This window comes from Cytobacillus praedii (genome assembly GCF_001439605.1).
Taxonomy (GTDB): Bacteria; Bacillota; Bacilli; order Bacillales; family Cytobacillaceae; genus Cytobacillus; species Cytobacillus praedii.
Genome location: NZ_LMBX01000010.1, coordinates 1 through 57,671 on the forward strand (window position 1 = coordinate 1; position 57,671 = coordinate 57,671).

Below are 57,671 nucleotides of genomic sequence, written 5' to 3' on the forward strand. Positions count from 1 at the left end.
TTCTATTTCTATTTTAAAACAAAAAAGACTGTAGGCAAACTCGATTTTCATCGAGTTTGTCTACAGTCTGAAATCCCCTCACAATGAGGGGATTTTCTTATTAACGTCCGATCTGCTTTAATCCATCCGGAGTCATCTTTTCAGGTGACCATGCGGGTTCCCATACAAGATTGACCTCGACCTTTGAGATTTCTTCCATCTCCTCAAGACAGTATCTAACACCGCTAGTAATGCTATCATGCAAGGGACATCCAGGTGTTGTTAATGTCATGGTAACATAAACAGCATCTTCCTCTGGAAACTCGATATCATAAATTAAGCCTAAATCGACAACATTTATATTAAGCTCAGGATCCATTACTCTTTTTAAATTACTTAGTACTTTTTCTTTTAATGTCATGATAGAACCCTCCTATTTAGTAACTACTTTGGCAATGGCAATACATAATAAGAAGCAGGCGATTGTAAATATTAACTGACCAGAAATGAACAGTGCCTCGCTGCCGATGAAAAGAGAAAGAGCTACACCAATTATTCCGATAACTAGACAAGCAAACACAGGTGTAGATGCACGATCATTGACCATATCCTTTAGTGCGGGAACATCCTTTTTTCCGATTTCCTTGCTGTATTTTGCTGTCCACCATAAGAAGGGGACAATTTTATATAAATAGCCAATGATACTAAAGGCAATCCAAAAGAATAAATACATCATTAATAAAGGCCCGACTGCTTTGTGGAAAACACCAAATACTGCAGTGATAAACGCAGCCAAATGAATCAAGCCGCCGCTTAAAATGGCAATCAGTGCAAATGTAAACGAGCGATCAAGCTTTTTCTTTACCCTTTTCTTTAAGATGATTGAAATATGATAAATAAATATGGAAAAACCAATGAGCTGCAGTAATAGACCAACAGTTAAGGCAATGTTTGAATCGATAAAGAAGGAGATAATCGCAACTAGTAATCCTCCAGCATAAAACGGATAGACAAACTTTGAAGGCTTCATGCTATATCCATGGGATAGTGAGAACATCGGCACCATCTTATAAGAAAATCCAAAAATGAGCATTGTAAACCAGCCAGCCGTTCCAAGCAGTAAATGGCTTTTAAAGATCGCGAAATATTGATCTGCCGCCGCACCTGATTTCATGCTATAAAGCATGGTGATTCCAAGGCCAATCGTTAGAAGCAGACAAACTAATGCTGTTCCGACATATAAGGTTAAAATATTGGGTTTTGCTTGTTTACGCAAGGTCATAAACATTTGAAAAAGGAACATAAGTATCCCGATTAACGTGATGATTCCTGGGATGAGCGCATTTTGTGGATCGTGAAATAAGAAATGCGCGAATGCAAAAGTCCCAATTGCGGTCACACCAAATTGAATAAAGCCAAATTTTTCATTCCAAATAGGGGTCAGAAAAGCGACAGGAACGAGCTGGTACATCGCTCCCATCGCAATCATTAGCGCCCAGCCTAAAATGAACAGATGCGCTGCCGACCAAATGCCAGGAACACGGAATTGACCAACTATTAAAAAATCGCCTTGAAACAAAAGTAAAATTTGTGATGCCATCAAAGCGATCATGCTGACAAAAATAAAAGAAAATGGAAGTTTGATATTTGTCTCATTGCCTGAAGCTGAAGGAACCATCTTCATCACCTTCTTTTTATAAGAAAATTTATAAGTGAATGTAGTGTATTTCTATGAATAATTTGATCTGCTTCTAGCTCCAGCGCCTCCCCCTTCCTTCACGTGAGTATTGTCTTTCGCTTATCGGGGGTGATCAAGGCACTTGCGCATTTGTTTTTTTTTATTTTGTTATTTCTATTAAATAACTTCCATCTTCCCGTTCAGATGTTTTATGTTTGTATCCTTTTTCATCTAATTGTTCATATAAAAACATCGGTCTTCGATCATTAATAATTGATAATGTCTCACCAGCAGGTAAGGATTCCAGCGCGTCAAGTGTCCTCATCATTGGCTGAGGCGGTTCAAGACCTCGATTATCTAGAATCATAGCTATTACCCTCTCTTCGTAAAAGTAACTTTCCAATGTTTTTTCTCTAATTCTTCTGCTTCGTGCTCAAACCCTTTTGCTTTCAATACGGTAAATAGGGGAGCTGGCTTAAATGGAGCATGCAGAATAAAAACATCACCTTTTTCCAGGCCGTTTATTGCTTGCATGATCTTTTGAAATGGTTCTAGTTTGTTTTTTATATCTTCCCTGACATCTAGTTCTATCACTTTGTTTTCCATTCGTACTCTCTCCTTTTATTATGATTAATGAAATATATTATTATAGTATTTCTTGTTTAAGACCATCCCGATTAACTAAAAAGAAACCTTCTTCATCCGTTAACAAGAAATCCTTTTTCTTTAATTGGCTGATTGTTCTGCTCACGGTTTCCCTTGAAGTTCCGATCATGTTTGCAAGTTCCCGATTGGTAAAATGAGTAGTGATTTTATATAAATCATCTAATTTCATGCCATTCGTTTTGCAAAGCCTTAAAAATAGCATAATAATTTGCTCATACGTATTATGAAGAATTTGTTCCTCCAGCCGATTTTGTAAATCGACAATCTTTTCTCCTAATACCTTAAACAGCTTAATACAAAGCAAAGGATTAGAAAGGAGGATTTTTTCAAAATCATCAATCGGGATTGTTATTAATTGTGCTTCTTCAATCACTTCCGCATGTGCCGGATAATTCCCTTGTCTGAAGAACCCTGCATGCGGGAACATTTCTCCCGCTTCTAACACGGAAACAATCTGTTCTCTGCCTGATGTATCTGTTTTATAAATTTTTATTTTTCCCGAATGGATGAAGAACACACGATCAAGCGGATCACCCTGCATAAATACGTATAATTTATACTTATATAATCGGGTTTGGGCAATCTCTACAATATGGGATAGTTCCTCTTTCTCTAAATCTTTAAATAGAGGAACAGCCTTGAGGCGTTTTTCAATATCCTCAATTCTCAATTAGTTCACCTTCTTACAATTTACTAGCTTAATATAAACCAAGTGTAGCATGATATTTTTGGTAAATAAGTGACCTGAATCATAGCAAGTAAATAATTTGATTCTCATTCTCAACTAAAAAAAAGCAAAAGAAAAGGAACCCACACCTAAGTGGATTCCTTTTCTTCCGCACAATCGAAACAAAGTGTTTGTTGCTCTTCTGTATGAATACCATTGAAAAAACCATCAATACAGTAGAGATCCTTCCCGCATAAGTGACATTTACTTACGAGTTCTCTCAAGAAAATCACTCCATTCGTTCATGTAAAGCTGCTTTTCTTTTAAAATAAATGAACATCCAAATGCAGTTAGCAATCAATAGGCAGGCTGCAATAATAAATCCTGTACCAAAAGAAACTGATAAAATGCCTGTTATTGAAGATCCTGCAACAACACCGAGTGAGAAAAATGCATAAAATAACCCAAATGCTTTTCCTCTTGTTTCCTCATCGGTTTGTTCAACAAGCATGGCAGATATAGATGGAAATAAACAGGCAAAGCCAGCACCGTATAAAATCATACAAATAAATAGGTATGGAAGAGAAGCAACTAGGCTTAATAGAATTAAAGCAAAGCCAATGACGCTCATTCCAAGCAACATGGTATGATGATGCTGATATTTGTCAAAAATCCTGTTTGTCGGCAAGCCGAAAATTAAAATCGCAGTAATTCCGAATGTACTAAGAAGCATCCCGCTATAATGAGTTCCATAGTTAAGGGATTCAACCTGTAAAGGAAGCATATATGCTAAAACACCTTGAGCAAACATAAGTGAAAAAGCACCAATGAAGCTGAAGGCTAATATAGGAGTCTTCATAATGGAAAGCAGCGTTTTAAAAGATGATTCGACCTTTCTGCTCTTTGAAATAGCTGTATTTGGCAAAATAATAGCTGAACAAACAGCAATCAGCAGCATCAAGAAAGCGATGATCAAAAACACCCATTCAATATTGTATTTGGAAGCGACAATTCCTCCAAAAGCTGGACCAATAATAGCAGAAATACCAACAGCAACGCCTGAAATTGCCATTGATTTTCCTTGTTTGCTCTCCGTTTCTCTATTTGCAAGAACAGTAAATGCAGCTGGAACAAGAAAACCGCTAAATAAACCATGAAAGAACCTTACGGCCATTAACTGTCCAGGTGTAGATACGATTGTATAAAGAAGCAAAATGGCAGCAGTTAGGGAAAAACCAAATAGTAAAACCTTCTTGCCTCCCTGCTTATCAATCCAATAACCGGCCAAAATATTACCAAACATGTTTGAGAATGAGTACATACCGACAATTAAACCAATGAAAGCGGGGGAAGCACCTAGGCTTTTAGCAAAAGGGCTCATGATTGGCAATTGGGAGAACATATCGAAAAAAGAAATCAAAACGATAATTAAGATAAATTGTTTCATATAATCTAATCTCTTCCTATTTATATAAATTTCCTTCTTCTTATTATAACTGTTTCTAAAAAATAAAACGATAATTGTTCCTTATGAACGGATATTTTGGCTGTTGGGGAAATATCATAGGATAAATGTGACCCCTCTCACTAATTGTTTCCCTTTAATTATATAAAATGAGGTTGTTAATAAATGAATAGGGGGAAAGAAACATGAAAGAATTTGCTCAAACAGTCAATGCACCTGATTATCCGCCAAGAGAAAAGCACCCAACGATTTTTAAAGCATTTGATTCATTACAATCAGGCGAGTGTATGCAATTAATTAATGATCATGACCCTAGACCATTACAATATCAATTTATGATGGAAAGAGAAGATCAATTTACTTGGGAATATCTTGAGGAAGGTCCTGATACCTGGAGAGTAGCAATCGGAAAGAAATAAACCCTAGCTTGTTATTATTGAATGAGTAGGACAACAGTAAACCGCTGTTGTCTTTTTCCATTTTTCGAAAGAATATGATAATATAAAAGAGCGTAAATGAAAATGAGGGGGAACATGAATGAGCGAGGCTGTAAAACTAGTAGAAAAAGAGTTTTTGGATTACGTGAAAAAGATGGAAGCATATAAAGAAGCTCTCGGATTAATTTATTGGGATCTACGGACAGGTGCTCCAAAACAAGGGGTGGAACAGCGCTCAGAAGTAATTGGCATGTTATCCACTGATGTATTTAAAATGTCTACATCAGAAGAAATGGAATCTTACATAACAGAATTAAGCAGTAATGAATTAAATCTATCTGAGATTACAAAGAAAACATTGCTTGAATGTAAAAAGGAATATGATCTTAATAAGAAAATTCCTGCTGAAGAGTATAAGGAATATGTCATTCTCCAGTCAAAAGCTGAAAGTGTTTGGGAAGAAGCAAAAGCAAAATCTGATTTTGAAATGTTTCGCCCATACCTTGAAAAGCTTGTAGCAATGACAAAGCGTTTTATTCAGTATTGGGGTTTTGAAGGGAATAAATATAATACATTATTAGATATGTATGAATCAGGTGTGACAGTGGAAGTTCTTGATCAAGTATTTGGCCAGTTGAGAGAAAAAATTGTCCCGCTTGTACATAGTATTTCACAGTCAGATCAAAAGTTAGAAACTAACTTCTTATTTGAACATTTTCCTAAGGAAAAGCAGCGTGAATTTAGTTTAGAAATTCTCAAGCAAATGGGCTATAACTTTAATGCTGGGCGCCTTGATGAAACTGTTCATCCATTTGCGACAGGGTTAAATCCTGGAGATGTTCGGGTAACAACCAAATATGACGAAAACGACTTTCGGACTGCCGTATTTGGTACGATTCATGAAGGCGGTCATGCATTATATGAACAGAATATCTCAACAGATTTAATTGGCACACCATTATGTGATGGAACCTCGATGGGAATCCATGAATCACAATCCCTATTCTATGAAAACTTCGTTGGACGGCATTACTCTTTCTGGAAAAAGAATTATGATTTACTAAAGGAGTATTCTGAAGGACAGTTTGATCAAGTTAGCTTAGACGACTTTTATAGAGCGATAAATGAATCGAAGCCTTCCCTTATTCGAATAGAAGCAGATGAATTAACCTATCCATTGCATATTATTATTCGTTATGAAATTGAAAAAGGCTTATTTAATGATGAATTGGAAGTGAAAGATCTTCCAAAAATCTGGAATGAGAAATATGAACAATACTTAGGTGTTAAGCCAGAAAATGATGGGCAAGGAGTTCTGCAGGACGTTCACTGGTCAGGCGGAAGCTTTGGGTACTTCCCTTCATATGCATTAGGATATATGTATGCAGCTCAATTGAAGAATGCGATGATCAAGGATCTTCCAAACTATGATCAGTTAGTAGAAGAGGGGAATCTTTTGCCAATTAAAGAGTGGTTTACTGATCATATTCACAAATATGGAAAGATGAAAAAGCCTCTTGATATCTTAAAAGATGTTACTGGTGAGGAATTAAATGCAAACTATTTAATTGATTATTTATATGAAAAGTATAGCAATGTGTATCAATTAAAATAAGAAGGATGAAGGGGATGGCAGCTGTCATCCTCTTCCATCATATATGGAGAGAATGCTTTGAAGAATATATTGCCTTATATCATGATTGCATCAGGAGCAAGCCTTTGGGGGATTATTGCTTTCTTTGTCAAAGGGTTAGGAAACTATAATTTTACCGCAATGGAAATTGTCGCAATTCGAGTAATATTTGCTGCAATTTTCCTATTAATCATCGGAATAGTCCGTTACCCGAAAGAGATGAAACTGAAACAAGTGAAAGATGTCAGGCTGTTTGTCGGGACTGGAATTTTAAGTATTGTTTTTTTTAACTTTTGCTATTTTACAACCATAAGTCAAATGAATATTTCTGTTGCAGTGATTCTTCTATATACTTCCCCTGCTTTTGTGACGATCCTTTCCTTTATGTTTCTAAAAGAAAACTTAACCATAACTAAGATCGCAGCAGTGGCAGGGACCATCATAGGCTGTGTATTAATTGCGGGAATATCAATGGGTGATAGCAATATTACTTTTATTGGAATTATAACTGGATTAGGATCAGGGCTAGGGTATGCGTTATATACAATATTTGGAAAGTTTGCTCTAGAAAAATATCAGCCTTTCACAATTACTTTATATACTTTTCTTATTGCGGCAATTGCACTCATTCCGGTAACAAGGCTCTGGACCAAGCTTGAAGTAATAATGGACATAAATGTTTTGCTTTATGGGATAGGCTTAGGATTAATTCCTACTGTACTAGCTTATTTCTTATATACCTGGGGACTAGAGAAAACTGAGGGGAGCAAAGCAGCCATTATTGCAACAGTAGAACCTGTTGTTGCAACTGTTTTAGGCGTTTTGCTTTATGGTGAAAGGCTTGGGGTTTTTCAGATCATTGGTGCTTTATTAATCATAGGATCCGTATTAATCGTCAACATTTCTTTCCGGAAAAAGAGAATTAACCAAAGTGAAGACACGGATTTGGCACAATGAAAAACACTCCGATTGATTGATCGGAGTGTTTGATTTTACCAGAGTTTAAATCCTTTTGATCCCGGAGGTGCATTTTGAATTAAATCAATGAGCGGCAGGGTATAAGCGAAAACGATAAGTATCGCAGAAATTCCAAGCCATAACTTCCAATTATCGAAGACTAATGGTGTTTTTTCTGCCCCTTTAGCTACTTCACCAACAGGGAATTCTTGTTCTCCTTTAGGTGCAAAGAAAGCAAGATTAATAAAGACATAAATCATAAGAATGATGGAAATGAATAGAATTGATCCACCAACTGCTTGAGCAATTTGGTATGGTACCCACTCCGCTGCTTGAGCCGAACCGCCGTAATCAGAGAATGCAGAACGACGTGGTCCTCCAAGCAGCCCCTGAATATGCATAGAAGTTGACATGAATAACATACCAATTGTCCATGTTATCCCTTGGATCATCGCTAATTTATTCATTTTTTTCGTTAAAATTCTACCTGTTAAGTGAGGAATTAACCAATAAGCAACTCCATAAAATGTTAGAATAACAGCAAAGGCCACAGTCATATGGAAGTGTCCAGTAATCCAAATCGTATTATGGACAAGCTGGTTCATTTGGTGTGAAGCATTGACAATACCGCCTGCTCCGCCGGGAATAAATCCTAGCATACCAATGAATGGAATTGTAAATCTTGCATCTCCCCATGGCAACTTTTTGAACCAGCCAAAAAGTCCTTTTGCGCCTTTTGAACGTCCATAGCTTTCAAACGTAGCGAATAATGAGAATGCGGTCATTAAAGAAGGAATGACAACTAAGAAAGTTAAGATAACTTGTATAAACTTCCATGCTGGATCAATACCAGGCTCTACTAACTGATGGTGTAAGCCGACTGGAATTGAGAAAAATAAAAGCAATACGAAAGATAAGCGTGCTAAAGAATCAGAGAATATTTTTCCGCCAATAATCTTCGGAATAACAGCATACCAAACCATATAAGCTGGCAATAACCAGAAGTATACAAGCGGATGTCCAAAATACCAGAATAATGTTCGAGAAAGCCCAACGTTAATCGTTTCTACCAAACCAAGTGACCAAGGCAATATTTGGAATAAAACAGTTGTCGCAACACCAATCGTAGCGATATCCCACATCATTAATGTAATAACAGCCATAAAGGTTAATAATGGACTTGATTGACCTGGATTAGCTTTTCTCCATTCACCATATTTCATGAAAACAGCTGCACTGCCTACCCAAGAACCAACGACAACTAATGTTAGTCCTATGTAAAATACTGCATGTGCTTGCAATGGTGCATAGAAAGTATAAAGTACAGATGCTTCATTCAATAGGATCATAATAGCTGCCATGATTGTACCAATTGTTAATAAAGCAAAACTAATCCATCCTAAAGTACGCTGGCGATTTGTATAAGTACCTGCAGTTTTACTAACGACTGCATGTAGGAAACCCATAATAAAGAAAGTAGTCATAACGAGTGCTAAAACAACGCCGTGCAAGGTTAATAATTGATAATATCCAATTCCAAAGGGTAATTCAAATTTGCCGGATCGAACGAAAGTTTGTAATAAACCTGCTAGACCCCCTATTGCCAAAGCAACGATGAAAACATAGAAGTGAGCCATTGCTAGTTTTCCATCACGCGGATCCACCTTAAGTTTCGCTTGTATGTTCATTATTCAACCACCTCAATCATCGAGTGCATCATATGGTGTCCAACACCACAATATTCATTACATACAATTAAGAATTCACCTGGATTTTTAAATGTTGTTACAACTTCACTTATATATCCTGGTTCAAGCATCATATTGACATTTGTACCCGCAGCTTGGAATCCGTGCATAACATCCTTTGATGTAGCGATTACTTTTACCTTTGCTCCAAGCGGTACTTCGACGCGTGCCGGGCTATAAGAGAATGCAGAAGCTACAAAAACTAATTCGTAATCCCATTCTTTTCCTTCTACCTTTTTCAGTCCTGGCTTATCAAATGGTGCAGTGGTGTCAACCTTTTCAGGATCAATTGTTGCCAAACAGCTTGGCGGCTGGTTTCCAAGATAAAATGCGCTGACACCGATTACTGTTAGAAATACTAACAGCGCACCAAACCCAAAAATAAGCCAGATCTTTTCAAACTTATGCATGTGCATGGTTTTTTTCCCCTTTCATTATTAACGGCTTAAAAATAGCATATAAAGTCCAACCCATGTAATAATTAGGATAGCTCCTAGAATCATTACGGAAGCTAATGTTCCTTTTAGATTTGTACTATCTTCAACTTCAGTTTCAGTATCTATCTTCCTGTTGAGTTCCGTCTTCGCCATTTTCTTTCACTCCCTTCGAAAATTTGAAAAAAGTAAATGATTACAATTTCATAATACAAGACAATCGCTAAGAATCTACACCGTTATTGGGATTTCACAAAATGTTCATTCCTAACTTAATTACTATAGTAATAGTGAAAAGTTGATTTTTCAGTGATAAATATCACGTCTAGAGTGTGATAAATGTGAAGAAATTGTGAAGCTTATTATGGTATCTTGACAAGTTGTTTATCAAACAGAATATTTCGTGAAATCAAGTGGAATTCTAGTTATATAGAAGGAATTGGAAAACACGAACATTTTTATTATTTAAATAGAATATAGTTCGTTTTGTTTTTAGGAAAACTGTTGATTTTTTAATAGAGGATGATATAATAATTTTATTAATTTAATAGTCTTTCACTCATATAATCGCGGGGATATGGCCTGCAAGTTTCTACCGAGTTACCGTAAATAACTTGACTATGTGTGAGCAATGGATAGGGACTTTTGTCTCTATCTTGCCATTCACTTTACTTTGTAAAGCCTGATGGTCATTGCTTCACTCATTTATGATGTGAATGCATTGTCCCTCAGGCTTTTTTATATTTATTTGACCTGAAGGAATCATTAGAGGAGGTAACAAACAACATGGACTTACTTATTCAAACGATTAAAGAGGAAGGAATGGTTCTGTCAGATACGGTATTAAAAGTGGATTCCTTTCTAAATCATCAGATTAACCCTCAACTAATGTTTGAGATCGGGAAGGAATTTGCAAATCGCTTTAAAGAGGATGGTATTACAAAGATCGTAACGATTGAGTCCTCTGGAATTGCTCCATCCGTTATGGCCGGCTTGCAATTAGGGATTCCAGTTATCTTTGCTCGAAAGAAGAAATCACTGACACTAGTTAATGATTTATTAACGGCAAAAGTTTATTCCTTTACAAAGCAGGAATCAAATGATATATCTGTGTCGAAAAAATATTTAAGTGAAAATGACCGTGTTCTAATTATTGATGACTTTCTTGCGAATGGTCAGGCTGCTATTGGACTAGCAGAAATAGTTAAGCAGGCAAATGCTGAAATTGCGGGAATTGGAATTGTTATAGAAAAAGGTTTTCAAGATGGTGGCAAGCTTTTGCGGGAGCAAGGCTACAGAGTTGAATCACTGGCAACTATACACTCATTAAATGAAGGAAAAGTTATATTTACATCGGATAAGACAGAGGAGGCCGTACGATGAAACAGCATCCATTTAAAATTGCATCACTAGGTATCCAACATGTATTAGCCATGTATGCAGGAGCTGTTATTGTTCCGTTAATTATTGGGGGAGCACTTGGATTAACAGAGGAACAGCTTACTTACCTCGTTTCAATCGATATTATGACAAGTGGCGTAGCTACCATCCTTCAAGTATGGAGAAATAAATATTTCGGCATTGGACTACCAATTGTTCTCGGATGTACGTTTACTGCAGTAGCTCCAATTATTGCAATAGGCAATTCATACGGGATTTCGTCCATTTATGGAGCCATTATTGTATCAGGTATTTTTGTAGTCATAATTGCTAAATACTTCGGAAAGCTTGTTCGGTTCTTCCCTCCAGTTGTAACGGGTTCTGTTGTCACGATTATAGGGATCACACTTGTACCAGTTGCGATGAACAATATGGCTGGCGGGCAAGATAGTCCAGACTTTGGTTCATTGTCTAATATTGGGCTTGCATTCGGTACGTTAGTTTTCATTGTTCTCCTTTTCCGTTTTTCAAAAGGATTTATTCGGTCTATTTCGATTTTAATTGGATTAATTGCTGGAACAATTGTTGCTTTCTTTATGGGGAAGGTTGATTTTAGTGCTGTTGGGGATGCTTCATGGTTACATGTGGCAAAGCCATTTTATTTTGGAATGCCAACTTTTGAAATCACCCCAATTATTACAATGATTCTTGTTGCCATGGTAAGTTTAGTTGAGTCTTCTGGTGTTTATTTTGCCCTTGGGGATATTTGCGAAAAGAAAATTGAAGAAAAGGATCTTGTTAAAGGCTATCGTGCAGAAGGTTTAGCTAGTATTATTGGCGGGATATTCAACTCTTTTCCATATACAACCTATTCACAAAACGTGGGTCTTATCCAAATTTCAGGTGTAAGAACAAGCAATGTCATTTATACAGCTGCTGGGATGCTAATCTTACTTGGGTTTGTACCGAAAATTGGTGCACTCACAACTGTTATCCCTCCATCCGTTCTAGGAGGAGCAATGATCGCAATGTTTGGAATGGTTGTTGCTTCAGGCATTAAAATGCTGAGTAAGGTAGAATTTGCATCACAGGAAAATTTATTAATTATTGCCTGTTCTGTAGGGATGGGTCTTGGAGTATCTGTTGTACCTGGCTTATTTTCGCAGCTTCCAGAAAACATTCGTATCCTAACAGAAAATGGAATCGTTGCAGGAAGCTTAACGGCTATCCTGTTAAATATCTTATTTAATGAATTAAAAATAAAACAAAAACAGCCTGAAATCATAGAGGAGCCAAAAGCTTCTTAAGGCAGTTTAGTTTACTATGGTTTTGCCGGAAGTGATTGAATTTTACTTTAAATACTACACATATTTATGGTGATAAATATGTTAAAACGTCATCAACATTTTCTTATCTATCAACACAAAAGATAAGATTTTGGAGGTGGCGTTTTTTTATTATTAAAAGAAATAAGAATCAATTTATAGAATACATAGAACGTTTTAAACAGAGGAGTATCAGAGTATTAATATAATAGATTTACTTACTCCTATGCAGGATGTGACGGAGGGGGATGTAAGGGTTATAGATATGATTAATAACATTATCATTAAATTATATACATCCATTGTGCAGCAGCATAGAGAGATTTTGTTACAACGTCAATTTGCCCCCGCTTCACTGTTTTTAATTTTCAAAGTAATCTAGGGATAAGCTATACAATATTTCATTTGAATTTTAAAAGTTTGGATAAAGTATCATCAGTTGAAAAAATTAGTTATCATGAACATGAATTTTAAAAAACCAAATTTCAGGAGGTTTAAAATGGGGTTTTTTGATGGTTTAATGGGAAATGTATCAGAAGTTGATATTAAAGCAGTTGAGAAAGAATTAGAGGTAATTGCTGTTCAAAATGAGAGGGTAGAAAAGGCATATATATTAATTAGGGATTTAATTGTTTTTACTAATACTCGTTTAATTCTAATTGATAAGCAAGGAATGACTGGCAAGAAGGTTGAATATCATTCCATCCCTTATAAAAGTATTACACACTTTAGTGTAGAAACTGCTGGAACTTTTGACATGGATGCAGAATTAAAAATATGGATATCAAGTACAACGAATCCAATATCGAAACAATTTAAAAAAGATAATAGTATTTTCGATGTACAAAAAGCATTGGCAACGTATGTTTTAAATTAATGAATTTTTTAGGAGTTTGGAAAAGCCCAAGCTTCTTTTTTATTGGAGTCGAACACACAATATCCAATCAAATTGACATAATCAATCAAAATAAAAAAGGCAGCTGCTTTATTAATATCTTAGAAAGTTTTACGTTGAAGATAAAGTTGTTTCTAAATCTGATAATAAAGCAGCAGAATTAGCAAATTATCATTTTGAAATATGGGGTGAACTGAAAAGTAGGTTTCTAGAACTTTTTTTGATTGATATTTATCCATTCTACCTCTCAGTTCAGGAAAGAGCACTGTAGCGGATTTTGTTTTGTCAGTTGTTGTAAATTACCGTTGCCAGGAATATGAGTGGAAAAAATTATGAATAATGCAAAGCTTATCTGACAGTTAAAAGTTGATGATAATGGAATCTAATTAATAATAATGGATGATAATAATTACCTTAAAAGAGGGGTGGGAAGGATGTCTGTCGTTATCTAGAATCTGAAGTTTTTTTTCGAGTATACTTTTGTTTTTTACTGAGGACGGAATCGTCGCAAGAAGCTTGACTGTTTTCCAGAGTGTCTTATATATGTTTGAAGCAGCGGAAAGTTCCTTAATAAGATTTTTTTCACACATTTATCAAAGGAGTAATATGATAGCTTATAGTTCTCTTGCAGGATGTGGATAGAATATGATGGAGAAATATTATTGTGATAACTGTAGGTTATTATATAATGAGGAAGGAAATTGTTCAGTGTGCGGTACACTTGTGAAAAACAAGCTAGTCATCGAGGTGCACAAACAGAATAGCTCGAAAAATTATACAGAACCGGAGTAATCCGGTGTTTTTTTGAAGAAAACGGTACTGCATGTACCGTTTTAGCTTCCTTCTATCATAAGCACAATCATTAGATCCCCAACATTTTGAATTTGAATAGGTAATTTTAATGCCTTAGAAAAACCATAAACCTTCGCACCTCCAACAAGTACAGTTGGTGGGGTAATATCCATTTCAAATCCTTTATCGGAAATAAAAGTAGAAAGATTGCCAGCGATCATATTTCCAAGTTCTCCAGAAAATGATTCCAGCATTTCACCTTCAAGTGCCATTCCAAACATTGCCTCGCCAATTTTGCCAAAAACAATCGAATCCCCATCAATTATTATTCGGCCTCTTACATCGCCTGTCATCCCGATTAAGACACCTATAGAATGCTGCGTGAAAGGTTGTGTAAATAAGGAAGGTTTATCTACAGTGATTTCTAACGGCACTATGGATTTAACTGCCTGTATAGTTCCGTTTAAAATGTCTGTTACACTTTTCGTAATTGTTGTCACACCGCATTCCTCCAATAAAAAGCTATTTTTAATATTATCATATTTGTCGAATTTTAGATGTAAAGAATCATAAAAAACTATTCAAATTTTTCATTGTTGATAGGTAAAACAGAACTTGGAAAATATTTGTTAATGAAGAGGAGAAGAAAAAATTTTATAATAAATGTGCACAACAACTCCTTCAAAACAGTATGCTTCCTCTCAAAAGGGGAAGTATTTTTTTTGTATAATTTTTTATTTTGTGGAAAAAATACCCTTAACTAATTAAAGGAGAGGGTATGAATGCCATCAATTGTTTCGGTAGGGGAGGCCATACCTAAACATATATTAAGACAGAATGAAGTAATGATTTTTGCACAGGAATTATTTTCCGAGTCCTTTCGGGATATCAGTCGATTATTAAATGTGTTTCATAATGGTCAAATCGAAAAAAGACATTTTGTAAAAGGGATGGAGTGGTTTCGAGCAGATCGTTCATTTAAAGAAAGAAATGATGCTTACATAGATGGGGCAGTCGAGTTGGGGATTGAGGCCATTGAGAACTGTTTAAAAAGTAAGCTATTTCTAAAAAGAGAAATAGCAGCGAATGAAATTGATGCAATCTTTTGTATATCAAGTTCAGGCATTGCTACGCCTAGTATTGAAGCGCGAATAATGAATAAGCTCCCCTTTGCACCACATACAAAAAGAATTCCGATTTGGGGTTTAGGCTGTGCTGGCGGTGCTGCGGGGCTTTCAAGAGCTTATGAATATTGTCTTGCTTTTCCCAATTCAAAAGTATTAGTGCTTACTATCGAATTATGCAGCTTGACTTTTCAAAGAAATGACCATTCAAAAAGTAATTTAATTGGTACATCTCTTTTTGCAGATGGAGTAGCCTGTACACTTGTAACAGGTGATCGTACGGACAAAACTTCCTTTCAAAGACTTGAAAGCAGTCCCTCCATTATTGCTGCACAGTCTACGCTTTTGCCAAATTCTTTGGATATTATGGGTTGGGAAGTGAAGGATGAAGGGCTGTATGTTGTTTTTTCGAAGGATATCCCTTCGATTGTTGAAGGCTGGCTCAGACCAAATGTAACCTCCTTTTTATCCGATCAAAAAATGGGGATCAATGACATTAAGCATTTTATCGCCCACCCAGGGGGAAGGAAGGTTCTTGATGCGTATGTTCAATCATTAGGGATGGATCCTTCGATGACCAGTAAATCATTAGAAATATTAAAATCGTACGGAAACATGTCTTCATCAACCATTTTATATGTACTAAAAAGATTTATGGAGGAAGGTCGTGCAGGTGAGTACGGACTTGCTGCAGCGCTTGGGCCAGGATTTAGCTCTGAGTTGCTCTTATTGAAATGGGAGGCATGAATAGATGTTATTTTATATTTTTATTAGCTTTATAATTGGTCAAAGGGTGTTAGAATTATTGATTGCTAAACGAAATGAGCGCTTCCAGAAACAAAAGGGTGCAATTGAATTTGGACAATCCCATTATCCTTTCATTGTAGCCGTACATAGTTTATTTTTTGTTTCCTTGATCCTTGAAGTGACTCTCTTTCAAAAGCATTTAACACCGAATTGGTCAATTTTTCTCGTTCTTTTTTTTATTGCTCAGTTTGGCAGAATATGGGCGTTAACGTCACTAGGCACATTTTGGAATACAAAAATTATTGTTTTGCCTGAAGGAGATATTGTCAAAAAGGGACCTTACAAGTTTGTAAAGCATCCTAACTATATCATCGTTGCGGTTGAGCTGATCGTCGTCCCGCTTTTATTTCAAGCATTTATGACAGCCATAATATTTACCATTCTTAATGCTATTATCCTAAGTATTCGTATTCCTGCGGAGGAAAGAGCATTGAAGTCATTAACCGAATACAAAGAAGCGTTTGCAAAAGAATCTTCACAAATAAATGATGTTAAAAAAGTGTGACAATTAAACTTTCATATTGATAATGATTATCGTTCGTGATAAAATTTTAATTGAAGATGAAAATTATTCTCAATTCAATTTTAACAGGAAGGTGTTGTTACATATGGTAGCGATATTTATTGCAGGCACAGTAACCGCCTATGCATTAGTGATGAAACATGTATTAAACAATGTTGTGAAACCGCATACTCGATAAATTTGATAGAATAGATGGAAACCAGGTGCCCCCCTGGTTTTTTATTTTGTCAGAATGTCTAGCTGAAATGCCTACTCCCAACGTACTGGACATACTAGTCTTCGCAAATGCAAAAGGCCATCGTCCTTTTTTTCTCCCTCGAGGTGTAAGTCAATCTGTCAGAGATAAAGAACAACCTTTTAGTTATCAAGTTTTATGTTATGCCTGTCGCAGATTATGGTGTTAGCGGTTTTCTAATTAAACATAGGAATTATTAGAAAAATCATTTAAAATAGAGAGTAAATTAAATGTGCAAGGGGATTAGAATTCATGGTTCAAAAGGTACTACAGCTAGAAGCAACGGAACTTATGAGTAAAATAACAGCTTTATATGAGTTTTTTAATACAAATGGAGATAACAAGACGGCTGAACGTGCAAAAGATCTAGCCGTGAAGCTTCATAAAGAGGAATATTCGATTGCTTTTTGCGGGCATTTTTCGGCAGGGAAATCGAGTATGATTAATCAGATCATTGGCGAAAATTTACTGCCCTCCAGCCCGATTCCTACGAGTGCCAATCTGGTGAAAATCAAATCGGGGGAAAGTTACGCAAAGGTAATTTTTAAAGAAGGGAAGCCACGAATCTATCCGGCTCCTTATGATTATGAGCAGGTAAAATCATATTGTAAGGACGGCGATCAAATACACTCGATTGAAATTAGTTATGCGGACACAAGTCTCCCGAAAGATGCCATTATTATGGATACACCGGGCATTGATTCAACAGATGATGCACATAGGATTGCGACAGAGTCTGCATTGCATCTTGCTGATCTCGTATTCTATGTCATGGATTATAATCATGTCCAGTCTGAATTAAACTTTCTATTTACAAAAGAACTAACTGCGGCAGGAAAAGATGTCTATTTAATCATTAATCAGATAGATAAGCATCGTGATGATGAATTAAGCTTCGATGAATTTAAGACGAGTGTACGGGATTCATTTGCTTCATGGGGAGTGAAACCAGCAAGAATCTTTTACACTTCTTTAAAGGATTTATCGCATGATGAAAATGAGTTTTCTGATTTACAGTCATTTATTGAGCAAACAATTGCGAAAAGAAAATCATTGCTCCCTGAATCTGTTTTACAGTCATTAACAAAATTGACGGAGGAACATCTTATCTTTTTAGAGGAAAAACAATGGGAAGATAGAGATAAATTCGAAGCAATTTTAGCTGAACATTCCTCTGATGAGAGAATGATGCTGCCAGAACAATTGGAATCGACAAGAAATAAGTTATCTGAAATGACAGCAATCGTTGCGACTACCGAAAATAGTCTAAATAATAAAGTAGATGAGGTATTAAAAAATGCCTATTTAATGCCTTTCCAAATGAGAGAGTTAGCTGAGGCTTACTTAGAGGCACGGCAATCCAATTTTAAGGTCGGTGTTTTCTTTTCAAAGCAAAAGACGGAACAGGAAAGAGAATCTCGTTTGAGGCAATTTCAAAAAGAACTTTCTGAGAATGTTCAATCACAGCTCGTTTGGCATTTAAAAGAGCTGTATTTGCATGAAATAAAACAATTTGATCTTCATGAGCCTGAACTATTAGCAAAAGCTCAAAGTTTTCAGCTTGATGTGCCAGATTTGCTGCTTGTTCAAGCAGTAAAAGACGGTGCCATGTTATCGGGTGATTATGTTCTCCAATATACAAATGAAGTGGCAGATCTCATTAAAAAGCTAGCAAAAAATAGCTTATTGCCGTTAAAAGCCTCATTCCTTGAAGCGCTGCAATCAAAAAATAAACATGAAAAGCAAAAGCTGGAAGAAGAATGTGAACAATTAAAAGTGTATGCGGATGCATGGGAAGGGTTAATGAGTTTAAGAGAAATTCAAGGTCACTCAAAGAAACAGCTTTCTGACTTTCTAACTGGAGAATTTCCAAAGGAGCATATGAAAGAAAAAACGGAACAATTATTAACTAGTGAAACAGAAGATGCAGAAATAGTTTATCAAACAGAAGAATCCGCCGTTGATACTGAAAATAATGAAGAGGTTATTAAAGATGAAACAGCTGCTGAATTAAAAGATAAAAAAGGTCTGGACCCATCTTCCATTCATCATTTAGTAGAGAAACTAAACATGACGGCAAATAAAGTCCAAACCGTTCCAGGTTTCAAAAAAATGGCAGAGGAATTAGTCCAAAAAGGAAAACGTCTTCGGAATAAGCAATTTACTGTCGCTCTTTTTGGCGCATTTAGTGCAGGAAAATCTTCTTTTGCGAATGCATTAATTGGGGAAAAAGTACTTCCAGTTTCTCCGAATCCAACGACAGCGGCAATCAACAAAATTATGCCGATAAATGGGCAATTTGGCCATGGAACCGTGTTAGTAAAGGTAAAGGATTCCCATATCCTATTTGAAGATGTATGCCGTTCACTTAAATTATTTGATTTAACAGCTCTTGATTTTGATGATGCATTAAAAAAGATCGCTAAAGTGATGAATGGAAAATTAGATTTTGAAGGAAATGAAAAGACACATTTTGCCTTTTTACAGGCATTCTTACGAGGATTTGAATCATTCCGCCATTCACTTGGAACAACTGTGGTAACGGATTTAAGTCAATTAAAGGACTATGTCGCACTTGAGGAAAAATCTTGTTTTGTAGAAATGATTGAAGTGTATTATGACTGTGCGCTCACTCGGCAGGGGATCACGCTTGTAGATACACCTGGAGCAGACTCGATTAATGCACGTCATACCGGTGTAGCTTTTGATTATATTAAAAATTCAGATGCGATCCTTTTTGTTACTTATTATAACCATGCATTTTCAAAGGCGGATCGTGAGTTTCTTATTCAGCTCGGCCGTGTAAAGGATTCATTTGAGTTGGATAAAATGTTTTTCATTGTGAATGCAATTGATTTAGCTAATAGTGAGGAGGAGAAGAATTCTGTACTTGAATATGTGAGGGATCAGCTCATCCAATATGGAATTCGAAGGCCGAATCTGTTTGGCCTATCCAGTCTTCAAGCACTGACGGAAAAGCTGAATCAACATGAAGCAACTGATTCGAAATTGAGTATTTTTGAAAAAAGCTTTTATTCATTTATAACGAATGAATTGATGGAAATATCCGTAACTTCGGCTGAGATGGAATGGCAGCGTGTGTTAGAGCAGCTCAGAAACTTTATCCAATCATCTCAGGAAGATAAAGAAAGCAAAATTCAGCGACGAAATCATTTAGAAAATGAGCAAAAAATGATTGGGAATAGCATTCGCAATCAAGATGCAGCTTTTCTTTCGCAAAGGTTGAAACAGGAAGCAGATGAGCTTGTCTTTTATATAAGGCAGCGTGTATTTTTACGATTTAATGATTTTGTAAAAGAAGCATTTAATCCGGCTCTCCTTAAAGATGATGGAAGGAATTTAAAGAAAGCGCTGCAAACGGCACTTGATGATTTTCTGCAAAGCTTCGGCTTTGATTTTGCTCAGGAGCTAAGAGCAACAACCGTTCGAATGGAGGTATTTATCGGAAAACTGCTAAAAGAGGCACAGGAGAGACTGATTGCTTCAATTGGAGAAATCAATTCAGATCTTAAGTTTAGCCCGTTTGAGGGGAAAAAGTTTGACGGGATTGATTTTGAAACAGCTTTCCAGTATGAAGATCAAGCCCAATTTAAAAAAGCACTTGCTTATTTTAAAAACCCCAAATCTTTTTTTGAGAAGAACGAACGGAAATATTTAAGTGATGAACTTGAGCAAAATATGCAGGAGCCTTCTTCTATTTATTTGCAAACTGAGAGTATTCGGCTGAGGGATTATTATGAAGCCATGCTGAATGAAGAATTTGCTCGTTTTCTGGCCGTTCATCTGGAGCAGGCAGATGAATATTATAATGGTTTGTTAACGGTATTAAGTGATGAATTCCCAATTGATCAGTTAAAAGCAATGGAAAAGGAAATTTCAAGTATAGGGTGAAACGATGAATAAAGAAGCCTATCATGTGTGTGCAACCTGCATCCACTTCCATGCTGAAAAAGCTAAAAAGGGAATGAACTATTTTTGTAAGCGATTAGGTTATGAAACACGGCCAAATTATCAGTTTAATTGCTGGACCCCGAAAAAGCATGTTCAAGAATTAATCGATAAGCGAATGGAGGAAAAGAAGGAATGAATCATTTTGTTGAGAAAGAATGGCTGTTGGAGCATCTAGAGGATAAGAATATTCGAATTGCTGATTGCCGCTATAATCTGGGAGCATCTGAGGAAGGGTACAACTCCTACGTAAAGGATCATATTCCTGGGGCAGTTTATTTCCATTTATCAAAAGATTTATCAGGACCTGTTTCTGCACATGGCGGCAGACATCCGTTGCCAGCTATAGATGATCTGCAAGAAACATTTAGTTTAGCGGGAATCTCCGAAGAAACGACCGTCATTGCATATGATGGAGGAGAGGGTTCATATGCAGCTCGTCTATGGTGGCTTTTAAATTATCTTGGTCATGAAAAGGTTTATATTTTAAACGGAGGATATAAAGGCTGGAAAAATATTGGCTACCCAACAAATGAAACGATTCCAACGTATTTGAAGACAGAATTTAAAGTTCATTTAAACGATGACATATTTGTTTCACAGGAAGAGGTTAAAACAATTGTGGAATCCAAAAATGCAGATACAGTTATCATCGATTCAAGAGAAAATAAACGCTATTTAGGCATTGAAGAACCCATTGATAAAAAAGCGGGCCATATTCCGGGGGCAATCAATAAAGTTTGGACGGAAGGCTTCGAAAATGGCCGCATCAAATCCGTTGAAGAACAAAGGAAAAGATTTCAAGAAATTAATAAGGATAAGCAAGTGATTGTTTATTGTGGGTCTGGAGTGACAGCCACGCCAAATTTTATCGCATTAAAGATGGCAGGCTATGATAAGGTTAAACTATACGCCGGAAGCTTTAGTGATTGGATCTCTTATGAAGGAAATGAAGTGAGCACAGGAAAAGAATGATTATGAAAGCTCTTTATAGTTGTTTAGATGAAAAAGTTAACATTCTTAATGGCAGGATTCTCATGTTATAATGGGGTCTATGAAATATAAGACATGGGAGAGAAGAAATTGGTAAATCAAAATAAACCTTCATTCATGCTTGTAGATGGAATGGCATTATTGTTTAGAGCCTATTTTGCAACTGCAGTTACAGGCCAATTTATGATTAATTCAAAAGGGATTCCAACTAATGGAGTATATGGATTTGTGAAACACTTTCTTACTGCCGTTTCCACGTTCAATCCATCCCATGTTGCCGTATGCTGGGATATGGGAAGCAAAACGTTTAGGACTGATATGTATGATGGGTATAAGGCAAATCGGCCTGATGCACCTGTTGAATTGATTCCACAATTCGATTTAGTGAAGGAAATGGTTGAAGCCTTTGACGTACCGAATATCGGACTGGCTGGCTATGAAGCGGATGACTGTATTGGAACCATTGCGAAAGGTGTCGGTGGAGATGCAAGTGTTAGAATCTTAACGGGAGATCAAGACATTTTGCAGCTGATAGATGATCATATTACCGTTGCCTTATTACAAAAGGGCTATGGGAACTATTTAGTTCATACAAAGGATACCTTTTTTGAAGCTAAGGGCATACATCCGAGACAAATGATTGATTTAAAAGCATTTATGGGTGATTCAAGTGATAATTACCCAGGAGTGAAAGGCATCGGAGAAAAAACTGCCCTGAAGCTTTTACAGCAATATGAGCATATAGAGGGCGTTCTTGCTAATTTAGAGCTGCTGACAAAGGGGCAAAGGCAGAAAATCGAACAGGATCTTGAAATGCTGCATTTAAGCCGCCAGCTTGCTGAAATCAAATGCGATGTACCTATTCAATATGATATGAATAAATCCTTTTTTCAATTTAACAGAGATAAGGTTATGAGCAAGTTCGAGGAAATTGAATTCCGTGGACTCCATCGTTTTCTTGATATTAAAGAATACGCCTAAAAGTTTTTTGTGCTGTCTCAAATTGAGACAGCACTTTTTTATTTCGTATTTTTCTTTTTTGCTGCATTCTCTAGTTTGCTTTTTGGTTCTTCAGCAAATTCAGCATCCTGCCCATAACCTTGTGGTGTCACTCCAGGTGCCTTTGTTCCTCGATTTTTGTTTTTACGATTACTCAATTGGAATACCTCCTTTAAATTTCCCCCGCAACTTGTAGTATTTCCTAAAAGAATAATATCACTCTGATTTCTTCACACTAGAAGTAGAGGTGAAGTGATTATGAATAAAGGCGTTTATGTTGCTTTATTAAGCATCGGATTGGCTCAAGGATTAAAGATTCCAATTCATTTTATTAGGAAAAAGGAGTTTCGGCCGGAATTGTTTTTTCAAACTGGCGGGATGCCCAGCTCTCACTCGGCGGGAGTAGCGTCACTAACTACATTTATTGCTTTAAAACGTGGTTTGCCGACCATTGATTTTGCTCTTTCTCTTATTTATGGATTAATTGTTATGTATGATGCACAGGGAATTAGAAGACAAACAGGGGAATTAACATTAAAAGTGAATAGTATGGGCGAACTAATGGAGAAAATTCATAAAGATGAGACCGTGGAATTCAAAGAAGAAAAGCCAAAAAAGTTAAAAGAAATGCTTGGGCATCAGCCAGCAGAGGTAATTGGCGGGGCATTGCTAGGAGTAGTAACAGGTATATTCGGCCATAAATTAACAAAAAAATAATAGATAATTGACAAAATTTACGATAAAATAAATAGGGCTTTGGGAGTAAGGGGAGTGGGATGGCATGTCTTTAATGACAGTAGAAGAATATATACAGTTTTTACAGGGAAAAGGATTTCAGCTTCAAGAAGATGCAATCGGTTTCATTCAATTTGGCAAACAATACACGAATGCTTCAGATGAACTGACAAATACAGCGATTGAATTAACATTGAAGGCACAAAAAGATTTTGACGGAAGCTTTTATGTTTCCTTGCTTGAAATGCTTGTTTCCAATCAAATAAAAACTCGGCCTGAAGCAATAAAATATGTAAAAGAAAAAGAATTAATTTCAATTTAATTGTAAAAAAGGCGTGCTGAACACACGCCTTTTTTGTCTTCATGCGTTCTTCCACTGTACAGGGCGTACTTGTGCCGACCTTAAGGTCGCAAGTTAGTTCTCCAGGAACATCTCTTTTTTTGTGAGGCTCGTTTTGTATATGCCGTGGGTTGCATCAAGGAACATTTCACAGGAACTAGCGGGTTTATCCGAATGTATTTCTGTTTTTCTTATAATGCCTCTTTCTGTTTCTTTTTTAAGAAGTGCTGTGTCTTTTTCAATGGAACTTCTGCGAAGATCATGCCTGCGAAGATAAGCAGACAGCCAATGATGGCACTGTATGAAAGTCTTTCATTTGCCCAGAGAAAAGCTGTTCCAGCTGCAAAAACAGGCTCCATCGCAAAAATAAGGGCAACTCTCGTTGGTGTAGTGAATTTTTGGAATCTTGTTTGTGCAAAAAATGCAAGTGCTGTTGCAAAAATCGAGGTAATAATAAGGGCAGATACTACACTTCCTTGTAAGATTACCTCAGGATTGATTGCCTGCCTCCAGTCCTCGGTGAAAAATGCGGATAGAATGGACAAGCAGGCAACGGTTGAAATTTGAATGACTGTTAATAAAAGGGAAGGGAAATTGCTGCTGTATTTACCGGTAAAGATAATATGCATGGCAAATCCAATCGCACAAATAAATACCAGGCCATCACCAATATTTAAACCCACCCGATCAGTCATTGTTAGTAAATATAAACCAGCTGTAGCAACGGATACTCCTATTACGGCATTTATTCCAGGTTTATTTTTTAGCAGCAGAAATGAAAACAATGGGACCAATACGACACTTAATCCAGTGATAAAGCCGGCTTTAGATGAAGAAGTATGTATTAGCCCCATTGTTTGAAAGGCATAGCCGATAAATAGCCAGACACCAATAATAATTCCTGAAACGACTAGTTTTCGGCTTACTTTTTTTAGCTGTTCTCTTTCGAAAATAAGTAGCCATGCAGTGAGCAAAATAGCTGCAATAAAAAATCTTAATCCGTTAAATGAATGAGGCTCTAAAAAAGCCAGTGCATTTTGGACAATGACAAATGTTGCTCCCCAAATAAATGCAACAAGCAAAAGACTTGCATCCGCAAAGAAAATGTTTTTTTTCAAAATCATATTCTCCTTCCGTCTAGTTTAATCGTATAGCAGCTCTAGCAAGTTCATCAGCAGTTTTGTTTTCACTGCTAGGAACCCATTTCATAAAAAATAAATCTAATTCCTTGCTTAATTCTAGAGCTTTTTCTAATAGGGGAGCATATATTTTATTTTTCACATATTCCTTTTCAATCGCTCTGTTTACCGCTTGGGAATCCGTACGAAACGAAACGACCTTATAATTATTTTTTACACAAATTTCAAGTGCTTGAATTAAGGCATTAAATTCTGCTGCATGATTTTCCATTTCTCCAAGCGGGATAGAGAATTTTTCTACTCTGCCATCATATTTTATAAAAATGCCTGCTCCGCTTGGTCCAGGGTTGCCAGCACTTGCTCCATCTATATATACTTCAATCACTGGGAACTCCTCCTAATAATAATTAAAGATCGTCATTCTTTTTATCTTAAGGCATATCGGGGAAAGATATAGTGAAACTTCCATCAGTTGGGACATAATGTCCGTTAACTTGCGATAAAAATAGTTTATCATAAGAAAGGCGGAAAAAAATGAAATATAAATTGGAATGGAAATATAAACTAAAAGGAACAGAAGGAACAATTTTTACATCAGAATGGCTAGAAGGAGAGGCTGCATTACAGATAGGTGAAGACCTTGAAAAGAGCGGAAAGGCTTCAGATCTAATCTATCATGATGAGCGTGGCACAACCTGGATTACAAAGGAAATGAAAAAGCTATTAGAAGAAATTGAAGAGGATCCACACGATTTAACCATTTATTTTGATGGCGGATTTAATAAAAAGACTTCACAAGCAGGGTTAGGAGCGGTCATTTATTTTAAACAAGGAAAAAAGAAATACCGTATTCGAGCGAATGAGCTGTTTGATGAAATTGAAACAAATAGTGAAGCAGAATATGCGGCTATGTATTATACAGTTAATTTGCTTGAAGAAATGGGTGTTCATCATATGACCTGTGAGTTTAAAGGAGATGCACAAGGAGTGTTAATGCAGCTAAAAGGGGAGTGGCCATGCTATGAAGAAAACTTAAATCGCTGGCTTGATCGAATTGAAGAAAAGCTGAAAGCACTTAAGGTAGATGCGAAGTTTACTCCAATCCCTAGAACAGAAAATAAAGAAGCTGATAAGCTTGCTACACAAGCGCTTGAAGGGAAAGAAATCAATAGCAAAATGCAAATTATTTAAGCTGCTGTGAGGTGAAAGGATGGTGTCACAGTTTGAAACGAAAGCGATTATTTAACGAGGTTGAGGAATTATTAAATGATTATTGTAATGGATGTTTTCTTTATAAGCATCATAAGACCGATAAAGGCCGTTTATATGCGCATAAATTTTGCATTACCAAATGTATAGTTGGGGAGAAAATAAAGGCAATTGGCAATAAATTGTCTTGAGGATTACAAATGTGCTAGCACAATGATTACCCATAGCACTAGTGGAGATTTCCACAGAGGGTATCCTTTACCTTTTGTAGGAGGATTAATCAAAATGTGGAGGCTGCTGTCTAGGACGACTGCATAAGACAAGACCCTGTTGGAAGGTGCATTTGCCTTCTGTTAGGGCTTGGCTTATGCAACGATGCACAAGGAGCCGCAACAAAAAAGCTTGTGACCTCAATGGATCAGGCGGTTCCTTCTGTAAGATACAGCTTATATTCGTGCGTGCTATGCTGCCTAAATGTTACTTGTAGAGTTCTAGATGCAGAGGAATTCGTACGTGTTAACCATTATGTGATTATACAATTTCCTTGAAAAAATAAATAAAGGCTGGCAAGATGCCAGCCTGATTATTTATTAGATTATAGTTTTACAACGTTTGCAGCTTGTGGTCCACGGTTGCCTTCAACGATTTCGAAAGAAACTTCTTGACCCTCTTCTAGTGATTTGAAACCTTCGCCAGTGATAGCAGTGAAGTGTACGAATACATCGTCTCCGCCTTCAACTTCGATAAAACCAAAACCTTTTTCATTATTGAACCATTTTACTTTACCGTTTTGCATGTAACTTTTCCTCCTAAACCTTTCAAGACACAATAAAGTGTCTTAGATGAATATTATCACTCAACATCCTACACCCCAGATATTTTCTAGAAATAACGGAAATATATTCTGTTAAATGATGCCTTTAATATACACGATACTTTATTATCAGTCAAGGAGTTTCACACGATTTTCACAAAAAACTATTAAAAATTCAAAATATTAAAAAAGTAATTTTGCGCTAGATTTATTTCTTATTCATAATTATTAAATTTTTTCATAGTTATTATTAATTATACTCTTTTTAAGCAAGAGGGTGGAGCAATGTACCGATTTTCTGTTGGAAGTCAGGAATGGATTTTACGATTTTCTCCACATATTGAAATTGAGCCAGAAATTAAACAGGCTATTGTAAGCACGATCCTTCAGCTTGGAAATGACCTCCAAACATATTCACATGGTGAATCTTTTGTAATTATGAATGACTGCGTAGGTATTATCGTCTTTAATGTAGAAAGAATCCCTTCCTTCATGTTAACCGTCTCAAATATTGTCAGTGAAGAAAATTGGTACATTCAAAATAATTTAACGCTAAAAAAATACAAGCAGTAATTGTTAAAATCGGCTATTTGCCGATTTTTTTCTTTTTAAAAAACGAAAATCATGTTTGGCAAAAAGGGCACAGATCCAAGTAGACCTACTTTATTATTCCTTCATGGTACAGGAGGCAATGAATTTGATTTATTGCCACTTGCTAAAGAAAATGACAAAGAGGCCTTAGTGTTAGTGTCTGCGGGAGTATCCTAGAAAATGGAGTACTACGTTTTTATAAGAGTTTGATAGACCTAATGTAATGGCAGTGAGCTATTCTAACGGAGCGAATATTGCCGCAAGTTAACTATTTCATAGTTAAGATTCTTTAAAAGGAACTAGCCTTTATCATCCAATGGTTCCAAGGAAAGGGACAGATTTGGCCGGCTTAACAGGTAAGAATATGTTTATTGGCACAGGTACAATCGATTCTATATATACTTCCGCGGAATCAGGAGTACTCCAATCCTGATTAGAAAATCCAATGCTCACGTATTTATGCACTGGGAAAATCTCTGCCATCAGCTGACATTTCTTGAGGTGCAGCAAAATGGTATTGAAATCATTGATAAATATATTTTTTTATTGAATGTTATCATCAAGAATAATCCCCCTTTTTAAGGACAAGATTTTATAAGTACTTATTGTTTTGATGCGGGGCTGATTAGGGTACTAATGAACAAGGGGTGCAGTAAATGGGTTTTATAAATAAAATTTTTGGCAGAACAATTGACCAGGAGGAACAAATAATGACAAATGTAAAGCTTGCAGTAATCTATTACAGTTCAGGAGGGACAAACCATCAATTAGCCAAATGGGCTGAGGAGGGTGCAAAAGCAGCAGGTGCAGATGTGAAGGTATTAAAAATTCCTGAAACAGCTCCACAAGCAGCAATTGAATCAAATCCAGCATGGAAATCACATGTAGAAGCGGCAAAGGATGTACCAGAAGTGACCTTAAACGATTTAGAATGGGCGGATGCGATTGTCTTCAGTGTGCCAACACGCTTTGGAAATATTGCATCACAAGTTCAGGCTTTTATAGATACAACAGGCGGTTTATGGTTCCATGGGAAACTTGCTAATAAGGTAGTAAGTGCCATGAGCTCAGCTCAGAACCCGCACGGGGGACAAGAGGCTACCATTTTATCACTTTATACAACAATGTACCATTGGGGTGCAATTGTTGCTGCACCTGGTTTTACAGATCCAGTCACATTTGCAGCAGGCGGGAACCCTTATGGCACAAGTGTAACAGTAGGTCAGGATGGAAAGATGATTGAAGATGTTCAGGCAGCTGTTAAACATCAGGCGAAACGTACTGTCACAGTTGCAGAATGGGTAAAAAAAGGAAGTCAATAATTGTTCAACTAAATACGAATAAAACAAAAAAATCGGTGAAAGCCGATTTTTTTATTTTGTCTAATCTTAAATTGTTGCACTAGGGAAACTTTTATAGTTTAATATAAAACAAATGCATATATAAAAAAGATGTGCACTTATTTAAAAGATGTGCATACACTCATCTAAGAGGCTGAAACAAAAATCATAAAAAGGGAGATGGGAAAAGATGAAAAAAATAGTAGGGATATTTCTTGTTATTTCTTTGATCTTTGTCAGCGCTTGTTCGAAACAGAATGTTAATGAAGAAAATGATGAAGGTAAACTAACTGTTACAACTACGATTGGACAAATTGCTGATGCGGTTAAACAGATTGGCGGGGAGAAAGTAACCGTAAATAGTCTGATGGGTCCGGGAACAGATCCACACCTATACAAAGCAACACAGGGGGATATAGCCAAACTTGAAAAAGCCGATATTATTTTCTACAGCGGTCTCCACCTTGAGGGGAAAATGCTTGATGTATTAGAGAGAATAAACAAAACGAAACCAACCTATGCGATAGCAGAGGCTATCGATAAAGAGTCGCTATTGTCTGCAAATGGTGGCAGCTATGCATATGATCCACATGTGTGGTTCGATATCACTTTATGGAAACAGGCACTCGAAGAAGTGAAAACAGGTTTGATTGAAAAAGATCCTGCTAATAAATCCTATTATGAGGAAAACGCGCAAAACTATTTTAAGCAGCTTGATGAGTTACAGTCATATGCTGCAGATGAAATGGCACGTATTCCGGAGGAGCAAAGAGTGCTTGTCACTGCACATGATGCATTTGGCTACTTTGGGAAAGCATTTAATATAGAGGTGATGGGGCTGCAAGGTCTAAGTACAGATTCGGAGTATGGTCTTGGAGATGTCCAAAAATTAGTAGATACATTAGTTAAGAGAAATATCAAAGCGGTTTTTATTGAATCAAGTATTTCTGAACGATCCATCAATGCAGTTATTGAAGGAGCAAAGCAAAAGGGGCATAAAGTAAAAATCGGCGGAGAACTATTCTCAGATGCGATGGGTGAAGAAGGTACGGATGAAGGTACTTATATTGGCATGTATAAACATAATGTGAAAACCATTTCTGAATCAATTAAATAGGGGGGAGAAAAATGAATCCTGTTGTTGTTGAAAATCTAACGGTTGCTTACCAGAAAAAGCCCGTCTTATCAAATGTAAGCTTTGAAGTACCAGAAGGCAAGTTGATTGGAATCATTGGACCAAATGGTGCAGGCAAGTCCACACTGATTAAAGCCATTTTGGGCTTGATACCGAAAGCTGCTGGAGAAATAAAGATTTATGATAAAAAATATCGCCCAAAAGATAGAGTTGTCGGTTATGTTCCGCAAAGAGGCTCTGTAGACTGGGACTTTCCGACAAATGCCCTTGATGTTGTATTGATGGGACGATACGGTCATGTTGGCTGGTTTAAGCGTCCTGGGAAAAAGGATACAGAAATAGCAATGGAATGCCTAAAGAAAGTTGGTATGGAGAAATATGCAAACAGACAAATCAGTCAGTTATCAGGCGGACAGCAGCAAAGAGTATTTCTCGCACGTGCCCTTGCCCAGGATGCAAAGGTTTACTTCATGGATGAACCGTTCGTAGGTGTAGATGCGGCCACGGAAAGAGCAATTATTGAATTATTAAACGAGTTAAAAAGACAGGGGAAAACTGTTCTAGTTGTTCATCATGATCTGCAGACTGTCAAAGAATATTTTGATCATGTTATGTTATTGAACGTCAACACCATTGCTGCAGGTCCAACTGAGGAAGTTTTTACACTTGAGAACCTGACTCGAACGTATGGCGGAAAACTATCCTTTTTGGAAAAGGATCAATTGATTGTAGAACAAAAATGAGGTGTTGATGATGAACGACCTTTTAAGAATGATTTTATTAGATGCGAATACCCAGTGGGTATTGATTGGGACGATGCTGTTAGGAATTGCCAGCGGAGTTCTTGGAGGCATTGCACTTTTAAGAAAACAGAGTTTAATAGGGGATGCCGTAGCACATGCGGCACTGCCTGGCATTTGTATTGCCTTCTTGCTTTCCGGGGAAAAATCATTATTTGTCTTATTAATTGGGGCCACCATAACAGGACTGCTGGCTGCCTATAGTATTCAGTTTATTATTTCTTCATCTATTATTAAAGAAGATGCGGCCATCTGCTTAGTTTTATCCGTGTTTTTCGGCTTTGGAATTGTACTATTAACAAAAGTATCGCAAACTCCATCCGGCAATAAGAGTGGGCTAGACGATTTCATTTTCGGTCAGGCTGCTTCTCTAGTCGGAAATGATGTGAAACTAATGGCGGGTGCAGCAGCCGTTTTAATTTTTATTACCGCATTAATTTTTAAAGAACTGAAGGTATTAACCTTTGATCCTTCATTTGCTAAAGGACTGGGATTGCCAACAGGTTTGCTGAATTTTCTTTTCCTCTCCCTGCTAGTAGCTGCTGTTGTCGTTGGAATTCAGGCAGTAGGGGTCATTTTAATGGCTGCCCTCCTTATTACGCCTGCGATTGCTGCACGATATTGGACGAATTCATTAAGTAAAATGATTGTAATATCTGGCATATTTGGAGCATTATCAGGCATGGCGGGAACCTTGATAAGTACGTTAGGAGAAGGACTGCCAACTGGACCATTCATCGTTGTAACGGCAACAGCCTTATTCTTAATTTCGATGCTATTTGCTCCAGAAAGAGGGCTAGTCACAAAGTGGATCAAAAGAATAGCAAATAATAAGCAGCTAAGAAATAATAAGCTTTTGCAGGGAGAAAAAAGGAGCGGTTATCATGAGCTATGAGTCATGGATATTAATTGTAGGTTCCTTAGCAGGGGTTACGTGTGGAATTACCGGCTGCTTTTTGATATTGCGGAAACTCTCAATGCTTGCTGACGCGATTAGTCATACTGTTTTGCTTGGAATTGTTCTCGCTTTTATTGTCAGTCAAAGCATGAGTGGAATTTATATGCTAATCGGAGCGGTTGTTGTCGGCTTACTCACTGCTGTTGGTGTACAGATGCTGCACCATGCTGGGATACAGGAGGATGCCTCAATTGGGGTAGTATTCACTTTCCTGTTTGCAGTAGGTGTCATATTAATTACTGTGTTTGCAGATGATGTTCATTTAGATGTGGATCATGCGCTAATGGGGGAAATTACTTTCGTTCCCTGGGATCTAGTGCAATGGGGCTTCCTTCCAGAACTTCCAAAAGCATTTTTAATGCTATCGACCGTTCTAGTCATTAATCTAGTTATTATTGGATTATTTTATAAAGAATTGAAGATTACTTCATTTGATCCCCAAATGGCTGCAGCTATTGGTTTACCGGTCTTGCTAATCCATTACTTGTTAATGGGATTGGTATCCATTACAACTGTGGCATCCTTTGATAGTGTAGGGGCAATTCTAGTTGTCGCAATGCTGATTGCCCCTGGTGCATCAGCTTATCTATTAACTAACAAATTAAGTATCATGCTCCTTTTAAGTGCATTAATAGGGGTTTCAGCAGCGGTCATCGGCTATTACCTTGCAAGCTGGCTGGATGTGTCAATTTCAGGAAGCATGGCAACGGTTAATGGGATCATCTTTGCACTAGTATTCTTATTTTCTCCTACAAAAGGGCTTCTATCTAGGAAATTTACGATGAAAAAGTTAAAAATGGATTAAGTGTAAGCTCCTCATTATTTTAATGAGGAGCTTTTTTATTGTCCATGTTTTTCCTAGTCCTTTACTGATTAATTGAGTAGAATTAAAATAAGTATCTAATCTAGTAAACTGGAAGTGAGCAAAACAATGAAACTCATTATTGCAGAGAAGCCTGACCAGGGGCTGACTCTTGCTTCAATTTTTAAAATAAAAAAGCATCAGGGGTTTGTTGAAATTTTCCCCAATGATGTTTTTCCAGAAGGTGCTTATGTAACATGGGCAGTAGGCCATCTCTGTCAGCTCGTTGCACCGGAAAATTATCATTCCCAGTGGAAGAAGTGGTCATTGTCTACTTTACCGATCATTCCTTCTCAATTTGAATATGAAGTAACGAAAGATAAAATGAAGCAGTTTGCTGTCATTAAAAAGCTTTTAGCCAATCCTTCTCTGACAGAAGTCATTCATGCTGGGGATGCGGGGCGAGAGGGAGAGCTGATCATTCGGAATATCCTTCGAATGACGAAATCGAGGCTGCCAATGAAAAGATTGTGGATCTCATCATTAACTCCAAAGGCAATCAGGGAAGGTTTCCTATCATTATTAAGTGAATCAGATACTAGAAACCTCTATTATGAAGCATATACGAGAGCTTGTGCGGATTGGGTTGTTGGGATGAATGCTTCAAGGCTATATAGCCTTCTTCTGCAGCAGCAAGGCTTCTCCGATGTTTTTTCAGTAGGAAGAGTGCAGACACCGACACTTGCACTAATTGTCAAACGAGAATTGGAGATTCAAAGCTTTGTTTCCGAGCCTTTTTGGGAGGTACAGGCTAGATTTAATATCGATGGAAAAAAATATTTAGGAAAATGGGAAAAGGATGGGGAAACAAGAATTAAGACGAAGGAGCTTGCAGAAAAGATTGCTGTTTTTTGCGAGAAAAAAGCAGCAGAGGTCACAGATGTTAAGGCTGAAAAAAAGGAATTTCTCCCGCCTATGCTCTATAACTTATCTGCCCTCCAAGCAGAGGCAAATCGCCGTTTCAAATTCCCTCCTAAGAAAACACTGGATGTGCTGCAAAAGCTATACCAAAAAGGAATGGTCTCATATCCACGTTCGGATTCAAGGCACGTTACACAAGGCGAAGCAGAAATGTTTCCTGAAACATTGAATAAAATAGCTGCGATCGAGGAATACAAAACACTCTTTCCATTGCCGACTAGCTCAATAATGGATAATAAACGATATGTAAATGACAAAAAGGTAACCGATCACTACGCTATTATCCCAACCGAACAAGTTCCAAACTTGAATAAGCTTTCTCCAGATGAGAAAACTCTTTATGACCTAATTGTAAGAAGCCTAATTGCTGCTCATTACGGGAAGGCAGTAACTGAGTATACAACAGTTACGACCCTAGTCGATGGAAGGGCGGCATTCTTATCAAAAGGAAAGGTTCAGCTTGAAGAGGGCTGGCGCAAGGTGATTCCACCGTTTGAAAAGGACAAGGAGCCAATTCTCCCTTCTTTACAAAAAGGTGAAAAAGGAAATGTTGTGAAGGCAGAAGTGAAGGAAAGCAAAACGCAGCCGCCAAAAAGGTATACAGAAGGCCAGCTCATTACGCTGATGAAAACGGCTGGAAAGCATATAGAGGATAAGGAATTGGAAAAGGTGCTTATGAAAACAGAGGGTCTTGGTACTGAAGCAACAAGGGCTGGAATTATTACGATGTTAAAAGATCGGAAGTATATAGATATTAATAAGAACCTTGTGTATGCGACACCGAAAGCAAAAATATTAATTGGCGCAATTGGATCTGAGATCCTTGCTTCCCCAGAAATGACGGCCAAATGGGAGCAGCGATTAAAGGATATTTCTGAGGGCGGAGCTTCACCGAAGCAATTTATGGAACAAACGAATAAAATGATCACGCACCTCATTGAAGTATCTGTGAATAACGCAAGGGATTGGGCTTTTGATGAGGAGGACAAAAATAGCTTTACCCCAGCGAGGTCCAAGTTTAAACGCCCTGCTCAATTAGGAAAATGCAAGCAATGTGACGGCCAGGTTGTTGACAAAGGGAGCTTTTATGGCTGTTCACAATTTAGTAAAACAAAATGTAATTTTACAATCTCCAAAAAGATTTTGGGTAAATCAATCACTCAAAAAATAGTCAAACAGCTTTTGAAAGATAATGAGACAGAGATGATTGAGGGCTTTTCAAATAAGGACAAATCATTTTCAGCAAAATTAACTTGGGATGATCATGAGCGGAAACTAAAGTTTATTTTTCCAAATAAATAGACACCTTCCTTCTATAATAGATAACCTTGTCTCGCTCATTCTTATATAGTAAACTTTTACATGACTGTCTTCATAAAATGGAATGATTGATAAAAATGGAACTAAAAGAAACCTTCAGCACGGTTCCTATGGGAGGGTTTGGGATGCCAACACCTAGTATGGAAGATTATATTGAACAAATATATATATTGATTGAAGAGAAAGGCTATGCCCGTGTGTCTGATATTGCAGAAAACCTTTCCGTTCATCCCTCCTCTGTAACGAAGATGGTTCAAAAGCTTGATAAAGATGAATATCTTGTTTATGAAAAATACAGAGGACTGATTTTGACTCCGAAAGGAAAGAAAATTGGCAAACGGCTTGTATATCGTCATGATTTACTTGAGCAGCTTCTTCGTTTAATTGGGGTAAAGGAAGAAAATATCTACGAGGATGTAGAAGGAATTGAACATCATTTAAGCTGGGATGCAATAGACCGAGTAGGGGATCTTGTTCAATTTTTCGAAGAAGATGAAAGCAGAATTGATGCGTTAAGAGAAGTTCAAAGAAATAATGAGGATATAGAAGAGGGTCCATAAATTGGACCCTCTTAATATACATTTGGCAATTCATCAAATGAAGATGTCAAAGCTGGCGTAAGATAGGGAGTTCCATCCTGCCTTTCTTCTATAGTTACTCCGGTTATTATCCCATCTTCCACTTCTTTCATTGCTTTTCGGTAAGAAATTATTCTTCCCTCAGAAGTTTGAAAAGAAATGATTTCCCCTAGATAGTTGCGATGAACAGCGACTAACTGTTCTCCTAACATATAATCAGCCCCTTTCAAGTCATGTTTGAATTACTCGTCTATTCAATCTACATATTCATTGTTGCACCATTTTCTTTTCTTTAATCAAAGGGAAATTTACTTTTCTTGGCGAAAATATAATAATCTGAAACTTTCTAAGCGAGTAAACGTATAAAAAGTGGGGGAAAAGCGAGGGATACAATGAGCGATTTTAATTGGAGCAGGGAAGCAGAAAAACAATGGGATGAGCGTTCATCAGGATGGAATTCAAAGAGTATGGAGATGTGGGAGTCAGGAAGCCGAAAGGGAATCATTCCGTTTTTCTCAAAGCATGTAGCGTCTATGGGAACGGTTTGTGACCTTGGCTGTGGAGATGGGTATGGATCATTAAAGCTAGCTGAGTTAGGTTATTTAGTAACTGGATTAGATGTTTCAGAGGAAATGATACATAAAGCGAGAGGAACAAATGAAGGGAATACGGCTCAATTTATTAAAGGCGATATTTCTAAACTGCCATTTGAGAATAATTCCTTTGATGCGGTATTAGCCATAAATTCTCTTGAATGGACAGAAGATCCGCTTAAAGTAATTAAGGAAATTAAGCGGGTTGTGAAACCTGGGGGATTTGCTTGTATTGGCATTCTTGGCCCTACGGCTGCACCAAGAATAAATAGCTACCGGCGTCTATATAATGAAAAAGTCATTTGCAATACGATGATGCCATGGGAATTAGAGCAGCTTGCCGGAGAAAATGGCTGGGAAAAGGCTGATAGCCTAGGGGTATATAAACGAGGGACTGATCAAATGCCAATTGGATCATTGTCTACTGAACTAAGGCAAGCCCTCTCGTTCATGTGGGTTTCCATGCTAAGAAATAATAAATAAGAAGGGTTGGTATACGATGAGTCGCTATTCAATTGAAGATTTTGTAAATCAAACACAACAGCAAGATAAAGGAGAAGGGTTATTTGAACTAGAATCTCCGAGAATTCTTGAAATCAATTTAACGAACCAAATATGGACAAAAGCAGGAGCCATGATTTCTTACCGCGGAAATATTAAATTTGAACGAGAAGGAATTCTCGAGCACGGCTTAGGAAAATTATTTAAAAAGGCACTAACGGGTGAAGGTACAGCATTAATGAAAGCTACAGGAAATGGGAAGCTTTATGTGGCAGACCAAGGGAAAAAAATATCCATTTTAAATTTACAGGGAGAGTCCATTTTTGTTAACGGCAATGATTTACTTGCTTTTGAACCATCAATTAGTTGGGATATTAAATTAATGAGAAAGGTCGCTGGTATGCTTTCTGGGGGGTTATTTAACGTGCGTCTTGAGGGAAGAGGAATGATTGCCATTACATCCCACTATGAACCACTTACCCTGCTAGTTACACCAGATAACCCTGTATTTACTGATCCGAATGCAACTGTCGCATGGTCGGGAAGTTTGCAGCCTGAATTTGTGACCGATATTTCCTTTAAAACCTTCTTAGGCAGAGGAAGCGGTGAGTCTGTACAAATGAAATTCTCCGGGAATGGATTTGTTGTCGTTCAGCCATTTGAAGAAGTATACTATTCCGAACAATCATAAATTGCCATACTCAGAATTCTGTTCTTTTTTAGTTTATGTCATTATAAAGTATAAACCTTATATCAGTAACCGTTTACTAAAGAAAACCCGGAATAATATAGTTATTGAATGGCTCATAGTCTACTATGAGCCATTTTTTGTTTTGAGTGGTGTCGTACTAGTAATGAGAATTTTCTCTGTGATCACCCTTGAACAGCTGTTTTTTTTAGTATTACCTGTCCGATTTATGTTATAAGTTGAACGATCCCAGTATTAAATAAAAACCCACGAGAATTCTTATGTGAAAAGGCATGTGTCTAATTTAATTTTAAAAGTTAAATCTTTGTTGGGAACTGGTTTTATCAGTTTGTCTGGCTTCTTTTTTAATAGATTAATCCCATTCAAACGGCGTTTCTTGGTATACATAATAATTTAACCAATTCGAAAATAATAAATGGGCATGAGATCTCCACTTATTTGTAGGACTTTTCGAAGGATCATCATTCGGAAAATAATGCAGCGGAAGAATATTTAGCCCTTTTTCCAAATCCCGTCTATATTCTTCTGCTAGTGTGCTAGCGTCATATTCTAAATGGCCAGTGATCATAATTTGTTTGCCATTATTTGCACTCATAATAAATGGGCCTGCTTCTTCAGAAGAAGAAAGTAATTTAACAGTTGGATTTGCTTGCAGCTGCTCGATAAAAATATCTGTATTCCTTGAATGAGGTGCTAAATAAACATCATCAAACCCTCTTAATAGTTTTTCTGATTGGTCGTCAATATGATGCCAGAAAACGCCTGTGCATTTTTGGGGAAGCTCATATTTCGTAATGTTGAAGTGATGATACAGCGCTGCTTGTGCCCCCCAGCAAATGTGGAGGGTAGAAGTTACATTGTCTTTCGTCCAATCCATAATATTGGTAAGCTCTTTCCAATAATCTACTTCTTCAAAAGCAAGCAGTTCGATCGGTGCTCCAGTGATGATCATTCCGTCAAATTTCCGATGCTTAATCTCAGCAAAGGTTGTGTAGAATTGATCTAAGTGCAATGAGCTTGTATTTTTCGATTCATGTGAAGCCGTTTTTAGAAATGAGATATTGACTTGCAGTGGAGTGTTTCCTAGCAGTCTTAAAAGGTGTGCCTCAGTTTTCTCCTTCTCCGGCATTAAATTTAATATTAGGATATTCAGCGGGCGAATATCTTGTGTTATTGCACGATCCTCGTCCATGACAAATATATTTTCTTTTTCTAATATTTCTCTCGCAGGAAGCAGCTTCGGAATCTTAATTGGCAATTCATCATCCCCTTTTTGAAAATTCAATTAAATTTATTATAATGACGATTAATCCTTGCCGCAATCATATGTTTAAAAAATCACAAAATTGACTATCTACTAATATGTCATGGGATGGTACAATGTAGTAGTAGGAAAACGTTTTCAATAATTGAATGCTTAGGGGGATATTTATGAACGTCAAACCTGTTGTCAAATCAGACATTGAAATCGCTCAACAATCATTTATGAAACCAATTACAGAGGTCGCAGAATCCATCGGCCTTCATGAGGATGACCTCGAATTATTTGGAAAATATAAAGCGAAATTATCAACAGATGCATTGAAAAAGCTCGATGCTAAGAAGAGCGGGAAAATTATCCTTGTTACTTCGATCAATCCAACACCAGCTGGAGAAGGTAAATCAACGGTGACTGTTGGCTTAGGAGATGCCTTTACGAAAATCGGCAAGAAGGCAATTATTGCCATGCGTGAACCATCACTTGGACCAACTATGGGCGTGAAAGGTGGTGCAACTGGCGGAGGATTTTCGCAAGTTCTGCCAATGGAGGATATAAATTTACACTTCACAGGAGACCTTCATGCGATAACGACGGCCAATAATGCATTAGCAGCTTTTATTGATAATCACCTTCAGCAAGGGAACGAGTTGGGCATTGACCAGCGCCGCATTGTTTGGAAGCGCGCACTTGATATGAACGACCGTGCTTTAAGAAAAGTAGTGATCGGTTTAGGCGGACCAATGCAGGGTGTTCCTCGTGAAGACGGGTTCGATATTACGGTAGCTTCCGAAATTATGGCCGTATTATGTTTATCAACTGATCTTCAAGATTTGAAAAAGCGTCTAGGCCAAATGGTCATTGCCTATAACTATAATAAGCAGCCTGTTACAGTAGAAGATCTAGGTGTTCAAGGGGCATTAACAATGCTGTTGAAAGAGGCGGTTAAACCGAACTTAGTACAAACCATTGAACACACGCCTGCGTTCATTCACGGCGGTCCTTTTGCCAATATTGCTCATGGGTGCAATAGTGTTATCGCGACAAAAACAGCTTCAAAGCTTGCTGATTTTGTTGTAACTGAGGGAGGCTTCGGTGCTGATTTAGGAGCGGAAAAGTTCCTTCATATAAAAGCTAGAAGTGCAGGAATTAAACCAGAAGCTGTTGTCATCGTTGCAACGATTCGTGCATTAAAAATGCATGGCGGCATGCCGAAAACCGACCTTGGACGTGAAGATGTACAAGCTCTTACGATAGGATTTGCTAACTTAAAGAAACATATTGAAACAATTGAAAGCTTCGGCTTGCCATATGTCGTTGCAGTTAATAAATTCATTACAGATACGGACCAAGAAGTTCGCACATTAATCGATCTTTGTGATCAAGGCAATATTCCTGTATCCTTAACTGAAGTTTGGGAAAAAGGCGGGGAAGGCGGAGTAGATCTAGCAAACAAGCTTCTCGAAGTCATCGATAAGAAAGAATCCAACTTCCAGCCATTGTACGACTTATCCGAGTCACTTGAAAATAAAATTCTAACGATCGCCCAAAAGGTTTATGGTGCAGAAAAAGTAGAATTCTCATCAAAAGCAAAAAAACAGCTCAAGGATTTTGATAGCTTTGGCTGGAGCCACTTACCAATTTGTATGGCAAAAACGCAGTATTCGTTATCTGATGATCCAATGAAACTTGGCCGGCCAACAGGGTTTACCATTACTATTCGTGAATTTAAACCATCCATTGGTGCCGGATTTATCGTTGCTCTAACAGGCGATGTGATGACGATGCCGGGATTGCCTAAATTACCTGCTGCATTAAGGATGGATGTGGATGAAAATGGCAATGCAATTGGATTATTTTAATAGGTTTTCTTGAATGTTTGATCCAACTGCATTTGAAAATATGAAAGTCGTTGTTGATGGCGCGATTTATGATGAGGATTTATCAGGTGAAATTACAATTATTGATCGAAATGATTTTTTGAACACAGCAAAGCTTTCTAGGAAATATGAAATTTCATTTATTTCAAAAGCGGACAACAGTGTGGTGTGCACATTTACTATGGAGGCTGGATTAGAGAATTTGGCCGCCGAGCTTTTGCCATCTGCTCATTCGGAGCTTCTTTCAGGGTGCCAATTGTTTGTGAAGTTTTCTTTTTTGCATCCGAATGAACGCTCATACTTTCAAGCGATTGAAAGATGCCTTAAAGAAATATGGGGTTCGGAAAGGACAATCAGCCAATCAGCCTGCTTCGATCCTTTTGATGAGGGGAATAGGGTAAAGAATGAGACAATCATTTTCTTTAACCGCTTAGTTTACGAGGATCAATTGGATGATATCCTAGCAATGGTTAAATACATGGTTGTTAGTATGGAAAGATTGAAGACGATAGTATAATTACCACGAAAGCTCTGCCTAAGTACGATCAGGCAGAGCTTTTTTTATTTGAATTAGCGAAAGAAGATTCAAAATTATCTTTACATTCTACCGGTCAGCTTTTACGATATAGAAGAATGTGGAAAACATTCAAATAAATTAAAGGAGGAGCAGGAAATGGGCATTGTAAAGACACAGGGTGAGGGAATCGATAGGAAAAGGAAAGTAGTAACCTAGTTAGGGAGGAACAAAAAGATGAGCCAAATGACGAATACAATCATCATCGACGAATACCGCGAGGAATATGCGCTTGCAATTGCAAAAATGTGGAACCTTAGCCGTGACAGCTGGGGCGGGGATACTAGAGTTCATACGGAGGAATCGGTAAAAACAAAGGAAGCGAATGCAGGGAATATTGCGCTATATTTAGCTATTGATGGGGAAGAAGTTGTGGGCTATTGCAGCTTGTCTGAATATAAGGAGGATGTAGACTCCTTGTATATCCCGCTGCTTAATGTCAGACCTGATTATCATGGCAAGAAGATCGGTAAAATGCTTGTTATGAAGGCAGTTGAAAAAACAATTGAGCTCGGATGGCCAAGGGTTGATCTTTACACATGGCCAGGTAATGTAAAAGCTGTCCCTCTGTATAAGAAATGCGGATTTTTCTGGGAGGATCGAGATGATACAACTCATTTAATGAACTTTATTCCTGCGGTCATCAATACACCCCTATTAAAGCCAATTTTTGAAAAAGTAGATTGGTATGATGCAAGTATAAGAGAAATAGAAGTTAAACCGGACGGATTAAAGGAAAATGGCTTTACCTATTACCAATATGAATGGAAAGATCAGCAGACGAATGCATGTGTTAGGTTTGAACGAAGCGGGAGGGGCATTAGTTTCATTGAAACAGATGATTATCTTCTTGAACTAAAAATGGCTGACCATGAAGTAATCGAAGAAATGCCACAAAAAGTTGAATTGATATTTGTAAATAAAACGGCTAATCCAGTCCTGTTAAAAGTGGACGGGAATGATCATGAGCGTACGGAGTCTGCTTTTAAGGATGAAATAATAGTAGAGAAGCGTGCAGTGCTCTCAGATCAAGTGATTTTTAAAGCAGGAGAAGAACCAAGTGAGTGGAATACACACCCGTTTTTCTCTGTAAATGTATCAATTAACGGAGAAGAATGTGAATTAAGGCTTGGAGTGAAACCAAAACCGCCAGCCAAGCTAACCGCAAAAATTGAGGGGAATTTAAGCTTCTTAGGCGAAAAAAAAGTGATAGAACTAGAGGTAGAAAATAGTGTAAAGGAAGAGGCTGTTTTTGATCTAGTTTTTTCTTCTGATGAACATGTTGAATTAGATAGGAGCACTTTTTCTGTTTCTTTAAAAAAGAACGAGAGGAAGCTTGTGGCCATTCCGTTTGTTGTGAAGAAATTTGGTTATTACCAGCCTCATATTGCGATCACAGCAAAAATTGAGAATGGGTCAGAGCATACCTTCGAAAATAACTTAGTTGGAATAGCTCTAAAAGGCTTTGGTGAAAAATTCGGCGGGGAAACGAAAGATTTCTGGCATATATATAATGGCAGTTACCAAGTGAATATACGAAAACGGGATTATTTAATAACAGCTGGAAGAAATCAACAAATTAATCAGCCATTTGCATTTTTTGTGCCAAAACTCGGTAAGCCCTATTCAACAGAATTATCCAAGAAAAAGCCGGCAGCAGTGGATTGGTATTTCAATGACACAGAGATGATTTTTAAAATGGTCTTTCACTCTGCTGAAATTGCAGGAGTCACTCTTACTCTCTATACAGCACTCTATGGGGATGGAATTGTGAAGAAGTGGGCTGAGGTTGAGAATGACAGCAAAGAAACAATACAGCAGCTTTACTTTAATCAATCACTCTATCACGAGAAAAGTCATGTGTATTTCCCGCTTGAAAAAGATGTTATAGAGTTCTCCGAAATAAAAGCTGTCGACTTTGGCGATATTCATTCTCATCATTTAACTGGGAACTGGTATTTTACAAAGGATCATGGAGAACCGATTGGTTTATGCTGGCCAACAGAATGTAAGGCGAATTTAGAAGGATGGCAATTTTATTTAGAATATGAACTTGGGGCCATACAGCCAAAAGAGTGTAAACGACTAGAACCATGTTATTTATCTATTGGTGCGTTTCGAACATGGCAGGAGCAAATGGCCTTTGCAAATAAAGTATCGAATGTGGTGCTTTCCCAATCTATTAGTGAAAAAGCATTAAAATTAGAGAATAATAATCCAGTTGTGTACACAGATCAGCTAGCTTTAGAACTTCAGACCTCCCGTACGAGTTTCATTAACGGTCCTATTGAGCTGTTCATAAATGGCGAATCGAAACTATCTGCGCAAATTTCATCAGCGGAGGAGAGAACAAAATTTCAAGCTTCGATCTCGGTAATTGATGCACAGCCGATCTCGATCATAACGGGGAGCATTCAAAGTGATAGTACAACTACAAGCTTAAATCAATTAATGATTGTTCCAAAAGGGAAAGTGGAAGCCTTTACTGAAGCAGGACAAGGAATCACATCCTATGTTTTAGATAATGGCATCATTCGTATCAAAGCGGCACCGGAATTTTATCCAGGTTTATATTCTCTTATCTATCATGAGAATGAATGGTTTGATACTTCCTTTCCTGAGAAAGTTGCAAAAGGATGGTGGAATCCTTGGGCAGGCGGAATGAAAACATCCCCTGCACAGCTAAATACGTTTTCTTTAATGAAAGAGTGCACAACAGCTGAATTTATGGATATTGAAGATAAGCATGGGAATCAGTGGAGTAGTATTGCCCTGCACACGAAAATAGGAAATCATCCAATCTGGAAGGGACTCCAGTATACACAGTTTTTTGCCCTCCTTCCTGGTGTGCCAGTTCTTGCCTACTTTGTTAAAATTGTTGATTCTGGCGGTAAGTCATTGCTATCAGAGATATTGGAAACGGACCTTTTTCTAACTGGAGATTCCTTAAAAGACCTAACAGCCATTTCCCAGTTCAGCGACAAAAAAATAAATGCAGGAATAGAAGAACAGGGTTTGAATTTGAAAAATGTCAGCTACATCAACTCAGAGAACAGAAAAGAAAAACTTTATCATATTGAAGGAGAAGAAAATGTGATCTTTGAGGGATACATGAATAAAGAGGCGTTCGAAGTTATCCTCCTCCAAGAAATAAAGAATACAACAAAGCCGGGTTTTATTTTATTTGATCAAAGGGAGATTTCGAAAACAATTCTCGAAAGTCTTCGGGGGATCGTATTTTAAAGGAGAAAATATGAAGATTATTGATGCACATGTCCATTTCTCAAACATCCAATCCTTTCATCAAACTGCTAAAGAGCTTTCTTTTGTCGATTATTCTTTTGAGGGATTTGTTAAGGAATATAATGAGGCAAATGTCGCTTTAAGTATAGCGATGGGGGTTACGGAAACAAATGGAATGGGGTTTCCTGACTATGATGCAGCAACACCGATGGGGATTGATCTGGCTAGCATAATTCCAGAAAAAATGGTTTATTGTCCAGGGATCAATCCCTATGATGTAAATGAACAGACACTTGAAAAGCTAGAGCTTGAAATTCAAAATCCGCGGGCTGTTGGGATTAAAATATATTTAGGCTATTACCCTTTTTATGCGTATGATCAAGTGTATGAACCTATTTATGCATTGGCACAACAGTATCAGCTGCCAGTTGTGTTTCACACAGGGGATACGTATTCAGAGAGAGGCCTGTTAAAATATGCACATCCATTAACGATTGATGAGGTGGCAGTAACGCATCGCAATGTTAATTTTATGATGGCTCATTTTGGTGATCCGTGGACACTGACAGGAGCTGAGCTCATATATAAAAACTCCAATGTGTATGCAGACCTTTCGGGATTAATCGTAGGAACAGAAAATGAATTGAAAAAACATAGTGAAAGCAGGTTTTTAGACCATTTAAGGCACGCACTTGTCTTTTCTGATTCATATGATAAGCTGTTGTTCGGTACTGATTGGCCACTTGCCCCAATTGGACCATACATTAAATTTATTAAAGATTTAATCCCTGAAGAGTATCATGAGGATGTCTTTTATAATACTGCGTTAAAGGTATTCCCAAAGATTAAGACGTTTTTATCATAAGCAATATTTGCTGGAGACTGGCATTTTTTCGTCAGTCTCCAGATATTTTGAACAGCTGTTCATACATAATAATTAAACAGAAAAGGGGTTAAGATTTTGACAAAAATCGCATGGGTTATAGATAGTACAGCATTTATTGATGAGGAATTACTCAACCACCCTCATGTATATCCCATTCCAATTACGATTTTACTGGATGAAAAGGAGTATACAGAAGGGATAGATATTACACCAGCTGAGCTCTATCAGAAATTGAAAAAGTTAAAAACTCCCCCCAAAACATCACAGCCCTCAATTGGGGCCTTTCAGGAATTATTTGAGCGTTTGAAAGATAAATACGAAATTGTTATCGCCGTGTTGCTCTCAAGTAAATTAAGCGGAACAGTTTCTTCAAGCGAGCAGGCTGCACAGCTGGTTGATATCCCTGTTTTAACGGTTGATTCGAAAATATTAACCTACCCGCTGACCAGAACTTTGAAAAGAGGAATGGAACTGGCAGACTCAGGATTTGAACCAGATGAGATCAAACGGAAGTTAGAAGTATTAAGCAATACTAGTGAAACATATGTATTGATAGGAAGCTTAGAACAGCTGCATAGAAGCGGAAGAATGTCAGGGGTTCAATTTTTCCTTGGAAGTATGCTTAATGTAAAGCCGATAATCTCCATCGAAGATGGTGCTTTGCATGTGAAAGAAAAAGCTAGAAGTGAACGAAAGGCGAAGGATAAAATTATACAGCTTCTTAGAACTGCGCATGAAAAAAAGCCCTTGAAAGAAGCCTCGATTTTATATGGACTGCATGAGGAGGAAGCGCTGAAATGGAAAGAAGAACTCGTTCAGGAATTTCCTGAGATCGAATTTGGTCATTATCCACTTGGTGCAGCAATCGGCGTACATGCTGGAGAGAATACATTGGGGATCAATTGGTTTAATGGGTTGGATTAATGTTATAAATAGTAGAGGATAAAAATATACGCCCCCTGACTTCCTGCACGATGGAAGTCAGGGGGCGTATACGTGTTTTCTGACCTATCCTTACCAATTAATGTATAAGTGGTTTTTTAAAAAAAGTATATCACCCACATTTTCAATAAATAGAAATAATACGGTTTTTACTGTTATTTTAAAATTAAAGTGCTGATAAGGCACTTTTCCTTTACTTATTTTTCTTACAGTCCTTCTCTTCATGGTAAAATAAATCTGGAACGAAAAAGGATGGTGCTCTGAATGAAAGAGGATATGATTGTAAGAACGGAAAGCTTTGTGAAAGAAGTGCTAGGTGAAGACAGTACCGGACATGATTGGTATCACATTGAACGCGTAAGAAAAAATGCTTTATATATAGCGGAAAAAGAAAACAAGGGAGACCGATTTATTATTGAAATGGCTGCGCTGCTGCATGATATCCCTGATGAGAAGCTGAACGAATCGAAAGAAGATGGGGAAAAGAAACTAACGGATTTCCTTGAATTACTAGCACTTGAAAAAGAAGCGTGCGAGAAAATTATTGAAATCATTCAATCCATCTCTTTTAAAGGTGGAAGAAAAACAGAGTTAATAAGTGTGGAAGCTGAAATTGTTCAGGATGCAGACAGATTGGATGCAATTGGAGCCATTGGAATAGGCCGGACATTCGCGTACGGTGGAAAAAAAGGGCATCTTCTTTACGATCCAGCAATTAAGGTTAGAGAAGAAATGTCAGAGAAGGAATACCGCACTGGAAAGTCATCAACGATCCATCATTTTTATGAGAAGCTTTTAAAACTGAAGGATCTGCTTAATACGGATACAGCACGAGAGTTGGCTTCGAAGCGACATCAATTTATGGAGCAATTCCTTGAGCAATTTTACAGTGAATGGAATGGTCAGATATGAAAATGCTTTCAGTAGAACATGTAACAAAAACATATGGTGAAAAAGAGCTTTTTAACGATATTTCTTTTACGATTTCTGAAAAGGACAGGATAGGACTCATCGGTGTAAATGGAACAGGAAAGTCTTCCTTATTAAAAATAGTTGCAGGCGTGGATCTTCCAGACTCTGGTGAAATCAGCTCTCCGAAGGATTATACGATTTCCTATTCAGCCCAGCAGCCGGATTTAAATCCTGAACTTTCTGTACTGGCACAGGTGTTTGCTGGTGATGCACCAGTACTTGTCTTGCTTCGAGAATATGAAGAGACGCTTCTGGAGTTGAATAAGACTCCTGATAATCAAGTGATTCAAGAGAAGCTTTTCGAGCAGCAGAAGAAAATGGATGCCTTGAACGCTTGGGATGCTAGTACGAATGCAAAATCGATTTTAACGAAGCTTGGTATTGAAAGTTTTGATAAAAAAATCGGAGAGCTTTCCGGCGGACAAAAGAAAAGGGTTGCCCTCGCCCAAACACTTATTCAATCACCTGATTTGCTGATTCTTGATGAGCCGACAAACCATCTTGATTATGAGTCGGTTAAATGGCTTGAAGAATACTTAGGACGGTATCAAGGCGCTCTCTTACTCGTTACCCATGACCGCTATTTCCTTGACCGAGTAACTAATCGAATGTTTGAACTGGATGGCGGAAACTTGTATAGCTATAAGGGAAACTACGGTGCCTTCCTTGAAGCGAAAGCGATTCGTGAAGAAAACGAAGCTGCCACGATCGAAAAAAGAAAAAATCTTTATCGGAGAGAGCTAGAATGGATTCGCAGAGGTGCAAAAGCGAGAACGACAAAACAAAAAGCACGAATCCAGCGCTTTGATCAATTAGATGATCAGCTTGCATCTGTGAAACAATCAGAAAAGCTGGATATGTCTTTAAACGGCAGCCGGCTTGGGAAACAAGTATTTGAACTAAAGGATGCATCTAAGAAATATTTAGAGCAGATCATTATAAATTCTTTCGATCTTCTTGTGAAGCCTGGAGATCGGATTGGTATTATCGGAAAGAATGGGACAGGAAAATCGACACTCCTTAATATTCTTGCCGGAAAGATTCCATTAGATTCTGGCGAACGAATCATTGGGCAGACCGTGAAAATCGCCTATTATACACAAGAAAGCGAAGATATGGACGAGAATAAGCGGATGATTGAGTATTTAAAGGAAACAGCGCAGGTTGTAGAAACCTCTGACGGGAAAACGATTTCCGCAGCACAAATGCTTGAACGCTTTCTTTTTCCATCCTTTACGCATGGAACTCCGATCCGCAAGCTTTCCGGCGGAGAGAAGCGCCGCCTGTATTTATTGAAAATCTTAATGACAGAACCAAACGTCCTCCTGCTTGATGAACCGACAAATAACTTGGATACGCAAACATTAACAGTGCTTGAGGATTATCTTGAGGAATTTGCTGGAGTAGTTATTACTGTATCCCATGATCGCTATTTTTTAGATAAAGTGGCTGATCAGCTTCTTGTCTTGCAAGGACAGGGACGGATTGACTCTTTCTTTGGCAATTACAGTGAATATCTTGAAAAAGAAAATGAAAAACCAGTTGTGGCAGTAAAGAATACGGCTCCCGTACACAAAGAACAGGAGAAAACTAAAAAGAAAAAGCTAAGCTACAACGAACAGCGAGAATGGGAAGGAATCGAAGATAACATTGCAAATACTGAAGCTCGATTGGAGAAAATTGCTGTAGAAATGAACAATACTGGCAGTGACTTTGAAAAAGCGAGAGCATTATTGGAAGAAGAAGCTGCGCTAAATGAAAAATTAGAACAGTTAATTGAAAGATGGAGCTATCTTTCAGAGATAGCAGAACAATGAATAGTATAGTAGCCTGTCCTTGACGGACAGGCTATTTTTGTACTTGAGACTCATCTTATGATTCGTAACTGCTATTATGTTAAAATGATTTTAGTTATTACAGTGACAATATTGCAAAGGGTGAAAAACTGTGAAAATAAATGCAATTGAGCCAACTCCAAGTCCGAATACAATGAAGGTTATTTTGAATGAAGAGCTGCCAATGGGAAAAAGCAATAATTATAAAAAAGATAATCGAGAAGGTGCACCTAAAGTGATTCAAGATATTCTTGAAATTGAAGGCGTGAAGGGTGTTTACCATGTTGCTGATTTTTTAGCAGTAGAAAGAAATGCAAAATATGATTGGAAAGATCTTCTGCCGCAGGTAAGAAATGCTTTTGGCGAAGATGCGGAGACAGATAATGAAAACCACTCCGCGATGAATGAACATTTTGGTGAAATCAAAGCGGTTGTCCAAAAGTATAAAGACATTCCGATGCAAGTAAAGCTGACTGATGGGACAGAGGAACGGCGCTTCGGATTGCCTGAAGCGTTTATGAAGGCATTGGCAGCAGCACAGCTTGAAGGAGATAATGTTGTTTTAGTTCGAAAATGGGTTGAGGTCGGCGTTCGTTATGGCGACTTCGAACAGATTGGTCATGATGTAGTTGAAGAATTAATTGCAGCTTATCCCGAGAGCAGATTACAACTGCTTGTCGATCAGGCAATCAATCCGGATAATGTGCAGGAGAAACAAAACAGGCAGCTGCTGAAACTTACATTAAAAGACTTAGATCATCCGGATTGGCGAGATCGCTATCAAAAACTTGAACAAATGGATGATCCAGAGCTTGAAGATTTACCTGTATTAGAAAAAGCATTACAAGATGAAAAAGCCTCAATTAGAAGGCTGGCAACAGTTTACCTAGGTATGATTGAAGACCAAAAAGTTCTGCCGTTGCTCTATAAAGCTTTGAAGGATAAAACGGTCACGGTGAGAAGAACAGCAGGTGACTGCCTATCTGATCTCGGTTTTAAAGATGCGATGCCAGCTATGATGGAGGCACTAAAGGATACGAGCAAGCTTGTTCGCTGGCGTGCGGCGATGTTCCTATATGAGGCAGGAGATGAAGCAGCCATTCCTGCATTAAAATCAGCTGAAAATGATCCTGAATTTGAAGTCAGTATGCAAATTAAACTTGCGATTGAAAGAATTGAGCAGGGGGAAGAAGCTAAAGGCTCTGTTTGGAAGCAAATGACGGAATCAAGAAAGAAATAATAAGAAAAATCAGAAGTATTTGCGAACAACCAAATAATATTTGCTAAATCAGAATTTTTAATGCATAAGACAAGATATTCTTACAATTCTATCAAGACGCCATCGCTCTTTGCAGCATGGCGTCTTTCCTTTGATAGAATAAAATTAATTTTGTGAAAATTGTTGCAATTATATTAAAAAAGGTCTATATTGGAAAGAAATTATTTTGGGGGGATTCATCGATGTCAAAGGATCTAAGAATTCGCAGTCATGTAATTAGTGATGATGAAAGAAGGGCACCTAACCGGGCAATGCTCCGTGCGGTAGGATTTACTGATGAGGATTTTAAAAAGCCAATGATCGGGATTGCGAGCACTTGGAGTGAGGTTACACCATGTAATATACATATTGATGAACTAGCTGTTCAAGCAAAGAAAGGGGCAAGAGAAGCTGGGGGTGCACCGCTTATTTTTAATACTATTACTGTTTCTGATGGAATCTCCATGGGGACAGAAGGAATGAGGTATTCGCTGCCGAGCCGTGATTTAATTGCTGATTCTATTGAAACAGTTGTAGGCGGTGAATCTTTAGATGGATTTGTGGCAATCGGCGGCTGTGACAAAAACATGCCAGGCTGTATGATGGCAATCGCCAGGATGAATTTGCCTTCAATCTTCGTCTATGGCGGGACAATTAAACCAGGAAAGCTGCATGACAAAGACATTGATATCGTTTCTGTCTTTGAAGGAGTAGGACAATTCAATGGGGGGGCTATCGATAAGGATGAGTTAACAAAAATAGAATGCCATGCTTGTCCAGGATCGGGCTCCTGTGGTGGAATGTATACTGCAAATACAATGGCAAGTGCGATTGAAGCACTAGGACTAAGCTTGCCAGGAAGCTCTTCAAATCCAGCAGAAACAGCTGAAAAGCGCAATGATTGTGTAGAAGCTGGAAAAGCAGTTTATAAACTGCTAGAAAAAGATATTCGCCCTCGTGATATTTTAACGAAAAAGGCTTTTGAAAATGCAATAACTGTTGTGATGGCACTTGGCGGTTCAACTAATGCAATCTTGCATTTAATGGCGATCGCACATGCCGCAGAAGTTGATTTGTCGCTGGATGATTTCAATCGATTGCAGAAAACCGTTCCTCATATTGCTGACCTAAAGCCGAGCGGCAAATATGTGATGCAGGATCTCTTCGAAGTTGGCGGAGTACAAGCAGTAATGAAGCTGCTTTTAAAAGAAGGTTTCCTTCATGGGGATTGTTTGACAGTTACAGGAAAAACTTTAGCAGAAAATCTTGCAGAAGCTGGAGACCTAAAGGAAGGACAGAAGGTTATTTATCCGATTCATCAGCCGTTAAGAGAAAATGGTCCGCTAGTTGTGCTAAAGGGAAATCTTGCACCATCTGGGGCAGTTGCTAAAGTATCTGGATTAAAGGTCACACGTATGACTGGACCTGCAAAAGTATTTAATGATGAAGAGTCAGCTACAGTTGCGGTTATGAATGGTGACATTCAAGCTGGAGATGTACTTGTGATTCGCTATGAAGGGCCAAAGGGCGGACCGGGCATGCCTGAAATGCTATCGATTTCCGGTATTCTAGTAGGGAAGGGCTTAGGAGAAAGTGTGGCGTTATTAACTGATGGCCGTTTCTCAGGCGGTTCGCACGGTTTCGTTATCGGCCACATTGCGCCAGAGGCACAAATAGGCGGTCCAATAGCATTAATCGAAAACGGTGATTTGATTACGATAAATAGCGAAACTCAGGAACTGTCTGTTGATTTATCGTCTGAAGAACTTTCTAGAAGAAAGGAAAATTGGACTGCCCCTCCCTTACTTTCTAGAGGAACATTGGCTAAATACGCAAGACTTGTCTCCTGTGCATCTAGGGGTGCGGTGACAGATTACTTTGAAGATGCAGAAGAGAAAGTGAAACAAAAAGTTTAATTGATTCCTTTTGCAAAATAGCCATAGATTATAGTATGCTTACAATACAAATGTTGTAATGGAGGCTGATTGAACATGTCTATGGCATATGAGGAATATATGAAGCAAATGGTTCAACCGATGAGACAAGAGCTTGTGAATGCAGGATTTAATGAATTACTAACTGCTAACGAGGTAGAAGAATTTATGGGGAAGGCCGACGGGACGACGCTTGTCGTTGTTAACTCTGTCTGCGGCTGTGCAGCAGGACTCGCTCGTCCAGCAGCAACGCAAGCTGTTTTAAGAACAGAAAAGAAACCAGATCATTTAGTTACTGTATTTGCAGGGCAAGATAAAGAAGCAACTGCGAAAATGCGGGAGTATTTTGCTGGATATGAGCCATCTTCTCCGTCTATGGCTTTACTAAAAGGGAAAGAAGTTGTCCACTTTATTCATCGTCATGATATTGAAGATCATTCGATGGAAGCAATTATGGAAAACCTGCTTGCTGCAATTGAGACGAATAATTAATGTAAAAAACAAAAGGATGTCTACTGACGTCCTTTTGCTTTTTCGTAAACTAAAATGAAAAGGTGACTTCTTTTATATGATTATTACGACTGCAGGCAGAACAAATGAAGAAATGACTCGGCAAGCCATCAAAGTTGCAAATGACTTAAATAGCCGTTTTATTGAACGGAAAAAACGATCTGTTCAATTAATTCAGCAAATTGAAATGGAGGATTGCATAGTTGTAGGCAAAGAAAGGCTAGAACTCTATCCAAAGGATGAAACGGAGCCATTCTTTTTCCATCCTAATTCTGCCATGTTTCGAGTGAAGCGACTAATGAAGGGAGAGAAAGATCCTTTTGTGGACGCAGCAAACCTTCAGGCAGGAAAAAGACTTCTTGATTGCACATTAGGGCTTGCCTCGGACAGCATCGTTGCGAGTTTTATTGTTGGAAAAGAAGGGAAAGTGACCGGCATTGAAGGAAATCCGTATTTAGGCTACATTGTGAAAAACGGGCTGCAATCATGGGTTTCCGGGAACCCGGACATGGATCAGGCGATGAAAAGTATACAGGTAATAAACGATTTATCCTTGTCATTTCTAAAAAGTGTGCCTGATCAATCCTATGACTGTGTGTACTTTGATCCAATGTTTGAGGAGCATATTCTTGAATCTGATGGCATTAAAGCATTAAGCCGTTTTGCTATTTACGAGGAAATGACTGGGCTGGTGATTGAGGAAGCTAAGAGAGTAGCGAAGGAATGTGTTGTTCTAAAGGATCATTTTCGAAGTCCTCGGTTTGAAAGATATAACTTTCATGTACAAAAGAGGAAAACAGCAAAATTTCATTTTGGAATCATCGAAAAATAAAAACGGAATAGAGAATAGACTCTATTCCGAACCGCTTATTCTGCAATAGATAAATAAACAAAGTAACCTAGCAAGATGAAAGAAATAATAACAATAAATACTGTCCAATCCATATAAACATTCTCCTTTCAATGGGCTATTCAGAATATATGGCCATAAATTCTGAACGCATAAGAAAAACTAAGGTATTCACAAAAAATGCTTGGCAAATGCCTAGTCTTTCTAATATTCAATTTAGTTATATGGTCTTTTTCCCTTACTATTCCCAAAATATAAGTAACTATTCCTAGCTTTTATTTTTTTTGCGAAAAAATAAAGCCTATTTTTCCATTTTTCTGAAGAACAAAGTATAATAATAGAATAAGAGTATTTGGTGATTTAAAGATCGATTGATTAGATATAGATAGTTAAAGAATAGAAGGGAGACTAAAATCATGCCAAATTGGCTTCGCAAATCGTTCGTCGTCATGGTAACTATCTTAACCTTTGGACTAGTTACCCCTTCACACGCTATATTATATGATAATTCTAGTACAGATAAGAACCCGAAAAGGGATATTATTGAACCTACGAATGGGGAAGGCCGTTTAGCTAATACCCAGTCCTCTACTTCCGAAGAAATTGGGCATATTAATAAAGAAGAATTTATTAGGAAAATGATACATGAGGCTGAAAATCAGTCATATGCTAAGTTCGGACCAAAAATCAAACCTGTAATTGAAAATGAATTTTCAGAAGTCGTTCTGCCAAATATCGAAAAAGCTATTCAAAATGTGGCTGAACAGTATCCAGAGGAAGAATTGGCTTTTTTAGCGGTGACTGAACGTCCTGGCGGCGGTCAATCTGAGAAAATTTTTCATATCAAAAATGAAGCAACAAATGAAGACATTATTCGTTTTCATGTTAGAAGGGATCAGCCGCCTCAGCAGGGCTATTGGTTTAATTTTCATTACCATACTTACCATGATCAATTTCAGTCACACCATGAGCTGGGAACAATTTTTTGGGATAAAAACACCCCGCCAAAATGGATGAGTTAAATTTTGGCAAGGGATTTTTATAATTTTTTTTGAAACCTTTTTGAAAACCTATCGTATTAAAAAGTATTCTATTAAATGGAGGTAAAAAAAATGGCAGTTAGCTTATCAAAAGGACAAAAAGTAGATTTAACTAAAACAAATCCAGGACTAACAAAGGTGGTAGTAGGTGTTGGTTGGGATGTCAACAAATATGATGGCGGACATGATTTCGATCTAGATTCATCAGTTTTCCTTTTAGGCGATAACGGAAAAGTAACTTCTGATAGTGACTTCGTATTTTATAATAATGCGAATGGCGGAAATGGTTCTGTAGTACATACGGGGGATAATCGCACTGGAGCGGGAGATGGGGATGATGAGCAAGTAAAAGTAGACTTAGCTAATGTTCCTGCCAATGTTCAGCGTATTACATTTACAATTACGATCCATGACGGGGAAGCACGAAATCAAAACTTTGGTCAAGTTTCAAATTCATACGTCCGAATTATGAGTGAAGATTCTGGTGAAGAACTGATTCGTTATGATTTAGGCGAAGATTTCTCTATTGAAACAGCTATTGTAGTTGGTGAATTATACCGTCACAATGCAGAATGGAAATTTAGCGCTATTGGAAGCGGCTACCAAGGTGGTCTGGCTGCACTTGCGAAAGATTTTGGACTGCAAATTGGCTAAGTAGAACGTTTTTTGAAAAGATTCGGAATAACTGGATCTTTTTAAACCAAAAATTATAGATTTATAATCAGGAGGAACATACAAGAATGGCGATTTTAGAAGGTATATTAAATACCTATGCCCAGTTTTTTGATTGGGGAATGTGGGTAGAGGTTTTATCAAATCCAGTCAGCTGGGGATTAATTGGAACACTGGTTATCATGGAAGGGCTTTTATCAGCGGATAATGCACTTGTGCTTGCAGTTATGGTTAAGCATTTACCAGAAAAGCAGCGGAAAAAAGCATTGTTTTATGGATTGCTAGGTGCTTATATTTTCCGTTTTATTGCGATTGGAATCGGTGTTTTCTTAATCGAACTTTGGTGGGTAAAAGTATTAGGTGCAGGATATCTTGCATGGCTAGCAATTAAATATTTCATTGATAAGAAAAAAGAAGCCGATAGTGAAGATGAGGAAGAAGCTCAAGGAATAAATAAAGGTGGCATCCTCATTCGACTATTTGGAACATTTTGGGGAACCGTTGCAGCTGTTGAGATAATGGATATTGCCTTTTCCGTTGATAGTGTTCTTGCTGCCTTCGGGATTAGCCAGGAAGTATGGGTCTTGTTGCTCGGAGGAATGCTTGGTGTATTGATGATGCGTGGAGTTGCAGGCGTTTTCTTGAAATTAATTGATGCAGTGCCTGAACTGGAAACCTCTGCATACATTCTCATTTTGATCATTTCTGCCAAAATGCTATTGGGTGTTTTCGGCATTCATATTGAACATATCTATTTCTTCATCCTGTTACTTGTTGTATTTGCAGCTACATTCATAATCCACTTCATGAATAAAAAGAAAGAAGCAACAAGTGGAGAATAAATCAATCAATCAAAATTATAATTAGATATACCTAAAGGGAACAGACAATTGTCCGCTCCCTTTCTTTTTACCTTTTTAAGGGAATTATTTATGATTCTATGCTATCCTATCTTTTATAAAGTATGATCAATGACCAATTTATTTTTTTGAAACGGAGTTAGTGGGATGAGATTATTTTCAGATCTTCATGAAGAAGAATATGACCGAATTTTCTATAAAAAACCTTTTCATTTCTCGAAAAATTCTCAAAGAGAAATCCTTGCTTATGCACTTGGTGCGACACTTTATATGCCGGCAACCCGGCCTAATATCCATCAAGATTTACTATCGAAGAAACATGCCGGACTGACTTCAATGGTTATTGATTTAGAGGATGCAATTGGTGATGAAGAAGTGCAGGTAGCCGAGACCTGTCTTATTGAGGAATTGAATAACCTAAGTGAAGAGATGGAGAAAGGTCTGCTGAATGAGGATGACCTTCCATTAATCTTTATTCGGATAAGGGATATTGACCAATTTATTCGGCTGAAAAACCGTATACGGAAAGGGATGCATCTGCTAACTGGCATTGTTATCCCTAAATTTTCTCCAGAACATGGAAAACTAATTTTAGAAGAAATTAAACAGCTTAATGATAGAGGACATCAACTATATGCCTTACCAATTTTAGAAACAAAAAAAGTGATTGAAAAGGAAACGAGGCTTGGGGAGCTTATTTCTATTAAAACACTCGTTGATCAATATGAAGAATATATTTTAAATATTCGTATTGGTGCAACTGATTTCTGTGGACTTTATGGCATCCGTAGAAACTCAGATACAACCGTGTATGATATTGCGGTAATAAGAGATTGTATATCAGATATTATCAATGTATTTTTACGCTCGGATCATCCGTACGTTATCTCAGGTCCTGTATGGGAGTACTTTTCTTCAAAGGAAAGAATGCTTAAGCCTCAATTAAGACAAACACCTTTCCGTGAGCGCTTTGGGCAAGATGGTATAGACTTAAGATCGAAGTTAATTGATAAGCATATGGATGGTCTTATTCGGGAAATTCTGATGGATATTACGAATGGACTAACCGGTAAGACAATTATACATCCGACCCATATTCGTCCAGTTCAGGCATTGAATACAGTAACCTATGAAGAATATTTGGATGCGAAAAGCATTATTAGCCAAGCGACTGGGGAAGTTGGCGTAATGAAAAGTGCGTTCCAAAATAAAATGAATGAAATAAAGCCTCATTACTACTGGGCGCAAAAAGTACTTTTGAAATCAGAAATTTACGGGGTGCTAAATGAAGAATACACATACATTGACTTGCTTACCAATGAAATTAACACTTCCAATCCTCAACCAGTTATCAGTTGAGTTAGAAATTACCGATAATCCATATGGGCTTACACCAGATGATTTATTTCAGATGGCTGCCAGAATTAATAAAAAAAGATCATTTCTATTTGTCAGCAAAGTATTGGGAAAGCATATTCCAATCAATCCGAAAATGGGGTTAATAACTGGAGCATTACTGGCAAACCGTTATATAGAAACTGTGAAAGGGAAAGAGACAGGATGCAGGGAAGAATTGCTCTTTTCCTTCTTAAATGATTCTCAAAGGTTTGTGGATGATCCATTTATCGATGAACAAGTGAATCCAGTGATTATCGGCTTTGCTGAAACAGCTACTGCACTTGGACATGCTTTCTATCATTCTTTCA

The 57,671-nt window shown here is 37.7% G+C and carries 58 protein-coding genes, 1 pseudogene and 1 riboswitch (1 of these 60 running past the window's edge); of the genes and pseudogenes, 43 read left to right on the forward strand and 16 right to left on the reverse strand.

The window, feature by feature from the left end:
• Positions 1–100: 100 nt before the first annotated feature.
• The 6 genes from ASU02_RS12155 to ASU02_RS12180 form a co-directional block, all read right to left on the reverse strand.
• Positions 101–400 (reverse strand): metal-sulfur cluster assembly factor, encoded by a 300-nt coding sequence (locus ASU02_RS12155; protein ID WP_057763927.1) that lies wholly within the window; start codon positions 398–400, stop codon positions 101–103.
• Positions 401–412: 12 nt separating this feature from the next.
• Positions 413–1,657: a hypothetical protein gene (locus ASU02_RS12160; RefSeq protein WP_057763930.1), complete on the reverse strand. Its 1,245-nt coding sequence runs from the start codon at positions 1,655–1,657 to the stop codon at positions 413–415.
• A 160-nt stretch (positions 1,658–1,817) separates the two neighbouring features.
• Positions 1,818–2,024, reverse strand: a complete 207-nt coding sequence (locus ASU02_RS12165; RefSeq protein ID WP_057763935.1) for a DUF2249 domain-containing protein — start codon at positions 2,022–2,024, stop codon at positions 1,818–1,820.
• 5 nt (positions 2,025–2,029) lie between these two features.
• Positions 2,030–2,263 carry a DUF2249 domain-containing protein gene (locus ASU02_RS12170; RefSeq protein WP_053476748.1) on the reverse strand — a complete coding sequence of 78 codons (234 nt, stop codon included), beginning with the start codon at positions 2,261–2,263 and terminating at the stop codon, positions 2,030–2,032.
• A 40-nt stretch (positions 2,264–2,303) separates the two neighbouring features.
• The gene (locus ASU02_RS12175; protein ID WP_057763937.1) at positions 2,304–2,993 is read right to left on the reverse strand and encodes a Crp/Fnr family transcriptional regulator; all 690 of its coding nucleotides are present in this window, start codon (positions 2,991–2,993) and stop codon (positions 2,304–2,306) included.
• A 286-nt stretch (positions 2,994–3,279) separates the two neighbouring features.
• Positions 3,280–4,437: an MFS transporter gene (locus ASU02_RS12180; protein WP_057763939.1), complete on the reverse strand. Its 1,158-nt coding sequence runs from the start codon at positions 4,435–4,437 to the stop codon at positions 3,280–3,282.
• 203 nt (positions 4,438–4,640) lie between these two features.
• Between ASU02_RS12180 and ASU02_RS12185 the strand changes: the two genes are divergently transcribed.
• The 3 genes from ASU02_RS12185 to ASU02_RS12195 all read left to right on the forward strand — a co-directional run bounded on the left by ASU02_RS12185 (position 4,641) and on the right by ASU02_RS12195 (position 7,482).
• A complete protein-coding gene (locus tag ASU02_RS12185) occupies positions 4,641–4,874 on the forward strand; it encodes a DUF2249 domain-containing protein (RefSeq protein ID WP_057763941.1) in 234 nt (77 codons plus the stop codon).
• A gap of 118 nt (positions 4,875–4,992) precedes the next feature.
• Positions 4,993–6,507, forward strand: coding sequence for a carboxypeptidase M32 (locus tag ASU02_RS12190; protein ID WP_057763944.1), 1,515 nt, complete (start codon positions 4,993–4,995; stop codon positions 6,505–6,507).
• A gap of 57 nt (positions 6,508–6,564) precedes the next feature.
• Positions 6,565–7,482, forward strand: a complete 918-nt coding sequence (locus ASU02_RS12195) for a DMT family transporter (protein ID WP_057763946.1) — start codon at positions 6,565–6,567, stop codon at positions 7,480–7,482.
• Positions 7,483–7,517: 35 nt separating this feature from the next.
• Here the strand turns inward: ASU02_RS12195 and ASU02_RS12200 are convergent, their stop codons facing one another.
• The 3 genes from ASU02_RS12200 to ASU02_RS12210 are packed head-to-tail and all read right to left on the reverse strand — an operon-like array spanning position 7,518 to position 9,820.
• Positions 7,518–9,170 carry a b(o/a)3-type cytochrome-c oxidase subunit 1 gene (locus ASU02_RS12200; protein WP_057763948.1) on the reverse strand — a complete coding sequence of 551 codons (1,653 nt, stop codon included), beginning with the start codon at positions 9,168–9,170 and terminating at the stop codon, positions 7,518–7,520.
• Complete coding sequence (locus ASU02_RS12205; protein WP_057763951.1) at positions 9,170–9,646, reverse strand: cytochrome c oxidase subunit II; 477 nt, start codon at positions 9,644–9,646, stop codon at positions 9,170–9,172. Before ASU02_RS12205 ends, ASU02_RS12200 begins: the two co-directional genes overlap by 1 nt.
• 21 nt (positions 9,647–9,667) lie before the next feature.
• On the reverse strand, positions 9,668–9,820 hold the full coding sequence (locus ASU02_RS12210; RefSeq protein WP_057763952.1) for a cytochrome c oxidase subunit 2A: 153 nt from the start codon (positions 9,818–9,820) through the stop codon (positions 9,668–9,670).
• A gap of 383 nt (positions 9,821–10,203) precedes the next feature.
• A riboswitch (purine riboswitch) is annotated at positions 10,204–10,305 on the forward strand.
• A gap of 145 nt (positions 10,306–10,450) precedes the next feature.
• On the opposite strand from ASU02_RS12210, the gene ASU02_RS12215 reads away from it, so the two are divergent.
• The 3 genes from ASU02_RS12215 (at position 10,451) to ASU02_RS12225 (ending at position 13,246) form a co-directional block, all read left to right on the forward strand.
• A complete protein-coding gene (locus ASU02_RS12215) occupies positions 10,451–11,047 on the forward strand; it encodes a xanthine phosphoribosyltransferase (protein WP_057763954.1) in 597 nt (198 codons plus the stop codon).
• The gene (locus tag ASU02_RS12220; RefSeq protein WP_057763956.1) at positions 11,044–12,351 is read left to right on the forward strand and encodes a nucleobase:cation symporter-2 family protein; all 1,308 of its coding nucleotides are present in this window, start codon (positions 11,044–11,046) and stop codon (positions 12,349–12,351) included. Before ASU02_RS12215 ends, ASU02_RS12220 begins: the two co-directional genes overlap by 4 nt.
• 517 nt (positions 12,352–12,868) lie before the next feature.
• Positions 12,869–13,246, forward strand: a complete 378-nt coding sequence (locus ASU02_RS12225; protein WP_057763958.1) for a PH domain-containing protein — start codon at positions 12,869–12,871, stop codon at positions 13,244–13,246.
• A gap of 851 nt (positions 13,247–14,097) precedes the next feature.
• Here the strand turns inward: ASU02_RS12225 and ASU02_RS12230 are convergent.
• Positions 14,098–14,556, reverse strand: coding sequence for a chemotaxis protein CheX (locus ASU02_RS12230; protein WP_082631778.1), 459 nt, complete (start codon positions 14,554–14,556; stop codon positions 14,098–14,100).
• Between the two features lie 282 nt (positions 14,557–14,838).
• On the opposite strand from ASU02_RS12230, the gene ASU02_RS12235 reads away from it, so the two are divergent.
• The 6 genes from ASU02_RS12235 (at position 14,839) to ASU02_RS12260 (ending at position 22,688) form a co-directional block, all read left to right on the forward strand.
• Positions 14,839–15,927: a type III polyketide synthase gene (locus ASU02_RS12235; protein ID WP_057763960.1), complete on the forward strand. Its 1,089-nt coding sequence runs from the start codon at positions 14,839–14,841 to the stop codon at positions 15,925–15,927.
• Between the two features lie 4 nt (positions 15,928–15,931).
• A complete protein-coding gene (locus ASU02_RS12240) occupies positions 15,932–16,492 on the forward strand; it encodes an isoprenylcysteine carboxyl methyltransferase family protein (protein ID WP_057763962.1) in 561 nt (186 codons plus the stop codon).
• A 505-nt stretch (positions 16,493–16,997) separates the two neighbouring features.
• Positions 16,998–20,657 (forward strand): dynamin family protein, encoded by a 3,660-nt coding sequence (locus ASU02_RS12245; protein WP_057763964.1) that lies wholly within the window; start codon positions 16,998–17,000, stop codon positions 20,655–20,657.
• A gap of 4 nt (positions 20,658–20,661) precedes the next feature.
• Positions 20,662–20,853 carry a hypothetical protein gene (locus ASU02_RS12250; protein ID WP_057763965.1) on the forward strand — a complete coding sequence of 64 codons (192 nt, stop codon included), beginning with the start codon at positions 20,662–20,664 and terminating at the stop codon, positions 20,851–20,853.
• Positions 20,850–21,689 carry a sulfurtransferase gene (locus ASU02_RS12255; RefSeq protein ID WP_057763966.1) on the forward strand — a complete coding sequence of 280 codons (840 nt, stop codon included), beginning with the start codon at positions 20,850–20,852 and terminating at the stop codon, positions 21,687–21,689. Before ASU02_RS12250 ends, ASU02_RS12255 begins: the two co-directional genes overlap by 4 nt.
• A gap of 135 nt (positions 21,690–21,824) precedes the next feature.
• Positions 21,825–22,688, forward strand: coding sequence for a 5'-3' exonuclease (locus ASU02_RS12260; RefSeq protein WP_232426249.1), 864 nt, complete (start codon positions 21,825–21,827; stop codon positions 22,686–22,688).
• 38 nt (positions 22,689–22,726) lie between these two features.
• Here the strand turns inward: ASU02_RS12260 and sspL are convergent, their stop codons facing one another.
• Complete coding sequence (sspL, locus tag ASU02_RS12265; protein ID WP_057763968.1) at positions 22,727–22,864, reverse strand: small, acid-soluble spore protein L; 138 nt, start codon at positions 22,862–22,864, stop codon at positions 22,727–22,729.
• 100 nt (positions 22,865–22,964) lie between these two features.
• Between sspL and ASU02_RS12270 the strand changes: the two genes are divergently transcribed.
• Together ASU02_RS12270 and ASU02_RS12275 are read left to right on the forward strand one after the other, a co-directional pair.
• Positions 22,965–23,423, forward strand: a complete 459-nt coding sequence (locus ASU02_RS12270; protein WP_057763969.1) for a divergent PAP2 family protein — start codon at positions 22,965–22,967, stop codon at positions 23,421–23,423.
• Positions 23,424–23,487: 64 nt separating this feature from the next.
• Positions 23,488–23,763, forward strand: a complete 276-nt coding sequence (locus ASU02_RS12275) for a DUF6123 family protein (protein WP_057763970.1) — start codon at positions 23,488–23,490, stop codon at positions 23,761–23,763.
• Positions 23,764–23,972: 209 nt separating this feature from the next.
• Here ASU02_RS12275 and ASU02_RS12280 read toward each other — a convergent pair whose 3' ends face one another.
• Both ASU02_RS12280 and ASU02_RS12285 read right to left on the reverse strand, forming a co-directional pair.
• Positions 23,973–24,905: a DMT family transporter gene (locus tag ASU02_RS12280; protein ID WP_057763971.1), complete on the reverse strand. Its 933-nt coding sequence runs from the start codon at positions 24,903–24,905 to the stop codon at positions 23,973–23,975.
• Between the two features lie 13 nt (positions 24,906–24,918).
• A complete protein-coding gene (locus tag ASU02_RS12285; RefSeq protein WP_057763973.1) occupies positions 24,919–25,305 on the reverse strand; it encodes a reverse transcriptase-like protein in 387 nt (128 codons plus the stop codon).
• 149 nt (positions 25,306–25,454) lie between these two features.
• On the opposite strand from ASU02_RS12285, the gene ASU02_RS12290 reads away from it, so the two are divergent.
• Positions 25,455–26,111 (forward strand): reverse transcriptase-like protein, encoded by a 657-nt coding sequence (locus tag ASU02_RS12290; protein ID WP_057763975.1) that lies wholly within the window; start codon positions 25,455–25,457, stop codon positions 26,109–26,111.
• Positions 26,112–26,122: 11 nt separating this feature from the next.
• A complete protein-coding gene (locus ASU02_RS25845) occupies positions 26,123–26,320 on the forward strand; it encodes a zinc-finger domain-containing protein (RefSeq protein WP_332307637.1) in 198 nt (65 codons plus the stop codon).
• A gap of 404 nt (positions 26,321–26,724) precedes the next feature.
• On the opposite strand, the gene cspD is transcribed toward ASU02_RS25845, so the two are convergent.
• Positions 26,725–26,925, reverse strand: a complete 201-nt coding sequence (cspD, locus tag ASU02_RS12295) for a cold-shock protein CspD (RefSeq protein ID WP_053476725.1) — start codon at positions 26,923–26,925, stop codon at positions 26,725–26,727.
• Between the two features lie 303 nt (positions 26,926–27,228).
• Between cspD and ASU02_RS12300 the strand changes: the two genes are divergently transcribed.
• The 9 genes and pseudogenes from ASU02_RS12300 (at position 27,229) to mntR (ending at position 35,430) form a co-directional block, all read left to right on the forward strand.
• Complete coding sequence (locus ASU02_RS12300; RefSeq protein ID WP_057763977.1) at positions 27,229–27,516, forward strand: hypothetical protein; 288 nt, start codon at positions 27,229–27,231, stop codon at positions 27,514–27,516.
• Positions 27,517–27,567: 51 nt separating this feature from the next.
• Positions 27,568–28,116, forward strand: a pseudogene (locus ASU02_RS26655) (alpha/beta hydrolase).
• A 74-nt stretch (positions 28,117–28,190) separates the two neighbouring features.
• On the forward strand, positions 28,191–28,856 hold the full coding sequence (gene wrbA / locus ASU02_RS12305) for an NAD(P)H:quinone oxidoreductase (protein ID WP_057763979.1): 666 nt from the start codon (positions 28,191–28,193) through the stop codon (positions 28,854–28,856).
• Between the two features lie 208 nt (positions 28,857–29,064).
• Positions 29,065–29,991 carry a metal ABC transporter solute-binding protein, Zn/Mn family gene (locus tag ASU02_RS12310; protein ID WP_057763981.1) on the forward strand — a complete coding sequence of 309 codons (927 nt, stop codon included), beginning with the start codon at positions 29,065–29,067 and terminating at the stop codon, positions 29,989–29,991.
• An 11-nt stretch (positions 29,992–30,002) separates the two neighbouring features.
• Complete coding sequence (locus ASU02_RS12315) at positions 30,003–30,752, forward strand: metal ABC transporter ATP-binding protein (RefSeq protein ID WP_057763982.1); 750 nt, start codon at positions 30,003–30,005, stop codon at positions 30,750–30,752.
• Positions 30,753–30,762: 10 nt separating this feature from the next.
• Entirely contained in the window at positions 30,763–31,704 is a 942-nt protein-coding gene (locus ASU02_RS12320; RefSeq protein WP_057763984.1) for a metal ABC transporter permease, read from the forward strand.
• Positions 31,694–32,572: a metal ABC transporter permease gene (locus tag ASU02_RS12325; RefSeq protein ID WP_057763986.1), complete on the forward strand. Its 879-nt coding sequence runs from the start codon at positions 31,694–31,696 to the stop codon at positions 32,570–32,572. The genes ASU02_RS12320 and ASU02_RS12325 overlap by 11 nt, the downstream gene beginning before the upstream one ends.
• A 126-nt stretch (positions 32,573–32,698) precedes the next feature.
• A complete protein-coding gene (locus ASU02_RS12330) occupies positions 32,699–34,852 on the forward strand; it encodes a DNA topoisomerase III (protein WP_057763988.1) in 2,154 nt (717 codons plus the stop codon).
• Between the two features lie 143 nt (positions 34,853–34,995).
• Positions 34,996–35,430 (forward strand): transcriptional regulator MntR, encoded by a 435-nt coding sequence (mntR, locus tag ASU02_RS12335; protein ID WP_057763990.1) that lies wholly within the window; start codon positions 34,996–34,998, stop codon positions 35,428–35,430.
• A gap of 11 nt (positions 35,431–35,441) precedes the next feature.
• Here the strand turns inward: mntR and ASU02_RS12340 are convergent, their stop codons facing one another.
• Positions 35,442–35,660: a DUF3892 domain-containing protein gene (locus ASU02_RS12340; protein ID WP_057763992.1), complete on the reverse strand. Its 219-nt coding sequence runs from the start codon at positions 35,658–35,660 to the stop codon at positions 35,442–35,444.
• Positions 35,661–35,840: 180 nt separating this feature from the next.
• Here ASU02_RS12340 and ASU02_RS12345 point away from each other — a divergent pair, with 180 nt between their 5' ends.
• Both ASU02_RS12345 and ASU02_RS12350 read left to right on the forward strand, forming a co-directional pair.
• Positions 35,841–36,524, forward strand: coding sequence for a class I SAM-dependent methyltransferase (locus tag ASU02_RS12345; protein ID WP_057763994.1), 684 nt, complete (start codon positions 35,841–35,843; stop codon positions 36,522–36,524).
• A gap of 16 nt (positions 36,525–36,540) precedes the next feature.
• Positions 36,541–37,233, forward strand: a complete 693-nt coding sequence (locus ASU02_RS12350; protein WP_057763995.1) for an AIM24 family protein — start codon at positions 36,541–36,543, stop codon at positions 37,231–37,233.
• 370 nt (positions 37,234–37,603) lie between these two features.
• On the opposite strand, the gene metA is transcribed toward ASU02_RS12350, so the two are convergent.
• A complete protein-coding gene (gene metA / locus ASU02_RS12355; RefSeq protein ID WP_057763997.1) occupies positions 37,604–38,509 on the reverse strand; it encodes a homoserine O-acetyltransferase MetA in 906 nt (301 codons plus the stop codon).
• A 173-nt stretch (positions 38,510–38,682) separates the two neighbouring features.
• Between metA and ASU02_RS12360 the strand changes: the two genes are divergently transcribed.
• The 16 genes from ASU02_RS12360 to ASU02_RS12435 all read left to right on the forward strand — a co-directional run.
• Positions 38,683–40,371 carry a formate--tetrahydrofolate ligase gene (locus tag ASU02_RS12360; protein WP_057763999.1) on the forward strand — a complete coding sequence of 563 codons (1,689 nt, stop codon included), beginning with the start codon at positions 38,683–38,685 and terminating at the stop codon, positions 40,369–40,371.
• A 13-nt stretch (positions 40,372–40,384) separates the two neighbouring features.
• Entirely contained in the window at positions 40,385–40,906 is a 522-nt protein-coding gene (locus ASU02_RS12365) for a hypothetical protein (protein WP_057764001.1), read from the forward strand.
• Between the two features lie 234 nt (positions 40,907–41,140).
• A complete protein-coding gene (locus ASU02_RS12370) occupies positions 41,141–44,206 on the forward strand; it encodes a GNAT family N-acetyltransferase (protein ID WP_057764003.1) in 3,066 nt (1,021 codons plus the stop codon).
• Positions 44,207–44,216: 10 nt separating this feature from the next.
• Positions 44,217–45,071: an amidohydrolase family protein gene (locus tag ASU02_RS12375; protein WP_057764005.1), complete on the forward strand. Its 855-nt coding sequence runs from the start codon at positions 44,217–44,219 to the stop codon at positions 45,069–45,071.
• Positions 45,072–45,167: 96 nt separating this feature from the next.
• Entirely contained in the window at positions 45,168–46,016 is an 849-nt protein-coding gene (locus ASU02_RS12380; RefSeq protein WP_057764008.1) for a DegV family protein, read from the forward strand.
• A gap of 282 nt (positions 46,017–46,298) precedes the next feature.
• Complete coding sequence (locus ASU02_RS12385) at positions 46,299–46,946, forward strand: HD domain-containing protein (protein WP_057764011.1); 648 nt, start codon at positions 46,299–46,301, stop codon at positions 46,944–46,946.
• Positions 46,943–48,823 (forward strand): ABC-F family ATP-binding cassette domain-containing protein, encoded by a 1,881-nt coding sequence (locus ASU02_RS12390; protein ID WP_057764013.1) that lies wholly within the window; start codon positions 46,943–46,945, stop codon positions 48,821–48,823. Before ASU02_RS12385 ends, ASU02_RS12390 begins: the two co-directional genes overlap by 4 nt.
• 130 nt (positions 48,824–48,953) lie before the next feature.
• Entirely contained in the window at positions 48,954–50,081 is a 1,128-nt protein-coding gene (locus ASU02_RS12395) for a conserved virulence factor C family protein (protein ID WP_057764015.1), read from the forward strand.
• A gap of 221 nt (positions 50,082–50,302) precedes the next feature.
• A complete protein-coding gene (ilvD, locus tag ASU02_RS12400) occupies positions 50,303–52,015 on the forward strand; it encodes a dihydroxy-acid dehydratase (RefSeq protein WP_057764017.1) in 1,713 nt (570 codons plus the stop codon).
• 75 nt (positions 52,016–52,090) lie between these two features.
• On the forward strand, positions 52,091–52,525 hold the full coding sequence (locus tag ASU02_RS12405; protein WP_057764018.1) for a BrxA/BrxB family bacilliredoxin: 435 nt from the start codon (positions 52,091–52,093) through the stop codon (positions 52,523–52,525).
• A 76-nt stretch (positions 52,526–52,601) separates the two neighbouring features.
• Complete coding sequence (locus ASU02_RS12410; protein ID WP_057764019.1) at positions 52,602–53,375, forward strand: class I SAM-dependent methyltransferase; 774 nt, start codon at positions 52,602–52,604, stop codon at positions 53,373–53,375.
• Positions 53,376–53,809: 434 nt separating this feature from the next.
• Positions 53,810–54,415, forward strand: coding sequence for a YpjP family protein (locus tag ASU02_RS12415; RefSeq protein ID WP_057764021.1), 606 nt, complete (start codon positions 53,810–53,812; stop codon positions 54,413–54,415).
• A 90-nt stretch (positions 54,416–54,505) separates the two neighbouring features.
• Positions 54,506–55,087 carry a TerD family protein gene (locus tag ASU02_RS12420; RefSeq protein ID WP_057764022.1) on the forward strand — a complete coding sequence of 194 codons (582 nt, stop codon included), beginning with the start codon at positions 54,506–54,508 and terminating at the stop codon, positions 55,085–55,087.
• 86 nt (positions 55,088–55,173) lie between these two features.
• Positions 55,174–55,947: a TerC family protein gene (locus ASU02_RS12425; protein ID WP_057764024.1), complete on the forward strand. Its 774-nt coding sequence runs from the start codon at positions 55,174–55,176 to the stop codon at positions 55,945–55,947.
• Positions 55,948–56,112: 165 nt separating this feature from the next.
• Positions 56,113–57,324, forward strand: a complete 1,212-nt coding sequence (locus ASU02_RS12430) for an HpcH/HpaI aldolase/citrate lyase family protein (RefSeq protein ID WP_057764026.1) — start codon at positions 56,113–56,115, stop codon at positions 57,322–57,324.
• A protein-coding gene (locus ASU02_RS12435; RefSeq protein ID WP_082631780.1) for a phosphoribosyltransferase family protein crosses the window boundary here: on the forward strand, positions 57,251–57,671 show its 5' portion. 965 nt of this gene lie beyond the right edge of the window; the window shows 421 of its 1,386 coding nt (coding positions 1–421); its start codon is at positions 57,251–57,253; its stop codon lies off the right edge, out of view. Before ASU02_RS12430 ends, ASU02_RS12435 begins: the two co-directional genes overlap by 74 nt.

Bases quoted from the DNA above. Each gene is read 5' to 3' on its own strand.
- ASU02_RS12275 (WP_057763970.1), top strand. From the start codon at position 23,488: ATGTCTTTAATGACAGTAGAAGAATATATACAGTTTTTACAGGGAAAA.
- ASU02_RS12330 (WP_057763988.1), top strand. From the start codon at position 32,699: ATGAAACTCATTATTGCAGAGAAGCCTGACCAGGGGCTGACTCTTGCT.
- ASU02_RS12200 (WP_057763948.1), bottom strand. From the start codon at position 9,170: ATGAACATACAAGCGAAACTTAAGGTGGATCCGCGTGATGGAAAACTA.
- ASU02_RS12270 (WP_057763969.1), top strand. From the start codon at position 22,965: ATGAATAAAGGCGTTTATGTTGCTTTATTAAGCATCGGATTGGCTCAA.
- ASU02_RS12170 (WP_053476748.1), bottom strand. From the start codon at position 2,263: ATGGAAAACAAAGTGATAGAACTAGATGTCAGGGAAGATATAAAAAAC.
- ASU02_RS12220 (WP_057763956.1), top strand. From the start codon at position 11,044: ATGAAACAGCATCCATTTAAAATTGCATCACTAGGTATCCAACATGTA.
- ASU02_RS12325 (WP_057763986.1), top strand. From the start codon at position 31,694: ATGAGCTATGAGTCATGGATATTAATTGTAGGTTCCTTAGCAGGGGTT.
- ASU02_RS12260 (WP_232426249.1), top strand. From the start codon at position 21,825: ATGCTTGTAGATGGAATGGCATTATTGTTTAGAGCCTATTTTGCAACT.
- ASU02_RS12425 (WP_057764024.1), top strand. From the start codon at position 55,174: ATGGCGATTTTAGAAGGTATATTAAATACCTATGCCCAGTTTTTTGAT.
- wrbA (WP_057763979.1), top strand. From the start codon at position 28,191: ATGGGTTTTATAAATAAAATTTTTGGCAGAACAATTGACCAGGAGGAA.
- ASU02_RS12235 (WP_057763960.1), top strand. From the start codon at position 14,839: ATGCCATCAATTGTTTCGGTAGGGGAGGCCATACCTAAACATATATTA.
- ASU02_RS12430 (WP_057764026.1), top strand. From the start codon at position 56,113: ATGAGATTATTTTCAGATCTTCATGAAGAAGAATATGACCGAATTTTC.
- cspD (WP_053476725.1), bottom strand. From the start codon at position 26,925: ATGCAAAACGGTAAAGTAAAATGGTTCAATAATGAAAAAGGTTTTGGT.
- ASU02_RS12365 (WP_057764001.1), top strand. From the start codon at position 40,385: ATGTTTGATCCAACTGCATTTGAAAATATGAAAGTCGTTGTTGATGGC.
- ASU02_RS12250 (WP_057763965.1), top strand. From the start codon at position 20,662: ATGAATAAAGAAGCCTATCATGTGTGTGCAACCTGCATCCACTTCCAT.
- ilvD (WP_057764017.1), top strand. From the start codon at position 50,303: ATGTCAAAGGATCTAAGAATTCGCAGTCATGTAATTAGTGATGATGAA.
- ASU02_RS12370 (WP_057764003.1), top strand. From the start codon at position 41,141: ATGAGCCAAATGACGAATACAATCATCATCGACGAATACCGCGAGGAA.
- ASU02_RS12310 (WP_057763981.1), top strand. From the start codon at position 29,065: ATGAAAAAAATAGTAGGGATATTTCTTGTTATTTCTTTGATCTTTGTC.
- ASU02_RS12280 (WP_057763971.1), bottom strand. From the start codon at position 24,905: ATGATTTTGAAAAAAAACATTTTCTTTGCGGATGCAAGTCTTTTGCTT.
- mntR (WP_057763990.1), top strand. From the start codon at position 34,996: ATGCCAACACCTAGTATGGAAGATTATATTGAACAAATATATATATTG.
- ASU02_RS12185 (WP_057763941.1), top strand. From the start codon at position 4,641: ATGAAAGAATTTGCTCAAACAGTCAATGCACCTGATTATCCGCCAAGA.
- ASU02_RS12345 (WP_057763994.1), top strand. From the start codon at position 35,841: ATGAGCGATTTTAATTGGAGCAGGGAAGCAGAAAAACAATGGGATGAG.
- ASU02_RS12405 (WP_057764018.1), top strand. From the start codon at position 52,091: ATGTCTATGGCATATGAGGAATATATGAAGCAAATGGTTCAACCGATG.
- ASU02_RS12240 (WP_057763962.1), top strand. From the start codon at position 15,932: ATGTTATTTTATATTTTTATTAGCTTTATAATTGGTCAAAGGGTGTTA.
- ASU02_RS12350 (WP_057763995.1), top strand. From the start codon at position 36,541: ATGAGTCGCTATTCAATTGAAGATTTTGTAAATCAAACACAACAGCAA.
- ASU02_RS12165 (WP_057763935.1), bottom strand. From the start codon at position 2,024: ATGATTCTAGATAATCGAGGTCTTGAACCGCCTCAGCCAATGATGAGG.
- ASU02_RS12190 (WP_057763944.1), top strand. From the start codon at position 4,993: ATGAGCGAGGCTGTAAAACTAGTAGAAAAAGAGTTTTTGGATTACGTG.
- ASU02_RS12410 (WP_057764019.1), top strand. From the start codon at position 52,602: ATGATTATTACGACTGCAGGCAGAACAAATGAAGAAATGACTCGGCAA.
- ASU02_RS12360 (WP_057763999.1), top strand. From the start codon at position 38,683: ATGAACGTCAAACCTGTTGTCAAATCAGACATTGAAATCGCTCAACAA.
- ASU02_RS12225 (WP_057763958.1), top strand. From the start codon at position 12,869: ATGGGGTTTTTTGATGGTTTAATGGGAAATGTATCAGAAGTTGATATT.
- ASU02_RS12385 (WP_057764011.1), top strand. From the start codon at position 46,299: ATGAAAGAGGATATGATTGTAAGAACGGAAAGCTTTGTGAAAGAAGTG.
- ASU02_RS12420 (WP_057764022.1), top strand. From the start codon at position 54,506: ATGGCAGTTAGCTTATCAAAAGGACAAAAAGTAGATTTAACTAAAACA.
- ASU02_RS12320 (WP_057763984.1), top strand. From the start codon at position 30,763: ATGAACGACCTTTTAAGAATGATTTTATTAGATGCGAATACCCAGTGG.
- ASU02_RS12245 (WP_057763964.1), top strand. From the start codon at position 16,998: ATGGTTCAAAAGGTACTACAGCTAGAAGCAACGGAACTTATGAGTAAA.
- ASU02_RS12390 (WP_057764013.1), top strand. From the start codon at position 46,943: ATGAAAATGCTTTCAGTAGAACATGTAACAAAAACATATGGTGAAAAA.
- ASU02_RS12315 (WP_057763982.1), top strand. From the start codon at position 30,003: ATGAATCCTGTTGTTGTTGAAAATCTAACGGTTGCTTACCAGAAAAAG.
- ASU02_RS12290 (WP_057763975.1), top strand. From the start codon at position 25,455: ATGAAATATAAATTGGAATGGAAATATAAACTAAAAGGAACAGAAGGA.
- ASU02_RS12160 (WP_057763930.1), bottom strand. From the start codon at position 1,657: ATGGTTCCTTCAGCTTCAGGCAATGAGACAAATATCAAACTTCCATTT.
- ASU02_RS12340 (WP_057763992.1), bottom strand. From the start codon at position 35,660: ATGTTAGGAGAACAGTTAGTCGCTGTTCATCGCAACTATCTAGGGGAA.
- ASU02_RS12180 (WP_057763939.1), bottom strand. From the start codon at position 4,437: ATGAAACAATTTATCTTAATTATCGTTTTGATTTCTTTTTTCGATATG.
- ASU02_RS12215 (WP_057763954.1), top strand. From the start codon at position 10,451: ATGGACTTACTTATTCAAACGATTAAAGAGGAAGGAATGGTTCTGTCA.
- ASU02_RS12155 (WP_057763927.1), bottom strand. From the start codon at position 400: ATGACATTAAAAGAAAAAGTACTAAGTAATTTAAAAAGAGTAATGGAT.
- ASU02_RS12205 (WP_057763951.1), bottom strand. From the start codon at position 9,646: ATGCACATGCATAAGTTTGAAAAGATCTGGCTTATTTTTGGGTTTGGT.
- ASU02_RS12255 (WP_057763966.1), top strand. From the start codon at position 20,850: ATGAATCATTTTGTTGAGAAAGAATGGCTGTTGGAGCATCTAGAGGAT.
- ASU02_RS12415 (WP_057764021.1), top strand. From the start codon at position 53,810: ATGCCAAATTGGCTTCGCAAATCGTTCGTCGTCATGGTAACTATCTTA.
- ASU02_RS12300 (WP_057763977.1), top strand. From the start codon at position 27,229: ATGTACCGATTTTCTGTTGGAAGTCAGGAATGGATTTTACGATTTTCT.
- ASU02_RS12210 (WP_057763952.1), bottom strand. From the start codon at position 9,820: ATGGCGAAGACGGAACTCAACAGGAAGATAGATACTGAAACTGAAGTT.
- ASU02_RS12375 (WP_057764005.1), top strand. From the start codon at position 44,217: ATGAAGATTATTGATGCACATGTCCATTTCTCAAACATCCAATCCTTT.